Annotated in this window: 32 protein-coding genes and 1 pseudogene; 7 read left to right on the forward strand and 26 right to left on the reverse strand. The window is 46.0% G+C overall.

Annotated elements, in window-relative coordinates; all coding sequences use genetic code 11:
• On the reverse strand, positions 1-210 hold a 210-nt coding region (locus tag Q4A14_RS03765; RefSeq protein ID WP_303170043.1), incomplete at its 3' end, for a DUF4180 domain-containing protein.
• A 255-nt stretch (positions 211-465) separates the two neighbouring features.
• Positions 466-1449, reverse strand: a complete 984-nt coding sequence (locus Q4A14_RS03770; RefSeq protein WP_303170044.1) for an alpha/beta hydrolase — start codon at positions 1447-1449, stop codon at positions 466-468.
• Between the two features lie 325 nt (positions 1450-1774).
• On the opposite strand from Q4A14_RS03770, the gene Q4A14_RS03775 reads away from it, so the two are divergent.
• From Q4A14_RS03775 to Q4A14_RS03800, 6 genes are all read left to right on the forward strand, one after another.
• On the forward strand, positions 1775-3160 hold the full coding sequence (locus tag Q4A14_RS03775) for a DUF6242 domain-containing protein (protein ID WP_303170045.1): 1386 nt from the start codon (positions 1775-1777) through the stop codon (positions 3158-3160).
• Positions 3161-3205: 45 nt separating this feature from the next.
• On the forward strand, positions 3206-3967 hold the full coding sequence (locus Q4A14_RS03780; protein ID WP_303170046.1) for an isoprenyl transferase: 762 nt from the start codon (positions 3206-3208) through the stop codon (positions 3965-3967).
• Positions 3968-4020: 53 nt separating this feature from the next.
• A complete protein-coding gene (locus tag Q4A14_RS03785; RefSeq protein ID WP_303170047.1) occupies positions 4021-6774 on the forward strand; it encodes an outer membrane protein assembly factor in 2754 nt (917 codons plus the stop codon).
• 75 nt (positions 6775-6849) lie between these two features.
• Positions 6850-7374 (forward strand): OmpH family outer membrane protein, encoded by a 525-nt coding sequence (locus Q4A14_RS03790; protein WP_303170048.1) that lies wholly within the window; start codon positions 6850-6852, stop codon positions 7372-7374.
• A 98-nt stretch (positions 7375-7472) separates the two neighbouring features.
• Entirely contained in the window at positions 7473-7907 is a 435-nt protein-coding gene (locus tag Q4A14_RS03795) for an OmpH family outer membrane protein (RefSeq protein ID WP_303170082.1), read from the forward strand.
• Between the two features lie 256 nt (positions 7908-8163).
• On the forward strand, positions 8164-8418 hold the full coding sequence (locus Q4A14_RS03800) for a transposase (protein WP_303170049.1): 255 nt from the start codon (positions 8164-8166) through the stop codon (positions 8416-8418).
• Between the two features lie 207 nt (positions 8419-8625).
• Here Q4A14_RS03800 and Q4A14_RS03805 read toward each other — a convergent pair whose 3' ends face one another.
• The 13 genes from Q4A14_RS03805 to Q4A14_RS03865 all read right to left on the reverse strand — a co-directional run bounded on the left by Q4A14_RS03805 (position 8626) and on the right by Q4A14_RS03865 (position 30677).
• Positions 8626-9585: a PorV/PorQ family protein gene (locus tag Q4A14_RS03805; protein WP_303170050.1), complete on the reverse strand. Its 960-nt coding sequence runs from the start codon at positions 9583-9585 to the stop codon at positions 8626-8628.
• Between the two features lie 73 nt (positions 9586-9658).
• Positions 9659-12397, reverse strand: a complete 2739-nt coding sequence (locus Q4A14_RS03810) for a S8 family serine peptidase (RefSeq protein WP_303170051.1) — start codon at positions 12395-12397, stop codon at positions 9659-9661.
• Positions 12398-12448: 51 nt separating this feature from the next.
• On the reverse strand, positions 12449-14050 hold the full coding sequence (locus Q4A14_RS03815) for a BACON domain-containing protein (RefSeq protein ID WP_303170053.1): 1602 nt from the start codon (positions 14048-14050) through the stop codon (positions 12449-12451).
• 11 nt (positions 14051-14061) lie between these two features.
• Positions 14062-15885: an Ig-like domain-containing protein gene (locus tag Q4A14_RS03820; protein WP_303170054.1), complete on the reverse strand. Its 1824-nt coding sequence runs from the start codon at positions 15883-15885 to the stop codon at positions 14062-14064.
• Between the two features lie 513 nt (positions 15886-16398).
• Positions 16399-16566, reverse strand: a complete 168-nt coding sequence (locus Q4A14_RS03825; protein WP_303170055.1) for a hypothetical protein — start codon at positions 16564-16566, stop codon at positions 16399-16401.
• A gap of 42 nt (positions 16567-16608) precedes the next feature.
• Entirely contained in the window at positions 16609-17280 is a 672-nt protein-coding gene (locus Q4A14_RS03830; RefSeq protein ID WP_303170056.1) for a class I SAM-dependent methyltransferase, read from the reverse strand.
• 162 nt (positions 17281-17442) lie between these two features.
• Positions 17443-18510, reverse strand: a complete 1068-nt coding sequence (locus Q4A14_RS03835; RefSeq protein WP_303170057.1) for a DUF4249 family protein — start codon at positions 18508-18510, stop codon at positions 17443-17445.
• A 4-nt stretch (positions 18511-18514) separates the two neighbouring features.
• Complete coding sequence (locus tag Q4A14_RS03840) at positions 18515-20929, reverse strand: TonB-dependent receptor (protein ID WP_303170058.1); 2415 nt, start codon at positions 20927-20929, stop codon at positions 18515-18517.
• A gap of 310 nt (positions 20930-21239) precedes the next feature.
• The gene (locus Q4A14_RS03845; protein WP_303170059.1) at positions 21240-21815 is read right to left on the reverse strand and encodes a hypothetical protein; all 576 of its coding nucleotides are present in this window, start codon (positions 21813-21815) and stop codon (positions 21240-21242) included.
• Between the two features lie 665 nt (positions 21816-22480).
• Positions 22481-26035 (reverse strand): pyruvate:ferredoxin (flavodoxin) oxidoreductase, encoded by a 3555-nt coding sequence (nifJ, locus tag Q4A14_RS03850; RefSeq protein WP_303170061.1) that lies wholly within the window; start codon positions 26033-26035, stop codon positions 22481-22483.
• Positions 26036-26108: 73 nt separating this feature from the next.
• A complete protein-coding gene (locus tag Q4A14_RS03855) occupies positions 26109-27281 on the reverse strand; it encodes an AAA family ATPase (protein ID WP_303170062.1) in 1173 nt (390 codons plus the stop codon).
• 544 nt (positions 27282-27825) lie between these two features.
• Positions 27826-28929, reverse strand: coding sequence for a redox-regulated ATPase YchF (ychF, locus tag Q4A14_RS03860; RefSeq protein ID WP_303170064.1), 1104 nt, complete (start codon positions 28927-28929; stop codon positions 27826-27828).
• 368 nt (positions 28930-29297) lie between these two features.
• Positions 29298-30677 carry a tryptophanase gene (locus Q4A14_RS03865; protein WP_303170066.1) on the reverse strand — a complete coding sequence of 460 codons (1380 nt, stop codon included), beginning with the start codon at positions 30675-30677 and terminating at the stop codon, positions 29298-29300.
• Between the two features lie 253 nt (positions 30678-30930).
• Between Q4A14_RS03865 and cls the strand changes: the two genes are divergently transcribed.
• Positions 30931-32424, forward strand: coding sequence for a cardiolipin synthase (gene cls, locus Q4A14_RS03870; protein WP_303170067.1), 1494 nt, complete (start codon positions 30931-30933; stop codon positions 32422-32424).
• Positions 32425-32881: 457 nt separating this feature from the next.
• Here the strand turns inward: cls and Q4A14_RS03875 are convergent, their stop codons facing one another.
• The 11 genes and pseudogenes from Q4A14_RS03875 to Q4A14_RS03925 form a co-directional block, all read right to left on the reverse strand.
• Positions 32882-33925 (reverse strand): hypothetical protein, encoded by a 1044-nt coding sequence (locus tag Q4A14_RS03875; RefSeq protein WP_303170069.1) that lies wholly within the window; start codon positions 33923-33925, stop codon positions 32882-32884.
• Between the two features lie 240 nt (positions 33926-34165).
• Complete coding sequence (locus Q4A14_RS03880) at positions 34166-35449, reverse strand: glycosyltransferase (RefSeq protein WP_303170071.1); 1284 nt, start codon at positions 35447-35449, stop codon at positions 34166-34168.
• On the reverse strand, positions 35446-37899 hold the full coding sequence (locus tag Q4A14_RS03885; RefSeq protein ID WP_303170073.1) for a 4-alpha-glucanotransferase: 2454 nt from the start codon (positions 37897-37899) through the stop codon (positions 35446-35448). Before Q4A14_RS03885 ends, Q4A14_RS03880 begins: the two co-directional genes overlap by 4 nt.
• A gap of 31 nt (positions 37900-37930) precedes the next feature.
• Entirely contained in the window at positions 37931-38950 is a 1020-nt protein-coding gene (locus Q4A14_RS03890; RefSeq protein ID WP_303170074.1) for an ATP-dependent 6-phosphofructokinase, read from the reverse strand.
• A 593-nt stretch (positions 38951-39543) separates the two neighbouring features.
• Positions 39544-41073, reverse strand: coding sequence for a RagB/SusD family nutrient uptake outer membrane protein (locus Q4A14_RS03895; protein ID WP_303170076.1), 1530 nt, complete (start codon positions 41071-41073; stop codon positions 39544-39546).
• Between the two features lie 14 nt (positions 41074-41087).
• Positions 41088-44312 (reverse strand): SusC/RagA family TonB-linked outer membrane protein, encoded by a 3225-nt coding sequence (locus Q4A14_RS03900; protein WP_303170077.1) that lies wholly within the window; start codon positions 44310-44312, stop codon positions 41088-41090.
• Positions 44313-44962: 650 nt separating this feature from the next.
• Entirely contained in the window at positions 44963-45484 is a 522-nt protein-coding gene (rplI, locus tag Q4A14_RS03905) for a 50S ribosomal protein L9 (RefSeq protein ID WP_303170079.1), read from the reverse strand.
• A 62-nt stretch (positions 45485-45546) separates the two neighbouring features.
• Positions 45547-45816 (reverse strand): 30S ribosomal protein S18, encoded by a 270-nt coding sequence (gene rpsR / locus Q4A14_RS03910; RefSeq protein WP_303170080.1) that lies wholly within the window; start codon positions 45814-45816, stop codon positions 45547-45549.
• 2 nt (positions 45817-45818) lie between these two features.
• Positions 45819-46172, reverse strand: coding sequence for a 30S ribosomal protein S6 (gene rpsF, locus Q4A14_RS03915; RefSeq protein WP_303170084.1), 354 nt, complete (start codon positions 46170-46172; stop codon positions 45819-45821).
• Positions 46173-46341: 169 nt separating this feature from the next.
• Complete coding sequence (locus Q4A14_RS03920) at positions 46342-47517, reverse strand: OmpA family protein (RefSeq protein WP_303170081.1); 1176 nt, start codon at positions 47515-47517, stop codon at positions 46342-46344.
• Positions 47518-47536: 19 nt separating this feature from the next.
• A pseudogene (locus tag Q4A14_RS03925) lies at positions 47537-48527 on the reverse strand (hypothetical protein); the annotation flags it as partial.

The raw sequence follows: 48527 nt of genomic DNA on the forward strand, positions 1-48527 counted from the left end.
GAATTTTTGAAGTATATCCCCTGCTATTTTAGTTTTTAAGTCAAAAAAATCAGGTATGATATTCTTTTCGTGAATGATAATTTTGTCAAATCCTTGATAATACAAATTTCCCAACAAATCTAATCCGTCTTCAGTAGAACTCAAGATTATTTTGTCCGCTATGATTTCAGCTGCTTTTGTATTGCCTATATTGTGAGTTTCAATCTTCATACAGTTATTGTTTACTACTCCTGAAACGATGCAGTTTCTTTCTTGGATCACTAACGCAAATGTACTTGATTTATTACAACAAGCACTTGTTTTTAGGCCCGAGCGATCTACCCAACAATAAACAAAGGAGAGTTTCTCTTGATCCGACAAATATTTCACAACTATGCCGATCAGATCGAAGAGCCAAAAGTGTCAAAGTGGCAGCTGAGACTTTTGATGATGGAACTATCCCCAAGACATCCCTCTATCTGAACATTAGCGCAGATTCCCTCTAAAGAAATCTTCCAATTTGTCAAACGGGATCACCCCTGCCTGATTGTCATAGAAGTCGATGTGGCGGGCATTGGGAATGATTACAAGTTCCTTGCTTTCAGATCCGATGGCCTTGAAAGCATCTTCACTCATATAGCGAGAGTGTGCATTTTCTCCTGTAATCATGAGGACGGGGATGTTGATCTCGTCAGCATACGAGAGCAATGGAAAATTCATGAACGAAAGCAACGTCGTAGCTGTCCAGACATGCTCGGAGACCGAACGCCCGTACCAACCTCGTGGAGTTTTGTAAAACTCGATATAGTCTTTCAAGAATTGAGGGATCCCTTCAGGTGCAGTATCCGGCAGAGCCTGACCTCCGGACGGAGTGCCTGTCTCGGCATCCACCCAGCGAAGAGCATTGATCGAACGCTTCATTTCCAAACGCTTCTCGGGAGTGTCGCTATCAAAATAACCTTTGGAGAAAATACGGGACATATCATACATTACCATTGTCGCTACCTCCTTAATACGTGTGTCGATAGCCGCAGCATTCAACGCAAATCCACCCCAGCCACAGATACCGATAATTCCTATTCTTTCTCTGTCCACTAAGCGCTGAAGCCCCAAACAATCAACAGCTGCCGAAAAGTCTTCGGTATTGATGTCGGGAGATGCGACATTACGAGGTTCGCCACCACTCTCTCCTGTATATGATGGATCAAAAGCCAACGTCACAAAACCCCTCTCCGCCATCGTCTGTGCATAAAAACCTGATGCTTGCTCTTTTACAGCGCCAAAACCACCACAAACAGCCAAAGCGGGGAGCTTATCGGCTTCGCGATCTTTGGGGATATACAAATCACCGACAAGGGTGATCCCATAGCGATTTTTGAAAGTTACTTTTTTGCATTCTACCTTATCACTCGCGGGAAAAATTTTGCCCCAACCAAAGGGATTGACAGGTTGCTTTTTAGTCGTATTCATATTACCAAAATTCTAACTTTATTGTTTGATTACTTTATCATAACTCCAATTGAAACACATGTAACATAACATTCGTTTCATTTGAAAAAGTAGTACATTTTCTCAAGCAAGCGGCATACTGAACAAAAGAATATTTGAAACAAGTCGGGAACGGGTACGACAAAGCTGAGTGGCCAAGCGAGCCCGAAGCCTCTATTTTCCTCTTTTTCAGAGGCCGAATTGACGTTAAAAAAAGTCCAAAAAGTATTTTTGTTTGAAAGTCGGACAAATAAGAGATGAAAAAAGTGTACATTTGTATCATTGTAGTGTAAATTGGACGTAATGTATGATAAAGAATAAAGTACACGCATTTTTGGCATCTGCAGTTGCCCTCGCCGCTCTCTTTGTTTCGTGTGATCAGAACAGTGGCGTGATACCTTCTGCACCTGCTCTCACAGACTTCCGCACACCGGGATTGGTGACGCTGAGTTTCTCAAAGGGGAGCAAGTTGCCATTGATGACATATAACATTGACAATATCAACAAACTAATATACAACGGCACCCCTTATCCGTATCAGACAAAGTTGGACTCAGCCTATCTCAGGATGAACATCTCGTCTGAAAGTGATGTGAAAATCACCAATGAATTGACAAAAAAGACGGTCAACTGGTCTCTCCGTGACACCGGCAAGATAGATGTATCGGGAGGGAAACTGCTCATCGAAGTCTCACGCAGAAACTTCGATCCGATCGTCTACAAACTGCGTCTGCAGATCTACGGATACAATCCTGACAAACTGACTTGGAAAAAAAGTGAGTCAGCCCTGCCTACCCCAAGTGAGGATGGACACGTCTTCGTACACGCGGGAGATAAATATTGGCTTTCTCGAAATGAGAGAAAGATCGAGCTTTACCGGATCTCTGACATAGACAAGGGTGAATTTGTCAGGATGAGAGGAGTATTTCCGGACGGACTCCGCCCCAAGACGCTTGTCACAGACAGAAAAAATGTGGCATGGGTACTTGATGATGAGGGCAATGTCTACTACTCGGAATCCCTCGCGGTCTGGACGAAAGTGGATACTCAAAGTATCAGAATAACAGGGCTCTTGTACGACATCTCCACAAGCGATGACAAGGCGACTGTGATATCTGCAATAGGACATACAGCAGACAAGCCGGATGACTACTATACTTATAGTATCAGTCAAAACAACATCGAGCGCAAGACAAAACTGGATGCCACGATGCCGGTGCGCAACTCTTACATATACCTCTACGAAACAGCCGGACAAACCAATGCCAACATCATCGGAGGCGTAGACAAAGAGGGTAAAGCCGTACGTGCGAACCACTTCACCTCCGACGGCTTCAAGTGGGGAGAGATGCCTTATACCGGAAAGGGATTCAGCACTCCGATGGAGGGCGCCCTCTTCATGAGACATGGCAACAGCATCTACATCGTAGGAGGAAAATACGACAAGATCGGTATACAAAATAAGATGTACAAAAGCCCCGACAGAGGGTTGTCTTGGGTAGAGCTCAATAAGCAACAAGAGCCGGGACAGGAGTTCACCCCTCGTACAGGTGTCTCAGGGCTGCTTGAGGGGACGGAAGCCGATCCGAAATTTTATCTCTTTGGCGGTATCGTAGGAGGCCGGGCTTCGAGGGAGTTTTGGAAGGGATTCTTGGATACCACAGGAGGTATCATCAACTCTATCAAGGAATAAAGCAAATCAATCGATAAATACATCATCTATTTCTCTCAAAAATCTATGCTTCAGTCAAGCAACGCAACTCTCAACCTGACTCCTCACCATGTTGCCATCATCATGGATGGGAACGGTCGTTGGGCTCAGGCGCAGTCCAAAGAACGTGCTTATGGGCATATACATGGTATAGAGCCCGTGAGGACAGTCATCAAGGCTGCAGTAGACGCAGGGGTGAAGGTCTTGACACTGTACACATTTTCGGAAGAGAACTGGAACAGGCCAAGATCAGAGGTGGATGCACTGATGTCCTTGCTTGTCACTTCCATAAAAAATGAGATCGAAGAGCTATCAGAAAAGGGAGTCAGACTGCAGGCCATAGGCGCAATAGAGAAGTTGCCACCATTGGCACTCCAGGCACTCCAAGAAGCCATCGATGCAACAAGCCACAACAACACGATCACACTGGTGTTGGCACTCAGCTACTCGAGCCGCAAAGAAATGATCTCGGCAGTGCAAGAGATAGCCAAAGATGTTGCCCGAGGGACTCTTGCGGCGGAGGACATCGATGAGGAAACAATAACATCAAGACTATATACTCACGGACTACCCGAACCCGACTTGCTCATCCGTACCGGAGGAGAGTGTCGCATAAGCAACTTTCTACTTTGGCAGATAGCTTACACGGAGCTGTATTTCTGCGATGTCTTTTGGCCGGACTTTGGCAAGGATGATTTCCTGAAAGCCATCGAGGACTACAAAAGCAGACAGCGTAGATTCGGCAAAACCGGAGAACAAGTAATAGCTCCTGAAGAAAATAAAGGGTGAAAAACCTTATTCAACAGGAGTGACAAAATCAAGATAGAAACTGAATAAAGAATATGAAGATACGCACTTATTCACACCGGACAAGAAAGATATGGGGCTCATTGCTATGCTGCACGATAGTCGGCTCGGCATGGGCACAGACGCCGACAGACTCTGTCCCTCCCACACGGGAAGTGCCTACGATATCCTATGCACGCCCGGTGAGCAAGATCATCGCAGGGATAGAGGTCAGGGGGAACAAGAGCTATGAGGCTCCTATCATCATCAGTGTATCCGGACTCTCTATCGGTCAGCGTGTGGAGATACCGGGTGATGCCATCACGGAAGCGGTGCAAAACTACAATAAAAACGGCCTTTTCTCGGAAGTAAGTATCGAGGCAAGCCATTTTGAAGGTGACAAAGTCTGGCTTATCATCAACATCGTAGAGCGACCACGACTCTCTGAGGTACGTATCAATGGTGTAAAAAGAGGTGAGTCAGAAACACTGCTCAAAAACCAACTTTCATCTCTCAGCCAGGGAGCTCACCTGACGCCCAATATCATCGACCGTTCCAAGATCGTCATATCTCGATTCTTTGACGAAAAGGGATTCCCCAACGTCCAAATAGAGACACGAGAAACCCCTGACCCGGCTCGCGAAGGGTACGTCTTCCTCGACTTTGATGTCCAAAAAAACACCAAAACCGGGGTACATCAGATCAACTTCATAGGCAACGAAAAACTATCGGACTTCCAGCTACACAAGGCGATGAAAAAAACCAACGAACGTTTTTCTCTTGCCCGTAATCCCTGGAACAGTTTCCTTGAGATATTCGATGCGAAGAAATTCGTCCAAAAGGAGTACCAACAAGACCTCAACAACATCCTTGCACTCTACCACAAACACGGATATAGAGATGCAGAGATCATCAAGGACAGCGTCTACAGACACAACGAAAAGAGGTACAACATCGACATCATCATCAATGAGGGAAAGAGGTACTATATCAAGGATATCAACTTCTTGGGAAATACAAAGTATAACACTGACTACCTCAGACATGTTTTCGGCATGAAAAAAGGAGACGTCTACGACCAGAAAAAGCTCGAAGGTCGTCTCAATACGGATGAGGATGCCATCAGCAACTTATACTCCAACAACGGTTACCTTTTTGCATACATGATGCCGATAGAGACAGAAGTCGTCGGAGACTCTGTCAGCCTCGACATCCGCATCCACGAAGGTAAACCCGCGACAATCAATAAGGTCATCATCAATGGTAGTGACCGCCTCTATGAGGATGTTGTGCGCCGTGAGTTGTACACCAAGCCCGGTATGCTTTTCAGCAAGGACTATGTCATTCGCTCTATCCGTCAGCTGATGCAGATGGGACACTTCGACAACGAAAAGATCGTGCCTAATCCTATCCCTAACGAAGAAAATGGTACGGTAGACATCGAATGGGATCTTGTCTCCAAGTCCAACGACCAGGTGGAACTGTCTCTCGGATGGAGCCAGACCGGTCTCATCGGTCGTGCGGCATTGAAGTTTACAAACTTCTCGATGAAGAACCTCTTCAATCCAAAGACATACAAGGGTATCATTCCTCAAGGTGAAGGGCAAACCCTTACCCTCAGTGCTCAGACCAACGCTCGCTACTACCAATCATACAGTATTCAGTTCATGGATCCATGGTTTGGAGGTAAGCGCCCCAATATGTTCAGCATATCAGCATGGTGGTCACGCCAGACTCAGATCAACTACAAGTTCTACCAGTCACAGTTGCAAAATCTCCCATATGATCCTATGTATGGCGGATACGGCTACGGAGGATATCCGGGCTATGGGGGCTACCCCGGTTATGGTAACTACTATGGTTACGGCGGATACGGTGGTTATGGAGGGTATCCCGGTTACGGTCAGATCGCAGGAGACTTGTTGGAGAGCTCATACGACCCCGACAGGACGCTTGATATATTCGGAGGTAACATCGCCTATGGAAAGCGTCTCATGTGGCCGGACGACAACTTCCAGATCCAAGTCGGACTCAACTACACTATTTACAAGCTGAAGAACTGGAATCAACCCTACTTCAACATAGGTCTTGAAAACGGTATGTCCAATGATTTGAACTTCTCCGTCAATCTCGCACGTGTCTCCACAGACAATCCGATATTCACACGCAGGGGATCCAACTTCTCGATCAACCTTGCGGCGACCCCACCCTACTCACTCTTTGACAAAGTAGACTACTCAGATCCGAACGTCTCTGCATCCAAGCGCAATAAGTTTATAGAGTACTACAAAGTCAAGGTCAAAGGGCAGACCTTCCTTCCCCTCATGGACGAGCGCACCTACAAGCGTATCCCTGTCCTCATGGCTCGTGCCGAAGCCGGCTTCATCGGCTCATACAACAGCCACAAGCAATCTCCATTCGGGACATTCTTTGTCGGAGGTGATGGCACATCGGGATACTACGGCTCGGGCTACCTTAATGAGACCATCGGTCTTCGCGGGTACAAAAACGGAAGCATCGCGAGTTCGGCATACTCATACACTCGTCTGAGCATGGAGTTGAGATATCCATTGATTACAGACAATACCACAATATGGCTCCTTGGTTTTGCCGAAGCCGGAAACGCATGGGTACGCAACAAGGACTTCAACCCATTCCAAATCAAACGCTCTGCGGGTCTCGGTGTCCGCATCATCCTACCGATGATCGGTCTCATGGGTATCGACTGGGGTTACGGATTTGACACTCCTAACGGAGGCCTCGAGAAGGGCGGAAGCAATCTACACTTTATCATCGGACAAGAATTCTAACCAAAGACATCCAGAGATATTTAGTTCACCGGACACCCGTCCGGCAGTATAAACGAACAAAAACACTATGTCACTATGAAACGATTACTACTGACACTTACGCTCCTTGCAGGGATGCTCTTCGGAGTTGCCCAAGCTCAGGAAGCCAACTACGCACTCATCGATATGCAGTATCTGTCATCCAAGCTCCCTCCATACAAAAAAGCCACTGAACAACTCAAAAGCTTGACTGAAAAGTGGGAGAAAGAGATCAATGCTTACAGAGAAGAGGCAAAAAAGATGTACACAAAGTACCAAAAAGACATGCCGACACTCTCTGCCCAAGCCAAGGTACAGCGCGAAGAAGCCATCATCAATACCGAAGAGCGTGTCCGTGAATTGCAACAGAAGTACTTCGGCCCAAAGGGTGAGCTGACAAAGAAGCAAGAAGAACTTATCAAACCCATACAAGATAATATCTATGAGGCTGTGAAGTTAATTTCGGCCAAAAGAGGTTATCTCATGGTACTTGACCGAGCATCTGTCACCGGCATCATCTTCGCAGATCCACGCGCAGATATCAGCAATGATGTCCTTGCAGTACTCGGATACAGAGAATAATAAAAAACAAGCTGATTAACTAACAAACAATAAAGTATCTATTAGCACTCGTACTCCTCATCCTTCCTTCTGTAGCATTTGCTCAAGCAAACCAGAAGATCGCGGTAGTCAACACACAACTTCTTCTAAGCGAAATGCCTGACACCAAGGCTGCTCAAAAAGACCTGGAAGCCCTTCAGAAAGAATATGAAGATGCTATCGAAGCCATGAAGCAAGAGCTCCAAAAGAAGTACGAAGAGTATGTGGCTAAACAAGACACGTACATCGAAACCATCAAGCTCCGTAAGCAACAAGAGATCGAAGACCTCAACAAAAGAATCACCGACCTCGTACGCACAGCAGAACAAGAACTTATGCAAAAACAGCAGAAGCTCATGGCTCCTATCCAACAGAAGCTCAAAGATGCTATCAACAAGGTAGGTGCAGAAAATGGCTTTGCATACATCCTCGATGCTCAGGTGATGATCTACATCGGTAGCACAGGTGTAGATGCGACAGACCTTATACGTGTCAAATTGGGTCTCAAGAAGTAATTCGGAAAGACAAAACTTATAAAACCCAAAAGGGATTATATCGGTCTCAGACCGGTATAATCCCTTTTTTCAATACTGTCCTAAAAAAGTGTGTAAGCCCCGTTAGTCCTTAACTTTGAGATAAGAAAAAATAAAACTAAGAACAATGGAGCTTACAACATCAAAAAAGTCGGCTTTATTTCTGAAATGCTATCATCAGAGACAGGTATTAACGAACTGATTCGAGTATTATCGGACACCTTCTCGAAGCAAGAGCGTGCTCTCTCTGTCGGCACCTCGCAATATAGACGACTTCACCTACCTGAGGTTTCCGGAGGGTGTTCATCGTATGATTTACTCTACGAATCGGGTGGAGCGTCTCAATCGGAGCTATAAGCGCAGGTTGCGCCTGCGTGGGGCTCTTCCCTCGGCTGATGCCGTGGTCTTTCTTCTCGGATCTGTTGCCCGAGAGATGACCGAAAGGACTTACGCAAGGAGGTTGCCCTATTTCCAAGACCGGAGTATCAAATAGAATAAGCAATAACCCGAAAAACTCAAAGTTTTTCCCGCTGGGACATGCCCCGGCGGGAAAAGAAATAACTGACCTTACACACTTTTTTGGACACTACCTTTGGGACAAAACGGTTTTAGTCAAGACTTGTATTGTCCGCATATAAAAAAGAAGTCTCCCTCGGCAATACACCAAGGGAGACTTCTCCTTTTTTAGAGATATCTCAGATCAGAAATTTATCGAGAAACTGCAAGCAATGCTATTCTTGGTGTACTCTCCCATACCGATACGGTATGCAACACCAAGGACATTCCTACCGATAGTCAGACCTGCTCCGACAGAAGCAAACGAAACATCTTTGTCGTAGTATTGGTAACCTCCGCGCAGTGAGAACATCTTGAGGAAGGAATACTCTACCCCTGCTCCCAACTGTGTATCGGAATAAGATGTGATGCGAGCAACCTGAGCTTGAAGCCCGAGAGACTGGTTTTCGGTCAACTCCATAGTCGCTCCAAGACCGAGCGCGACAGTCGAAGGAAGTCTGTAAGACATACCCTTGCCGAAGTCTACATCTTCGCCGAGATTGTATCCTGCAAGAGTAGTCCGGAAGTGTGTCTCCTTACCCATCCACTGAAGTGTACGGGTATAGTTCACCCCAACTCCGGCAAAAAAACTCTGAGTCTGTTGCCCCGTAGTTGAGCGCAGCATGGAGAGAGTTGCGAAAGCAGAGATATTTTCAGAAAATGCAAATGCGTAACCTGCATCAAAAGTCATCTGACTGGGGCGTAGGAGTCGTTCTTCGGTCTCGGTACCCAAGTCATTGACACGATTGAGCTTGAGACCCGAAAGCATGCGAAGACCTGCAAAAAGAGCATGTCTTTCGTTGAAGCGATAACCGGCACTCAGACTACCGAAGCTCTCACGCTTCATGTCAGCAAACTTAGGAAGATATTCACCCGAAACATAGAGGGTAAAACTCTTTTCAGCCCTGAATATATTGGTAGGGTTGGCGTAGATGTAGTTGTTGCTATTTGTCACAAGATGAGTCCCCCCGAGAGCATGAGAAGCCACATCGGGATTAAGCTCAAAGAGGCGGTGGGGAGCTGCTACCTGAGCAGAAGCCACAAGGGAGGTAGCAACGCTCAGCGTTGCAAAGAGAAGGCCTTTTTTGATTATATTCTTGTACATTATGTCTGTATTTTAGTATGTAGCCGTCCGGAGAGAGGCATTCGGGCACTCTCTCCGGTGCGGCTCTTGGGTATTACTTTACAAATATCTGTTCGTGACTTGGCATATTGGAAGACTCAACAATGAGACGGTAGGTGTTTGGTGTAAGATTAGCCACATTGAGAGACACTACACTATTCCTGCCAATCTGCTTGACAGGGACATCGATGAGTACCTTACCCATGAGTGTGACGACCTTGATCTTAGCGTCTTTGATAGACTTGTTGAGCATGATGTTGAGGGTCTTGGTCACAGGGATAGGGTAAACGATATGCACAGGAGCCTTGGAGTCACTCACAACTTGGACTTTGAAAGAAATTTCGAGCTTTTCGGCTGTTTCGTCCTGTATCTTGAGGTAGATCGTCGCACGTCCGTTGGAAACAGGGATGATCTTCAACTCCCCATCTTTGGAGACAGACGTGAGTACTACTGACTCGTTGTTCGATCTTGCCTCTACCTTGAGGGACAATTGAGGATTATAGTCTATATTTTCCTTAACAGCCACTGTCAATTCCTTGACATCCATACCAAGGACAACTTGTGAAAAATCGCCTTTGAGCATGAGAGGTTTAGGCCTGACGACATAGAACTTAATCTCGTGGCGCGTCTCTCCTTGGAACTCATCCAAAGCAATCAATGTAAACTTATGCTCACCCTCAGGAAGTACGGAACGTATCTGTATCACGCCCTGCCCCTTGTTTTCGCTGAGGCTGACACCAGTAGTCTCACCTTCGATACGGCACTTGACAAAATGCCCATCGGGATCGGTCACAGTAAACTTGATCTGCTCAGACTTATTGCCACTGACAACGATGTTTTTGTGTGGAGCAATAGCGATGACAGGCTCGCGGTTGATGCGAGTAGAGTACTCAAAGAAGAGAGGGTTGGACTTGTTGCCCCATCTGTCCTCAGAAATAAGAGCAAAGTAGTATTTGGTACTGTGCTTGAGTCCTTCGATAGTACGATACATCTCTTGTCCGGGTGCTACTACAGTGCTACGCATACGTATAGGCTCCATGTTTTTGAGCACTTCTGCAGTGATGGGAGCATTGCTGTAATATAGTTCTTGGAAAAGAGGGAGCTTATCATCATCGTCCTTATTGACTTTCCAACTGAGCGAGATAGATGTATACTGCACGTTGATGTCAGAGCCCAATGTAGGCATATCCGGTGCGATGTGGTTATCATCGTCAAAAGCAAGGGATGCATCTATATATCCACGGCCAAGCCTGCCGACTTCACGAGCATTCTTTTGGTCGATGTCTTCGGGTCTGAGAGCTGAAAGAATAGCTTTCTTCAAATCCTCGTTGGTATAACCTTGCTTACCCTTCTTACTTAGGATAAGACCGGCAATCCCCGATACGTGCGGACAAGCCATAGATGTTCCCTGATAGAACGCATATCTGTTTCCGGGGACACAGCTCAAAACTCCGGCCTTGTCTCCGAATCTGGTTTGATCACCTCCGGGAGCCATGATGTCTACCCATGCTCCTCGGTTGGTAAATGAAGAACGAGTAAAGTTGGGAGCCATAGCAGCAACTGCAATCGCAGGCTCATAGGCAGCAGGATAACAAAGAGCATCTTCGTTGTCGTTACCGGCTGCAACGATGACAACCCCACCTTTCATAGGTGAATCTTGACGCTGGTTGCCGGACTTGTCTACCCCTGCATTGGCGATAAAGTAGTCAATAGCAACCTTGAGACTCTGAGTAAGAGGTGCATTAGGTGGCAAACCCCATGAGTTTTGGGCAATGACAGCACCATTGTCGGCAGCGAAGACCAAAGCTGCCTCGGGGCGGCTACCTTGGCGCAAGTCTTTTGGGCGACTATCGATAGCAAGACATTCCATAATGCGAACACCACTGTCTTTGGTACCATCACCACCGGCAACACCACAGACACCTTTACCATTATTGTTGCGAGCTCCGACAGTGCCGGCAACGTGTGTACCGTGATTACCGCGGACTCCGTTCTTGACGAAGTTACCACCATTGACATCCTCTATGTATGTCGTCCTATCAGTAGGACCGGTCACATTGGGATTGATCCAAAGATTCTCCTTGAGATCCTCATGAGTGACATCTACACCATCGTCGATCACAGCAATGATGACATTAGGCTTACCGGTCTCTACCTCCCAAGCCTTGAGAAGATTGATGTCAGCACCCTGTGTTGCCCAAGATGCAGTTCCTAAGTTATGGTAGTGCCATTGTTCTGCGAAGCGAGGGTCATTGAACTTAAATGTAGCAGCATCAGTAACACCAACCATCGGGAATGGTACTCCCGTAAATGAAGCTCCTACCTGCTTCCCATCGATCTGAATATCATAGCAAGGCTCAACCACTTCAAAATCGTTGACAGCGGAGAGGCTTTGGATGGCATAAGAGACAATATTGGAAGTCTCATAACGAACGACATACCAGCGATCCAAACCAAAAGCCTTGTGACGCTCAGCATACTCTTCGGAATGAGGGAAAAGTCTCTCTACGCTCTTCACTCCAAGTCTACGTGAAGCGACTTCTATATCCGAATTGAGCGAAGAAAAAGTACTTGGAGAAATCTCCCCGGCATCCTTGAGTCTCTTAGCTGCAGCGGGATCCATCTTGACATATACGACACCGGGAGTACCCATGCGGTCGTACGCTTCGTTTTCTGTCGTGCGGAGAGTTGTATTCTCTACTCCGGTCGAATACATATCTCCGAGAGCATTGTGATCCTGACAAGCAGAAAATAGTACAAGCGCACTTGCGATATATATGATTAATCTTTTCATTATGTGTATTGTTGCATTTATTTTTTACATGAGCTGATATCTGCAGGAGATTTATCTCACTACCTTATGAGCATTTTTCAGTGCAGCTTCAAAAGCTGTAGCAGAAGTACCATCATCTTCGGATATCTTGAACAGACTGATACCTAAAAAGACATCGCCATTTGGTTGATTGACATTGGTGAAAAGTATAGCCAGGCGTTCGTCAATATTGAGATAACTGATCCACTCTTGAGTACCTCCGGTCCTGGGGCGACCTTGATAAGCAAAGCCCTCTTTCCTGAGCATTTCCTCCATCTCACTGGTAACGAAATAGCGTCCTTCAGAATTGGCCCATAGCGCAAGATGTATGTCTCTATAGATATCCACCTTCTGGAAGAGCTTACCTACATAAGGCTCAGTGGTCTCTTCAAAGAAATAAAGGGTAGACACATGGGTATTTCTATTTGTAACGGATGAAAACTCAGCTCTGTAAATCACATTAGGATTTTTCTCTCCGCGATCTCTGATGATCTCGATACACTCACCTTCACTCTCCTCCCATTCCTTGACTGCGAAAAAGTCTGCGATATTGAGAAGATCAATGTTGCGATAAGGCATTTTATCAAATGTCTTCATCGGATGAGGCTGTACCTCTTCGATCTTATATGTGACTATGGTCTGACCTCCGGCTACAGGGACCTGTACCTGAGCTATTACAAGATAGAACGGAGTCACTCGCACATAGTGTTTGGTGATGATCTGATTGACGATCTTCTCACCGGATAGTTCAAACCCAAGATCAGAGAGATAAGTTTCGAACTCTGAACTGAGGCCATAGTTGCTACCAATCGTAGTCACAGCAAAGGATAGATATCTCTCTATACCGGATTTGAATCTATACTGAACCGTTGATTTTTTCTCATCTCCGGCATCAAAGTGATAGATAGTAAAGCCTCCGGAAGCATTTTCCATGCGAGTAAAGAACATACCTCGCTCCTGTGCATCTCTGAGGACATCTGCCTGATAGATCGCGCCCTGAGGCATATATGGCAAGACATATGGACTCTTTGCCTGTTGGGTGATGACAAGCTCGACCGGAGCTGCACTTGCGGTAGTCACATAGACTTTAGCCACACGTACATTCTTTCCTTCGTTGGGCAATACCTGAAGAGATATCCCATTCTGAGCCTGTTGAACCAATACCCAAGGAAACAGCTCTGATCCATCTACTCTCCAGTTAGAATTTACGCCCGAAACATTGATGACATAAGAGCCTCCACGCACAGGGACATCCACATGAGTTTGAGAGAGAGAAATCTCTAATGCCGATGTTCTCTGACGTACAAGTATCTCTACAGAGCGGGCATCGGCTTCTACTATTATCTTGGCAGTGCGTTCTTGCCCGGTCTCATTAGCCTCCGAAGATAGGATAAAGGCATCCGGACTGCGGTTAATGCGAAGCCAATCCACATCTGCCGATAGTTTTGCAGACCAAGTCTTGGCATTGGTCTCTACTCTTATTTCTTTATCTGAAGATTCTTGCGAGAGCGTTATGATATCCTCGGACAGCTCCAAATAAGGCTCTTGGGTATTATCCAAGACTCCGTTTTGTTGGCATCCAAAGAGGACCAAAGCCAAAGCTCCGCAAACAAGCGTTGCTATTATCTTATTCATATGATTTTTCCTTAATAGTTTGATTTAGTCGTGAAGTAATGGTACACCGGAGTCGTACATAGGCCTTGATCCTTATTGAGACCGACTATGACCAATACATACTCACGTCCGGGCCTCTTAGGAGCAAAATAACCGTCAGTCAACTTTGTGTTGCCGTGGAGTATGAGATCATCAAGTTTACGATCCTTCAAGTCGGCTTCGAAAGCTCTGTAGATCATATAGTTGACAGGAGACAGACCTTCGATGAGTTCGTTAGGGTTGTTCTGTTCCTTATTTTTGTAGAAATCTACATACTTACGAGTTTGGATGGTGATATAGTAGCCGTCATTGTTTGTTGTCAATATCTCACCCAAAAGGGCAGTAGTTGTGACACCTGTTTCCTTGAAGCTCAACTTGTTGGACGAAGGAGTACTTCCGTTAAGTTTGAATTTCACCACCTTTAGCGGAGATGTGATATTCTTATTCTTATCGATTCCAAAACAAGTTGCGACATAAGACATCCCGGGGAATGGAGCATTACTACCGGGATCTGAGACCCTCATCTTTTGTGGTCCGGTCTTCAAAGATGCAAGGAAATCAGCATCCCCAAATTGTTCCCAAAATGCCAAACTATGATTGATGACACCTCCTGAGGTCTCCACGATCCTATCATATCGAGCCTTGGAGAAGATATCAAATACGAATGTGACATCATCCGAAGGAGGAGTCAAAGAGACAAGCCCGTCAAGAGAAGAAATATCGGAAACCTCAATAATAAAGTCATCTGCTTGTAGTCCAGAAACCACCTCAAGGTTACACACAACAGAGCGATTCCCGACCTTGACTGTGATATCAGCCTTACCTTCGGCGATTGCTTTCACAAAGCCATAACGAGACACAGTTGCCACTTTTTCGTCAGAACTACTCCACTCGAGTTTCCCAAGAGCATCTTCGGGGATGACGTGTACTCTGAGAGTGATCGTCTGATCCACACGTAGTTGGATATTGGACTTATCGAGTCTGAGTACCTTGATTTCAGAAGATTTTTCTGACACCGTCACAGCACACTTTGCCTCAAGATCACCGGCCTTGGCTGTCACTGTCGCATTTCCGACCTTCTTGGCAGTCAGACGTCCGTTGAGGACAGATATGACACTCTCGTTGTCTGAGCTCCAATCGATATTCACATCCTCGGGTCTGTCTGATCCGAGTTCGACATCGAGCAGTCTGACGTCACCGACCTCCATATCAAGCTTGTCAGGAGACACATCAAGTCTCGTTATCTTTGGCGCAGTCAGTTTCACGTGCACCGTCCAGCTGACACTCTTGTTTCCTACAGTTGCAGTGATTACAGTTGTCCCTACGGCACGAGCAAACACCGTCCCATCGACGACACGCGCCACATCCTCATCACTTGAAGACCAAGAGATGAGGTCCGTGGTGTTTTCCGGAGTAAGGCTGTAACTGAGACGGACCTCTCCATCCACAACAAGGCTCAACTCCTTTACTTCCGAAGTAATAGACTCTACCGGGATCTTCTGTGCAACGACCCTGACAAGACAGTTGGACCATACTCGCCCGGATTTCACAGTGATAGTGGCTTCTCCCAACTCATTTCCTACCACAGTACCATTATCTACGCTTGCGATACTGTTGTCGGTCGAATACCAAGAGAGTTTTTGTTGCTCCGAATTAAGTGGCAGCACCTCTGCCTGAAGTGTGATTTTTTGTCCCTTGACCAAAGAGACTGTACTGTTGCTGAGTCTGATGGAGTCTACCGTAATGCTCGCTTGTTCTTTCGGCGAACACATTACCATAAACAGAGAGACTAAGAACAGAGACAGTAAAGGTCTCATAGTACTTTTCATCTTGTTTAAGTTAATAATTTATAATGATAAATGTTTTTCGACACTGCGAAGCGCTGCAAAGTTGTCTAAAAAAAATCAACCATCCAAGGCTCATAAGTTAAAAGGTTAGGCCAAATATTTCGTTTTAACTTTAACTCTTCTGCAAAATGTGCGTATACAAAGGAAAAGTCATTTTTATGAATGACACTTTTTAACTCGCAACAACATTTTTATATAACCAGAATTTTAATCCTCTCAAATATATAAGTATCTCGACCCCAATAAACGAGACTCGTCGCCATCAATATGACGATAACCATGGCGATAAGTAAAGAATCAACAAAGGTGATAAAAACAGAAAGGACATCATACAAGCGAATCGCTTGCGATGTCCTTTCTCTCTTCACAGAATATACTAAAAAACACTCTACTCTTGAGGCTTATTGAATACAAGAGGTGCACTCAAGAGCTCCAAAGGGATGTCCGAGCAAGGGAAAGTCCGGACTCCTGCCCGGCTGTCCGTCAGTGGCTCTCGGAGGAGGAAGAGTCCTCTCTCTCAGGAGCGATATACTGAGACACATCCACGCGGATATCGCGCTCTTTCATCCAAGCCTCTTCACAGAGACGTATACCATTGACACCTTGTACGATAGTAATGTTGTCGTAGTCAATCAGGTTAGTGATACTCATGGCTTTGTCGTTTTTGATTATAGATTATACTGTAGTAATAATTTATTTCGTCTTCCGACACTTAAACACCGCCATGGATTTGTGGTGTATCAGTGTCACCTCTGCGCCGAAGTACTTCTCCAAGTCCGCATGAAGAGTCTCGTACGTATAGTGTGGAGCAGCAAAAAGCCCTACTCTATTCAAGACCAAGCGTACCAACGTATCCGGAAGTCGTCTATCCCCCGTGACGTATGTGCACCCATAGATCATTCCTCCGGGCTTGAGTACCCGAGCCATCTCGGAGAGAGCTTTGCTCTTGTCAGGGATAGCATGGATACCATTCATCGTCAATACACTGTCGAACGTCGCATCCTCAAACCTCAGCCGGGTAGCATCACCCTGCTCGAGAGTCAGATGCACAAGTCCGAGGGCAGACTTACGCCTTTCGGCTATTTCTATCATGGGCTCTGCATAGTCTACACCCACTATCTGTGCAGAGGCCATACGCCTGTACTTCTCTCCCGTAAAGACCGCTGTCCCTACAGGCACGTCCAGTAACTTGCCCGAAAAGTCATCGGGGATCATATCCAAGACTTCTGCAGCTATAAGATTGTCATCGAGACCCCAGAAGGTATTCATATACAACCTTGACCACCACTTGCTCCCCGTGATCACATCATCATATCCTGAGACATTTCCGTGGTAAGGGGTCTTTGCTCTTTTGGACTTTTTCATGACATTACAAAGCTACGTAGCTTATTTGTCCCTGCCAATACCTATTGTTGGTTAATTTACTATCAAATTAGGGCTCAAAAATAAAGGAATAGGGTATCTTTCATTGAAAAAATGAAAGATACCCCATGTATTTTGAATTTTGGTCTTGACAGATACAGGAAGTTACTTGCTGACAACTTGTACTTCTACCCTCGTATAACCCAAGACTATGCCTCTACCGCCACGGACGTTTGTACTATCCAATACAGGCTCGGCAAAAGGATTGTCTGTGTCATCAGACGCATCGAAGAAGTCATTGTCATCGACACTGATGTCTTTCAGCCCAAATCTCGCACCGGCCCATTCATGATAGAAAGGATCCATACAGTTGAATACCAACTTGGTAGGTTCACTCATTTCTTCTTCCGGCAAAATGTTGATTCTGCCCATAAGTCTCATCGTGTAGGTATCACCGACAATTTCTGAAGTAGAAAAGTAAGGGAAACGATATCCATCATCAAATTTATATGTATTCTTATTGAAGTACTTGCTGAGTTTGACAGCTGTTTGAGAAAAAATGATGTCATCAGTCACTCTCAGATTCTGTCTGGAGTATTCAACAATCCCCCCGGAATTTTTCACTCCGCCATAGTAGCCGACAGCAATACCGACATCGGGATCCTTGTCCGACTTTTTGACCTCAACCTGCATCTTCAACACAGGAATTATTGACGATGAGCGTGGCTGGGGGTAAAAGGCATCTACAGGAGCGCGAGCAATCTCACGCTTCATCACCCTGAAAGTAGGAGGTACAGGTAAATAGACCTCAACAGACACCGGCTCCAAATCAGGAGAAGAGACCTCAAAGCGCACCTTGTCACCGGGTCTCGGTCTCGCCATTCCCTTGTAGAAACACTCGAACCCTCTTGCCGGATAGAATCCGCGACCCGGAGAATCATCCAAATCTCCGAAATGCACGGTCCGAGTCTCTGCAAGTTTGTCATTGATATAACACTCCACCGTAGCCTCTTTGACTCCGAAAGCCTCATACAGCCTATCCCTCTGGTAAGTAGCATTCACCGGCAAGGTCTTGGAGATATAGAGCCTGGGGAGAGAGTCTGCCACGACCTCACCATTGACGACCAAACGTGGGTTGCGGGACATAGACTTATCAATCTCAAGAGTTTTTTCCATCTTGTCACAAGCCAAAAAGAGAGGAAGCAGAGATAGAAATATAAGTATTCGTTTCATTGTCTTAGAATTTATATGTGTATGAGACTGAAGGGATAATAGGGAATACCGAAACAGATCGGATCACTGCTCTGCTTCGAGGACCGGCGGGCATTTCGTCCAGACTCACCATGAAAGAGTTGTGTTGCATGTACGCATTGTACACACTGATGTTCCATATGCCCATGTTGCCATTCTTTTTGGGTCTGTATATATTGAGACCCAGGTCAAGACGATGATAAGCAGGCAGAGCGTAGTTGTTGCGTTGGTCGATGAAGGAGTTCACATGGTGATCGATATCGATGTATTGCTCCTGTTGGATGGTCATACGATTTCCGGAAGAATAAGTCCATGCAGCCGACAGCTCTACATTTTTGCCAAGGCGATACATCCCCACGATATTCAATTTGTGACGGTTGTCGTACTTATCGGGAAATCTCCGTCCTCTATTGACTTCTCCATTCTTGAAGAGTCTGTCTGTCCAAGATAAGGTGTAGGCAATCCAGCCTGTAAACTTACCTTGACTTTTCCTCAACAACCACTCGAAGCCATAAGCTCTACCCGTACCTGCGGCTACTCTTTCCTGCCAGTCTATTTCAGACAGAAAAGCAGTCGCACCATCCTTATATGCAATGAGGTTATTGAGGCTCTTATAGTAGCCCTCCATCGAGACTTCATAAGCTCCGTTGTCCCAGTAGAGTCCGAGAGCTGTCTGTCGAGAGTGCATAGGTCTTACCTTCTTGGTCACAGGTACCCACATATCCGTAGGTAGGGAGATGACAGTCGTCTGCAAGAGGTGCACATACTGATTCATCTCAGCATAAGAGGCTTTGGCACTGAGATTGGGCAGTATCTCATATCTCGCCGAGAGCCTCGGCTGAGCACTGTAGTAAGTCTTCCCCTCCACGTTGATGACCGAAGCGTGCAGACCTATATTGGTCGAAAATCTATCGCTCCACTGTATCTCATCCTCTGCATAGAGAGATAGTTCATTGGCAGAGATAGGCTCCCCCTTTGTAGACTTTGCAAGACCCTTATCCTCCTTTTTGATATCTACCCCCGATAGGTTTCTTGTCTCGATATTGGGGCGAAAATTGTGTCGGATGAGGTTAGCGCCGAAGCGGACATAATGCTTATTGGACGGTGTCCAGTCAAAGTCCGAACGCACCCCGAAGTCTCGAATACCACTCGTGATATCATATTCGAAGCCTAATGTCAGCTCCGACTGTCCGCTTTTTGAGAGCTGATAGTTGTGGTCATTTGCCGCGATCGAAGCAGCATACTCACCATAGTAGAGGTTGGTATTGGCAAAGAGATTGGATGAGAAGACATGTGTCCAGCCCAATGAGGCGAGTTTACTGCCCCACTTTGCCAAAGAGCTCGTCTCGGCGGTCAGGAAGTGTGAGTAACCGCCCTCAGTGGTCTGATAGTCCTTGGACTGAAAATCAAGGACGTCATTTCCCATATAGAGACTCAGAAAGACACGATTGCGGTCGTCAAACTTATGATTGAGCTTGAAGTTGGCATCGTAGAAGTAATATCCGGGCATTTCCTGAGAGTAGTAATTGCTTGCACTCTCCTTCGCACTCTTGTTGCTGAAATGATATGCAGCCTTCATAAGGAGATCAAGGTAAGTACGGCGTAGAGATATATTGTATGAGGTCTTTCCCTTCTTAATAGGGCCTTCGAGATTGAGACGACTGGAGACAAGACCGATAGATGCAGTCCCCGAAAATTTCTCCATATCGCCATCCTTCATACGGACATCGAGTACCGAACTCAGACGACCTCCGAAACGAGCCGGAAAGCTACCTTTGTATAGTGTCGAGGTCTTTATCGCATCCGGATTGAATGCCGAGAAAAGTCCGAACAAGTGATTGACATTGTACATAGGGTTACCATCGATGAGATACAGGTTTTCATCCTGTCCTCCACCTCTGACAATCAGCCCCGAGAATCCCTCCTGACCTCTCGCCACTCCGGGCAAGAGCTGTGCGTACTTGATGAGGTCGGCCTCCCCTAATATCGCAGGGGTACGGTTGAGATCCTCCATACTCATCTTGATACGTCCGGTATCCATCCCCTTGACTTCGGACTGCCTGTTGCCGACAATCATGACTTCACTGAGTGCAGTACTTGCCTCGCTCAGTTCAATATTGAGTCGTGTGCTTTTTTCCACAAAAAGCGTGGTATCCTTCACGACATAACCGACGTAATTGAATCGAAGGTGCACTTCTCCGATGGGCACTTTGATGGAGTAAAATCCGAAGTTGTTGGATGATGTCCCGGCGTTGGAGGAAATGTCATAGATATTTGCTCCGATAAGAGTCTCCTTACTTGTGGCATCGGTGATATAACCGCTTATGGTAGCAGTCTGAGCAGAAGCCCAAAAAGTCAGGCATGAGAGCAACATTCCCCATAGGAAACGATGTGATTTCATATATAGTAATATTTTAGATATTTGACAATTAAGTCTTAGTGCTACCCATTAACAGAGCACACGAGGCCAAAGATATAAAAAATACTTACACATAAGTGAACCCACGCTTTGGCGATCATCACTGCTCAGTGGCAGATCATCACAAACCGAAGGATAAGGAGTCCTCAGTTCTCCCTATGGGTTTTCAAGCTAAACGCATAGAGACCTCTAACCTATATTCACACAAACCGACATCCCTTTCATATAAAAATAGCAGAGGAGAGATGTATTTTCTCTCCTCTGCTGTTTTTATACGAAGCCTTATTCGGGATTACTTAGCCTGCTCGAGGATATCGACAGTAAGTTCCTCTTTCAATTCGAGACCATTTTCAAATGTCAGAGTTATCAGAAGCTTTTGCTGAGGAGTCAATGGGGCTTGAACAAACTCCAGACTCATCGCCAAGGTATATTGTGTTCCGGAATTCAACGCTAAATGTTTGATCGGAGACAAGACATCTCCCGGCTCTGTTGTGTACCTTGCATGATTAGCAGATCCAAAGGTTTTTGGGTTCAATGTCTTGTCAAAGACGTGGTCAAAGGACTCAAATCTTACTCGAACCACATCCATGAGCGAACTACCTTCCGGATGAGTCTCATTGTATGCACTAAAGGCTTTTACTGAGACTTTTGAGATCGCAAATTCTGTAGTCTCATTATCCGTTGGTGTCGCGTGAGCATACATTTTTTCTTTGGGAGTATCTCCTTTTCTTTCGGCAAGCTTGACAAATTCACCAAAAGTCGCATCACTATACTTTGCATAGCGCTCTCCGGATAATTCAATAAGAAGCGAGGTGTGATCAGGCTTACCTGAGTCGTAAACACTACTGTTGTTCGCAACAACCTTCATAGCTTTTGGTGTCAAAATACCGGTAAAGAAATATTGCGAATTGAGGGTCAAGACCTCTTTTTGGTTAGTTTGCAAAGTCTCCTTACTGCAAGAACCGATTACCATTGCGCAAAGGCAAACGAATGATGTTAGTATTATCCTTCTTTTCTTTTAATCTCCTTTAATTTCGTGATTATATTGAAAATTATTGTCCTGACCACAAGTTTCATCTTCTCCCCTGAAAGGACTTCGTATTTCGTGGCATTACAAGTTAATAAACCATTTTATGAGTATGTAAGCCCAATCCATAACATACTGCCGATCGCAAATATAAGCAAACTTACCATATACTACAAAAAAATCTAAAAAACAGATAAGATATAGTATATCCCCTTGTGATTCTCTAAGCTCCGGAGATCAGCCTCATCCCAAAGTCGTCTAAAACGATGAAAAAGGTTATCTAACTTGATGACGAAGGTTGTCTAACTTGTCGCAACAAGTTAGACAACCTTTTGGGTTGGGTTTGACACTCTGGTTTTGGGATAAAGAAATATCGAAAGAGGGCTTGGTAAGATCTGCCCAAAAGCAGAAGCCCTCGACTACCACGTGATGGGAAGTCGAGAGCTATCTTAAAAGTGGAGAGAGTCGAAAATCGACCACTCCTTATGTAATCTGAAGGGGGAAGCTTATTCAGCTGCTTGTTCGCCTTCGTTCCAGTTCATTGAAGCAAGACGCTTGTAAGTTGTATATCTGAACTTAGCGTTTTCTTCAGCTGCCTTGAAGAGTTCTTCTGCTTCTGCAGGGAACTGCTTGAGGAGCGCGTTGTAACGAACTTCTCCCTTGAGGAAGTCTTGGAAGAGATCCCACTGTGGTTCCTTAGAGTCAACCTGGAATGGATTCTTACCTTCAGCTTCGAGCTGTGGGTTGTATCTCCAAAGGTGCCAGTAACCACACTCAACGGCGCGCTTAGCTTCGTTCTGAGTCTTACCCATACCTGCACGGAGACCGTGAGAGATACATGGAGAGTAAGCGATGACGATAGATGGTCCATCGTATGCTTCTGCTTCCTTGATCGCCTTGAGGGTCTGCGCTTGGTTGGCACCCATAGCTACCTGTGCCACATAGACGTAACCGTAAGTAGTTGCGATGAGACCGAGGTCTTTCTTGCGGATGCGCTTACCTGATGCGGCAAACTTGGCGATAGCACCTACAGGTGTAGACTTAGAGCTCTGACCACCCGTATTTGAGTAAACCTCAGTGTCGAGGACAAGGATGTTGACGTTTTCACCGCTTGCGATGACGTGGTCAAGACCACCGAAACCGATATCGTATGCCCAACCGTCACCACCGATGATCCACTGTGAACGCTTCACGAGGTACTGTGACAGGTCGCGGATACCCTTGCAGTCAGGACATACACCAGCTGCTACGAGTGGACGGATCTTCTCTGCAAGTTCGCGAGTCTTAGGTCCGTCGTTGCGGTTGTCAAGCCACTCTTGTAGAAGAGTCTTGAGTTCCTCAGGAGTATTTGGATTTTCGATAAGGTTCTTAGCGTGCTCCGCAAGACGATCGCGAAGCTTCTCTGTACCCATGAGCATACCGAAACCAAACTCTGCGTTGTCTTCGAAGAGAGAGTTTGCCCATGCAGGACCGTGACCCTTTTCGTTTACTGTATATGGAGTAGAAGGAGCCGAACCTGAGTAGATAGACGAACAACCTGTTGCGTTTGCTACCATCTGACGATCACCAAAGAGCTGAGTGATGAGCTTGACATATGGGGTCTCACCGCAACCCGCACAAGCTCCGGAGAACTCGAATAGAGGTTGAGAGAACTGTGAGTTCTTGACGTTTGCCGAGACATCGACAAGGTGCGCCTTAGAAGTAACATCCTTGACAGAGAAGTCCCAACGTGGTACTTCGCTCATCTGGCTTTCGATAGGCTTCATCTCAAGAGCCTTACCGTTCTTATTGCCCGGACATACGTCAGCACAGTTACCGCAACCAAGACAGTCAAGAACGTTGACCTGGATACGGAATTGCATATCTGCAAATGGCTTACCGATAGCCTTGAGAGTGTTGTATCCTTCAGGAGTCTTGCCTTGCTCTGCGCCATCGAGGACGAATGGACGGATGGTAGCGTGAGGACAGACGAACGCACACTGGTTACACTGGATACAGTTGTCGGCATTCCACTCAGGAACAAATGCAGCCACACCTCTCTTTTCAGAAGCTGCAGTGCTTTGATCCCATGTACCGTCTTCGCGACCCTTGAAAGCAGACACAGGCAGGCTGTCACCTTCTTGAGCGTTGATAGTACGTACTACGTGGTGGATAAACTCTGTGTCATCCTTGTGCATTACTGTAGCTTCAGGCTCGAGTGTTGCCCATTCAGGCTTCACAGGTACTTCGATGACTTCTGCACCACGGTCTACCGCAGCGTAGTTCATGTTGACGATGTTTTCACCCTTCTTACCGTAGCTCTTGACGATGAACTTCTTCATCTGCTCTACCGCGAGCTCGTAAGGGATGACGTTAGCGATCTTGAAGAATGCTGACTGAAGGATCGTGTTGGTACGGTTACCAAGACCGATCTCCTGAGCGATCTGTGTCGCATTGATCATGTAGAACTTGATGTTGTTCTTTGCGAGGTAAGCCTTCACCTTGTTTGGCAAGTGCTCTTCGATCTCATCAAGACCCCAGATAGAGTTGAGGAGGAAGGTGCCATTCTTACGAAGCCCCTTTGTCACATCATAAAGACGTAGGTATGCAGGCACGTGACAAGCAAGGAAGTGTGGGCTGTTGACAAGATATGTCGAACGGATAGGAGTATCACCGAAACGAAGGTGAGAACAAGTGAAACCTCCGGACTTCTTTGAGTCATAAGCGAAGTATGCCTGGCAGTATTTTTCAGTATTGTCACCGATGATCTTGACAGAGTTCTTGTTAGCACCGACAGTACCATCAGCACCAAGACCGTAGAACTTAGCTTCGAAACCGTTGTCAAACTCCAACTCCTTCTTGAGAGGAAGAGAAGTAAACGTAACGTCATCGACGATACCGATAGTGAAACGGTTCTTAGGCATGTTCATCGCGAGGTTGTCATACACCGCGAGGATCTGTGCAGGAGTAGTATCCTTAGATGAAAGACCATAACGACCACCTACGATGAGAGGAGCATCCTTCTTTCCGTAGTAGCAGTCCTTGACATCGAGGTAAAGTGGCTCACCATTTGCTCCCGGTTCCTTTGTACGGTCAAGCACAGCGATACGCTTCACGCTCTTTGGCATTGCAGCCAAGAAGTGCTTTGCAGAGAAAGGACGATAGAGGTGAACACTGAGAAGACCCACCTTGCGGCCCTTTGCCATGAGGTAGTCTACTGTCTCGCGGATAGCTTCAGTCACCGAGCCCATAGCAATGATGACATCTTCAGCATCCTCAGCACCATAGTAGTCGAAGAGGTGGTACTGACGGCCTGTGATCTTAGCGATCTCATCAAGGTACATCTGTACTGTCTCAGGCACAGTCTCATAGAATGGGTTGGATGCTTCGCGAGCCTGGAAGTAGATATCAGGATTTTGAGCTGTACCACGAGCTACAGGAGCTTCAGGGTTGAGAGCTCTCTTGCGGAACTTAGCAAGAGCTTCCTGATCGATGAGAGGAGCAATATCTTCCATGTTCATCGCTTCGATCTTTTGGATCTCGTGTGATGTACGGAATCCGTCGAAGAAGTGAACGAATGGTACGCTTGTCTTTATGGTAGCCAAGTGTGCAACACCGGCGATGTCCATAACCTCTTGTACCGAACCTGAACAAAGTTGTGCGAAACCTGTCTGACGGACAGCCATCACGTCCTGGTGGTCACCGAAGATAGAAAGAGCCTGAGCTGCGATAGCACGAGCAGATACATGGAAAACGCAAGGCAACAACTGACCTGCGATCTTGTACATATTAGGGATCATCAAAAGAAGACCCTGAGATGCTGTAAAGGTAGTGGTGAGAGCACCCGCCTGAAGCGAACCATGAAGAGCTCCGGCAGCACCGGCTTCACTCTGCATCTCTTGTACACGGACGGTCTCTCCGAAGATGTTTTTACGACCGTATGCAGCCCATTCGTCTACATACTCCGCCATTGTTGTAGAAGGTGTGATAGGGTAGATCGCAGCCACTTCACTGAACATATACGCGATATGCGCAGCGGCCTGATTACCATCACAGGTAATAAATGTTTTTCCCTTACTCATAGCAAAACACTTGTAAATAAAATTGTTAAGATAGGACTACCGAAGCAGTCCGGTTATTATTTTGTTTGTTTTTTTAGTATAAAAAACCGAAAAGCCACAATGGGATCTGACGCCCGTGACCTACGGTGAGATTATCCACGACAAAGTACGTGCTCGTATCGCCTCTCCTCCGCATCATGTCCGTAGCCCGGAGTGCATACTGTCCGTCCACGACAAAGTCCACTCCTCCGGTCTCTCCTGCACTCACAGAGTAATGAGGGGTAAGGTGACTGAGGAGGAATATTTTGCGGAGCTCATCCATCTGTGGTTCTTGGAGAGATAGCGTATGAGCTATATTTGTGTTGTTGAGATACAGACGATGGGGCTTCTTGGGATACTCCTCTCCCGACTTGTAGAGCATCGTGATCATACCGGCATCGGCGAGGTACTTGAGGTAGTTCATCACCGTAGCTCGGGAAGTCCCTATCTCCTTGCTCATCATCGATACGTTAGTGGTATTTGAAGTATTCGATGCGACGAGATAGAGGAGCTTACGCAACTTGTACAGGTATGCCGGTTCGATCTGATGGATGTAGACAACATCGACCTCGAGGATCATATTCATCGTCTTGACAAGCATCTCCCCGAAAGAAGCGACATTTTCCTGAAAGAAAGGGTAAAAGCCCTGCTTGAGATAGTCATTGAAGGCCACCGAAGGATGACACTCGTTGGCTATCGAAGCAGCTATATCTTCATGATGGCAGAGTATATCCTCAAGGGAATATGCGGGATGCTCAACATTATTGACAAACCCATAATACTCTCTAAACGAGAAACCTCTGAGGTCATAAACTTTGATGAAGTCAGCCTCCTCAGCCATGCACATCACGGACGAAGCGGCAAAGATGATGCGAAGAGCAGAAAACTCCTCATGGCATCTGCGCAACTCTGCCGACCAGTTGGGATACTTGAATATCTGATCAAGCAAAAGCAACTCCCCACCCGTCGCAACAAAGGCCTTCACGAAGTCATACAGAGTATGCTCTGAGAAGTAGAAGTGGTTGAGATTGGCATACAGACACTCCTCGGATGCAGGACTGTAATGCTCGGCAACATAGTCAAGCAAAAATGATGTCTTGCCGATACCTCTTGTACCCCTCACACAGATAAATCGATGTGTAGGATCAAGCTCATCCATCAGCGTACGTCTCACGTGCTTAGGACGATGCTCCAAGAGCTGTCTGTGTATCTTATAGAATGCTTCCATCAAAGGCGTTTGACCTACGTTTGTTACTGTCAGATATTCAATATTTTGGTTCCAATATCACCACTTTCAAAAGTCTCAAAAGAGGCACACATCTTTACCATTTTATTTCCATCCCCAAAAGTAGGTATATTTTTTGAATTATGCAATCTCCATATTACAATTAACACCCTATTGAGTCTATTTTTTTACTTATTACACATTCACAACAGTATATTTTACATTAAAAACACACCTTCAAAGTACCCCAAAAACTCACTCACCCTCCGAAAGGAGAAGGATTGCTACAAATTCCCCACTCTAAGCTCTCCAAATCACCACCCCCTTACGACACAAAGAAAATATATACCAACAAGTAGCTAAGCGTTCAAAATCGAGGCACCTGTGTTGGTGCATTGATGTGCTGACCTTGTGTCTTTGAGTCAGATGACTTTTCGCCCCCGACCGACTTCGAGGATAACAGTCACCATGATGCAGAAAAAAGAAAGGCAACTTCGCATTTGTGTAGCGAAGTTGCCTTTCTTTTCAATTTTATATATGGAGACTCTTAGACGTTGAATCTGAAGTGCATGATATCCCCATCCTGCACGACATACTCCTTACCCTCGACGGCCATCTTGCCGGCCTCCTTCACTGCATTCTCCGAGCCATAATGGATAAAGTCATCATACTTGATCACCTCGGCACGGATAAATCCTTTCTCAAAATCCGTATGTATCACGCCTGCACACTGAGGGGCTTTGCTGCCCTTGAGGTATGTCCATGCCCTCACTTCCTGCACACCGGCAGTGAAGTAGGTCTCGAGGTTGAGAAGAGCATAAGCCGCACGTATGAGACGAGAGACGCCGGACTCCTTGAGACCGATCTCTTCGAGGAACATCTGACGCTCTTCGTAAGTCTCAAGCTCGGCAATTTCGCTCTCTATCTTCGCCGCCACGACAAGGATGTGAGCACCTTCGTCTGCAACAGCCTTACGCACAGCCTCAACATGTTCGTTGCCGGTTACAGCCGATGCCTCATCGACATTGCAGACATACAATATGGGCTTTGCGGTGAGGAGAAACAGTTCGCGAGCAGCTTTCTTTTCATCAGGAGTGTCAAACTCCACGGTACGTGCCGACTTGCCTTGCTCCAAAGCCTCCTTGTATCGACTGAGGACACCAAAAAGGAGAGCAGCCTGCTTGTCTCCACCTGTTTTGGCCTGCTTTTCGACACGCTGGATACGAGCTTCGACAGTCTCAAGATCCTTGAGTTGCAACTCGGTATCGATGACACTTTTGTCTCTCACCGGATCGACCGATCCATCGACGTGAGTGATATTGTCGTCCTCAAAACATCTGAGGACATGGATGATAGCATCTGTCTCGCGGATGTTGGCAAGGAACTTGTTGCCCAAACCTTCGCCACGGCTTGCACCCTTGACAAGACCGGCAATATCCACGATCTCAACTGTCGTAGGGACAATGCGCTGAGGGTGAACGATCTCAGCAAGCTTGTTGAGACGCTCATCGGGAACGGTGATGACGCCGACATTGGGTTCGATGGTACAGAAGGGGAAATTTGCAGACTGAGCCTTAGCGTTGGAAAGGCAATTAAAAAGCGTCGACTTGCCCACATTAGGAAGACCGACGATACCGCATTGTAGTGCCATATATTATATATCAGTATTTGAATTATCTATTTTCGAGCCACAAAGTTACAAATTTATCCCCCGCAGACAAAAAGCCTCAGCAAGACAGCATTGAAATCCTTACGCCGAGAGTGGAGGCTCGCGAACAAACAATGCCTAAAGCTCGAAATCAAGTTGTCTAACTTGTTTCATTAACTTAGACAACCTTCGTCATCAAGTTAGACAACCTTTTTTGAAGCGTTCGACTTTCGCTCTGTGAGAAGACCCCGAATTGCATTGAGTACCACCCTAAGACCGGCGTGGTAGCATTGGGAAAAGCAAAGGGGCATTATCATCCGGGATGGATGACAATGCCCCTTGTCGTTGTATGATGTATATTGTGATGCGGTTTACTTCACGCGCTCAAGTTCCACAGTGAAGTGACGCATCACAGGAAGTTCGTGAGTGATGGTGAAGCCCTTAGTGATGCTTGCTGCACGTTCCTTTACGTTAGCGAATGCTGCAGCTACAACGTCCATATGGTTATTGGTGTATGTACGACGTGGGATAGCAAGACGAAGGAGCTCGAGACGTGGATAACGGTTTTCGCGTGTATCAGGGTCACGATCAGCGAGGATAGCGCCGATCTCCACACCACGGACACCTGCTTCGAGATAAAGCTCGATACCAAGTGTCTGAGCGATGAACTGTTCCTTAGGCACGTTGGTAAGGATCTGCTTAGCATCCACGAAGATAGCGTGACCACCTGCAGGGCGTTGGTAAGGGATACCATACTCATCAAGCTTAGAACCGAGATAAGCCACCTGACGGATACGGGCATCGAGAGTGTCGAACTCTGTACCTTCGTCAAGACCTTGAGCGAGGGCGTTCATATCTCTACCGCTCATACCACCGTAAGTGATATAACCTTCGTTCATGATACAGAACATCTGGCACTTGCGCCATAGCTCTTCGCTCTTGAAGGCAACGAAACCACCCATATTGACGATAGCATCCTTCTTGCTCGACATAGTCATGATGTCTGCGTAAGAATACATCTCACGTACGATTTCCTTGATGGTCTTGTCAGCATAACCTTCTTCACGCATTTTGATGAAGTATGCGTTCTCTGCAAAACGAGCAGAATCAAGGAGGAGAGTGATACCATACTTGCGGCAAAGCTCAGAAGTCTCACGGATGTTCCTCATAGATACGGGCTGACCACCTGCAGTGTTGTTGGTCACGGTGAGGACTACGCAAGGGATCTTTTCCTTTGGAGTTTCCTTAAGGATCTTTTCGAGCTTGTTGAGGTCCATCTCACCCTTGAATGGGATTTCGAGTTGAGTGTCCGCAGCAGCATCGATGGTACAGTCGGGAGCATAAGCCTGACGGAACTCGATGTGACCCTTGGTTGTGTCGAAGTGTGAGTTACCGGGGATGATGTCACCTTTCTTTACGATAGTGGAGAAAAGGACATTTTCTGCAGCACGACCTTGGTGAGTAGGCAAGAAGTAATCAAAGCCGAGGATGTCTTTGATTGCCTTCTTCATGTTGAAGTAGCTTGATGCGCCTGCATAGCTTTCGTCACCAAGCATCATAGCTGACCACTGACGGTCACTCATCGCTCCTGTACCGGAGTCAGTAAGGAGATCGATAAATACCTGATCGCTCTTGAGCATGAAGAGGTTGTACTTAGCATCGCGAATCCATCGTTCACGATCCTCTCTTGTAGAGACACGGATAGGCTCTACCATCTTAATCTTATACGGTTCAGCATAAGGTAGTTTCATAATACTCTCTTTTGTAGTGGTTAGTATATAATCTTCAGTTAAAAACTTCGCTAAAGTTACAAAAAAACGGAGAAGCGCAACCCCTTCCAAAAGAATATAATCATCCAAAAACACCTCTTATCTAAGAACATAGAAAATCCACATTCTCAGATTCAAGCACAAAAAACAACATTTTAACGAAAATAATATGTAACTTGCAACGAGTAGAACAGTATTGTGAAGATACAGCAACATTTCAACACTACCCCTCACGATGTTTCTCACTATTATTGAGAGTTTTATAGATCCGATCGTGACCACACTATCCCATGAGGTCTTTTGGAGGACATTATATGTGACACTTATCTTCAGTGTCATTCTCCTTGTCGTGCTTGAAAACCGCAATCCGATAAAGGCTATTGGTTGGGTCGTTATACTCATACTGTTGCCGGCAGTGGGATTGGTGGCATATTTCTTCTTCGGGAGGGATAATCGCAGGATCAGACTACTATCGCGCCAGGCCTACCGGAGGATCACGAACAATGCCGTGCCTCGGATACCGATAGGCAACAACACCAATGCAAAACATAAAGAGCTCATACATAGACACAACTGTCCGATCTCTCATCTCATAAAAACTCAAACCAACTCCCCCATTCTATCGGCCCAAACCCTGAAAATATTTACGGAGGGACAGTCGAAGATGAATGCACTCTACGAGGATGTCCTTCGTGCTAAGGAGCACATACACATCCAATACTACATAATTTCCGACGACGACACGGGCAAGGCTCTCTCTGATCTGCTAATCATGAAAGCTGCAGAAGGTGTCAAGGTGCGTGTCATCTATGACCACGTGGGTAGCTGGGAGGCATCCAACTCCTTTTTCCGAAACATGAAACGAAAGGGGGTCGAAGTCTATCCTTTTTTACCCGTGGTATTTCCGATACTCACAAGCAAGGCCAACTACCGTAATCACCGAAAAGTCATTGTGATAGACGGAGAGATAGGTTACATAGGAGGGATGAATATCGCCAACAGATACACCATAGGCAACGAACTCGGGATATGGAGGGATACACACATACGCATCACAGGCCCTGCCGTCAATGGTCTTCAGGCATCATTCATGACGGACTGGTATGTGGCTTCGCAACGCATCCTGCCCATAGATGTCTATCACTCCCCCGCACATGAGGAGGTCATACCCGCGTCTCAAGACATACCCATGCAGATATTTCAGTCCGGCCCTACAGGTCCATGGCGCACCCTGCTACTGACCCTTACCAGAGCCATCAGTTGTGCGCAAAAGTCTGTATGGATAGAGACTCCTTACTTCCTGCCCAACGATTCACTCTTCAAGGCTATTACGGGAGCAGCCCTCTCGGGCATCGATGTCCGCCTGATGATACCTCACAGGGGAGACAGCAAGACCGTACGGCTCGCAAGCGACTCATACATAGCAGACCTGCTCGAAGCCGGAGTCAAGGTATACAGATACCAACGCTCCTTCTTGCACTCCAAGTTGATGATCATCGATGACAACCTTACGATATTGGGATCGGCCAACATGGACTTCCGCAGTCTGGAGCACAACTTTGAGATCACCGGATGCATCTATGACGATACAGTAACGGCAGAGATGAAGGAGCTCTTTGTACAAGATCTCAAACATTGCATGACTCTCACCCCTCGCACGTGGAGACGCCGATCATTTGGCACAAGATTAGCAGAATCGATCATGCGTTTGTTTGCTCCACTTCTATGAGCACGGATAGAAGATCGATCGGGGCTATTGACCCAACCACAAACCAATTCTGAGATTTTCACACTCTTTTTCGCGTCCCCTTATCTGAGACTCCAAGACAAACAGGAAGTGATATCGGAGAAGCCCAACTCACATCAGGCCTTGTGGAGCGACCTTCGGTGAGTCGGGCTCAAAAAAGCGACCGCCATCAGGGCATTGGTCGCGGACTTTCTATGACGTTCTTTCCAAATCAGGACATATAAAATACCGACCATAAGAAAAGCACACCCGTAAGGGGCTCTCATACAGTCTCAGTATCTGGGCATTTATGTCTTCTGATTATCATCGTGTTTCTCTTCAAATAGCTCCAAAGCAATCCGATTATAAGGATAACTATCGGCTCGTATAAACAGCTAAAAAAACAAATACCCCTCATCAAGGAGTGCCTGCGCAATCATCACAGACGTATCGCGGACACTCAGGGATAATACTCTATCCTGCGCTCTATGATATAGTCAGGGATATACTCCCCATCAGAGGAAGCCCGATAGGCAATGAGTCGTATCCAATTGCCCAACTCATCATAGCTGTAGACAAAGGTATTAGAGAAGTTGAATGATCCATCACTTGAGCGAAGAGCCTCCTCCACCATTTCGCCTTTGTCATCGTATCTATAACTGATCATCTGACTCACAAGAGACATACCGTCAGAGCAACACTCATAGGTGATGATCTCAGTGAGATTATTTTTCTCATCGTATATGTGGACCTCTCGACTGCTGATGGTATCCTCCGGCAGTCGATAGCTTTCGATCATGGTCACTTGCCCACTATTGTTGTAGGTAGTACGCTCTTTGTAACCGGAGCCGTCACGTTGATACTCCATCTTGATGCACTCGACCTTGGTCTCTCCGCTGAATGTATCACAGATCTCCTCCTCAAGCATACCATTAGCATCAAACTTTGACTCCCTCACGATATTATTATCCTCATCATACGAAATGGTATGACGTCCCACGACTTTACTATTTTCATCGTAGTAGACTGTCTCTATGGGGCGTCCCTTCTTATCGTAGATAAAATGATCTTTGCTGACAGAGCTACCATCGACCTTACGACGTTCCTTACACACGAGATTTCCTCTCTCGTCATAGGTGAAAGTATCGACATTGGAACCGCCATCAAAAGCGAAGTGTCTGGTCGTCTTTACGACTCTGCCATCTTCGCCATAAGTATAAGTGATACGATAGCGATCTCTGTAACCCTCCGAATTGACCTCGAGTGTCGGAGCACCTTCCTCATTGTAGGCGTAGTATTTATAGCCACGGGAGAATGTCTTTTCGGCAGACCCGTAAGTACCCACAGCAGAAAAGGTCTCCACTATGCACGACCTGACCCTGCCACGGAAACCCAATTCCTCGAGCACAGTTTTCTTCACAGAATACTCCTCAATCTGCTTGGTCTCCGCACAGCCCATTAGAAACAATAAAACAGCAACTAAAGCGCTCCAAAAAAGCTTCATCCCTATGGACTATTGGTTAATAAGACACAACAAATATAAATATTTAATACGAATCAGCCATGAATATCGATAAAATATCTGCACCTAAAATGATATCGGATTGACCTGAAAGATCATATCTCTTTTGTCTCAACTCCTACGGAATCAGAGCCATGCTCCGTATGTCATGATTTTCTCCCAAAGTTGCCTAACATGGCGCATCAAGTTAGAGATTTCGATTTGTCGCCTTCTGTACGTTCGTCAACGTTCTGCTCTACTCTCAAGGGCAAGCCTGTAGAGCTCCCTGACCTGAGCAGCAACGGCATCGGAGTGAAAAGGTGCCGCAGTCGCACTGATATGCTCTCTATCACCCAAAAGATCCGGAGTATCAGATAGTCTCACAAGAGCTTGCGCCATTGCTGTGGTATCATAAGGGGGGATAAGGATACCGCTTGCATCCTCTCGGATAATATCCGGAACACCTCCGACTCTGAAAGCCAACACCGGAGTCCCACAAGAAATGGACTCAAGGATGGTCTGACCAAAAGTTTCAAAAAGAGAGGTCGAAAGAGTCACACGAGAACTGCTGTATAAAGATGCCAATTGGTCAGGGGATGAGATATTTCCAAGGCTCTTGACAGAGACCGGAAAGTCCTCAAGAGCATGAGGACTTTTAGGAGTCCCGACACAGACAAACGTAGCCTTTTGGGCAAAGTCAGATGATATCTCGCATACCTTTATGAGAGCTTCCTTACAGAGCTCCAAACCCTTGATCGGATCATCGGGTCGAGCTGCAACAAAAAGCATTTGAAAACAGCTCGAACCCTCCCCTACACGTGGGTAAAAGATAGAAGTATCTATCATATTGGGCACGACAGAGACTCTTGCGGAGGAGGCAAGTCCGGAACTACTGACCTTGGAAGCAACATCTTGACTCACTGCCAAGAAATGGATATCGGAATAAGGGAGAAGGCTTTTGCGCTCAAACTGTCGCCATGCAAGGTCATTTTTATCTTGAGTCGAAAGCATAGGACAGTCTCCGCAATGGCTTGAAGACTTTTCACAGCACCGGGTCTGCCCCTGATGAGTATAGTATGGGATATGGCATCCGCCCGTAATAGGCCAAAGGTCATGAAGGGTCCAAAAGACAGGCTTCCCCGTGCGCATAATGGCATCAAGACCTCGGAGAGAAAGAAAACCGTGCTGGACCCAATGCACATGGATAATGTCTGCCCACTCCACCCACGGGTGGTGGGAGATATCTGTACCACTATCTTCGGGGGAAAACTTGAACAATCGACTCCGGTCATAGCCGACATGAGGCAACAGCATAAGACGCTCGGAGAAAAAGGCAGTCTTCCACCTCAACTTACCCCAAAAACCTTGATAAAAGGAGGTTATATACTTATCCTCTACTCCATCTGCAGGAGCAGCAACGAGCATACGGGCATCGACACCGACACCTCTCAAAGCCTCCAACAGTCTCCGACAGGCAACGGCAGCTCCCCCACCATGGAGATATGTATTGATCAAAAGGACTTTCATTGCGTCAAGGCTCTTATCTTTACAGTCAGGTCTGCATCATCCATCAATTCCTCGACCGAACCATACATACGGTAGTTCCAGATATGATGAGCATCCTCAGGAATATTGATACGCTCGTCACAAGGAGAGACAGTAGAGCCGTATCCGGATAATACGCTCCAATCCTGAAGAGGAAGGATGACAAAGAGGGCAGAAGTCCGGAAGAGAGAAGCGATGAGAGCATCCGGAGCAAAAGGCTGATCCGAGAGGTAAAAAGCCTTGATCTCTTGTTGCTCTTGTGAAGAGAGATTTTCCCACCATTCCCTCAATGCCGGCATATCGTGAGTGGAAGTACTCAAGACCGAAAGCATAGGGATATGATCCTTACAGACAATGGCATGAGATGGTGTTTTGGACATGCGAAGGATCTCAAGCGAAAGGATCTCACAACTTGACAATACTTCGCCCACACTACGGGGCAACATACCGAGATCTTCGGCACAGAGGAGCATATCCGATGCCGTCATCAGGCTTCGGAGACGCTCAAGAGCAGTCTGTCGCCACAGTTCCTCATTGCGATAATAGTAATACTCATCATGGAGCGACATGAGAGCGTGAGCCGTTTCCTCTCCGACTTCACTATTATGGATCACTCGTGAAAGCATGACTCGGGGATGATAGTACCCCAAATCATCCCGTACCAGCAGGCGATGATCGGGCTGCGCCTCATCACTCAAGATTTCGGGAGACATGATACCCCTTTCGACAAGCTCCTCAGCCGAGTAACCCAGAGCCGGTGCAAAATGCCCGAGACAAGGATCTGACTCTCCCCGCGGTGCACTCCAAATCCTAAAAAAGCCAAGGATGTGATCAATCCGTATAGCATGAAAGTACTTCCCCATTGTAGAGAGACGCCTACGCCACCACTTGTACCCATCGGCACTCATGACATCCCAATTGTACGTAGGGAAGCCCCAAAGTTGACCTTTTTCTGAGAATGCATCTGGAGGAGCTCCTGCGTTCCGATCGGTATTGAAAAGAAGTGGTTCGACCCAAACATCAACACTGTTGTATCCCACACCTATTGGCAAATCTCCCTTGAGGAGGATACCATACTCATCGGCCTTGGAGCGCAATGCCTTCAACTGAGCATAAAGATGATATTGCACAAAAGCATGGAGCATCACCTCTGTATGTGCCTCGAGATCTTCAACCTTCCGGCAGGAAGTCCACTGAGCCAAGACCCTGTGATACTCGGGGAAAGAAGTGACTTCCCTACGAGGATGTCGCTCCCTTAGTGTACAGAAAAGACAATATGCCGTCAACTGGTCACCTCCCTCGGTCCAAAAATTCAGAAAGTCAGACGATTCATACCCTTTGTATCTATACCACCGGTCAAAGCAATACTTGATGATTTCCCACTTCAAGTTCAATGATTCAAGATAAGCTACCGTGGGTAGAGCATTGAGTTGGGAGGCTGTTTCTCTCCAGCTTTTGACTTCAGGGGAAGTCTCAAAGAAAGGGAGCTCCTCGACAGAGAGATACAAGGGATTGAGCCCGTAAGTCGTCACACTGTTGTATGGATAAGTATCCCTCAGAGTACCGGTGAATGCCGTGTCATATATAGGTAAAAGTTGATATACCCTTTGGCCGGTCTTATGCAGCCACTCCAAAAGAGTCTGAGCATCTCTAAGATCTCCGACACCGTAAGATCGACTTGTACGGATAGAAAACAAAGGAAGGACTGTTCCTGCAAGCTGATGAGGCAATCGGCACATATCCACCTCAAAACGCGGAGGATCGACATACCTCACGTCGGAGGCGTCATGGGAAGAAAGAGCTCTGTTATCCCCTACTTCCCAGAGATAAGAACCATCCTTTTGACGGAAAACAAATTTATAGCAAGTATCTTCATCGGGGCAAGTGAAGTGATAGTCATCTTCGCATCTTGCCAAAAGCAATCCATTGTCAGGTTGCCACGAGCCGAGAGACTCGGATGCCCCACAGACTATCAGCTCCCCCTCCCAAAGATGGGGGAAGTGCACTGCAACGACCTTCGCCTTGTCTCTCAGGGATATAGGCGAAGAGGGCGCATTATCCTTGAGACCAAAAAGAGTAGAGACGGGCTCTCTCCTCATCCGGTGAGCCGGAGTCTCGTCTATCCACCGATCGTGTATAGACAAAAACTCACAAGAGTCATCATCAACACGCAGTGTATGTGCCACGGGGGCCTCAAAACGGACGGGAATATCCGAACGTTCAAGCCTGTAATTATACCTTATGGTGAAGCCTTTACTGTTTGGAGGAAAGCTCTCTCTCGGAATGGACACACGCCACAACCCGGCGTCTTGACTCATGGAAAAACGCTCATGCCTACTCTCCCCTTCCTCATCGAAAAAGAACTCCCCGACCCAGACGAGTCGGCTGTCTGTATCAAAGACATGATACTCTATGCCAAAATGCAACTCCACAACCAGGACTGTTTACAGGAAACAAAAAAACTCATTCCCTCGGAAGTCCGAACGAAATACCCATACGACGCCCTTGTACAATGAGCTCATTGTCCGGCTCGACCAACTTAAGCCGTCCGGCAACTTCCGACAGTGCGATGTGACTGAGTGCCCCCTTGTGCATACGCACCATCACGCCGAATTGACCCTGAGCGACGAGTTGAGCCGCGTGTCCTCCCATACGAGTACCGAGATTGCGATCTGTTGCAGATGGAGCTCCCCCACGTTGGACATAACCAAGCACTGTCTCTCTACACTCGATAGAAGTCTCCTCCGAAAGTATCTTACTGAGTCTGTGACCCGGACGCTTTTTCCCATTGATCTCAATACCCTCGGCCACCACGATGATGGAGTGACGCTTGCCTGCCCGAGCTCTATCGACGATGACAGTCTTGATCTCTTCGATGTCAAAACCAAGTTCAGGCAAAAGGATCACATCGGCAGCTCCGGCCATACCGGCATGCAAAGCAATCCAGCCTGCATGATGCCCCATGACCTCGACTACCATGACGCGATTGTGCGAAGCCGCCGTACTGTGCAGACGATCGATAGCTTCGGTCGCAATACTTACAGCCGTGTCAAATCCGAAAGTAACATCAGTTCCCCAGACATCATTATCTATGGTCTTTGGGATAGCGACAACATTCAGACCAAGATCCGAGACGATCTTGGCAGTCTTCATCGTACCATTGCCTCCGATGGCAACGATAGCGTCAAGGCCCAAGTCATGATAAGCACGACAAAACTCGTTGGCAAAAGCCTCATCCTGCAATAATGCCTTCCCCACACGTCCCTCACGAGAAGTGCCGAGAATAGTCCCACCCAAGTGTAGGATACCACTCAGTTTATCCATATCAAGGACTTCATAACTGTGCGCAGGGATTCCCGAAAAACCTTTATGAAAACCCAAGACCTCCATGCCATGAGCAACCATGGCAGTCTTACCTACTCCCCTTATCGTTGCGTTTATACCCGGACAATCTCCCCCCGAAGTAATTATGCCTATTCTCATATACCCTTATGCTTATTTAATGACTAAGGTAGCAAAAAATACCGACTGTTCGTCACAGAAAAGCCCCACTCTACTCAACACCGACGGCTATAACGATAAATGATAGAAAGTCGACCAATAGGATTTACCCCAATGACATAAACCTACCCTCCCCACATCTACATATCCCGATCCCCGTCACTCATCCATATCTCTCACATCCTACCACTCATTCTAATATCTTATCCCTACCTACTCGTGATTCTCGCCCGATCACTCATTCCCATCTCTCATTCCCCACCACTCATATCTCGTCTCTCATCACTCAAAAAAATCAGCTCACCCCTTCACAATATCGCGGCTTGCCTCCTCTCCTGAAGAGGCAAAAAAGGTTGTCCGACTTGACACATCAAGTTAGACAACCTCATTCATCAAGGTAGGCACGTGAATTTCGGGAGATATACATCCTACCCCAATCGTTTATCAAATGATCCTCCATACAACAGGGTTTTCCGCAGTTCACAGCATAACCCCAAGAAAAAATGGTGGCAAGTCATTTGACTGACTTACCACCATTGCTTTTAATTTAGAAAACTCTTAAACTAAACCTCTAATTATAGATTAAGTCCCAAGTTAGGATTGTTTAGTCTTTCATTTTCAGGAATCTTGAAATACATCCTCTTATCATCGTAAGGGATAGAGATTTCACGATTTTCTGCATCGAAACGAATCTTACCGGTGTGTACTGTTGCCTTGAAGCGCTTCAAAGCCAAGTAAGACTTACCTTCGCCGACAAACTCAAGTCTGAACTGCTTGTAGATTTCATCCTTAAGAGCCTGACCTGTAAGAGCATCAAGATAAGAAAGGTCTGTGATTCTTTCCTTTAGGAAGTTCTTAAGAACAGCCTTAGCTTCATCATCCTTGTTCAAGAATGCTTTTGCCTCAGCATTCAAAAGATGCATTTCACTGACTCTCATGTAGATATAGTCCGCATCGATTGCTCTCTGGCCTGAGATCTTTCTGTCCGCGTGGAAGAACTTGTTATAAGGGACATTAATGAAAGCCTCGCTTCCGAAATTTTTTCTAAGGTCTCCGAATTGTTTTCTACGAACATCATCCTGTCTCATAGAGTCATAAAGTTTGTCATCGATGCACTTAGGCTCACCTGCAACAGCGTATGAGTATGTAAAGATGTCGCACTGTCCCCACCAAGAGTAAAGGCCAATATTCATAGTAGGATTGATGTCTGTACCCCACATAACATCCTTCACATTGACATCATTGAAACCACCTCCGGTCTTAGTCACCGGATCATAAACGACTTCCGCAGCAGTCATAGGAGCATAGTCGGGTTTCGCCATCAACTCCGCAGTCAAAGTCTCAACCTTATCGTATTGTCCCATTGCTGCATAAGTAAGAGCAAGGAATGCAGATGCAAGGTCAGCGTTAAACTGAGACTTGTTTGCACGTTGGAAGTCAGCAAGGAGAGTTTTTGCCTTCTCCAAGTCAGAGATAATAAGATCATAAACTTCCTTCTGTGTAGAAACAGGGTTGTTTACCTTAACGGTAGTCGTATAGATAGGACACAACTGATCGTTCGGACGATATTCGGGAGCGAATAGCTGTGCCAAATAGTAGTAAGCGTGACCTCTCATCACCAACGCCTGACCCATCTGATGTCTTGCAGATGTCTGCGAGGCCTCAAATTTTGCATCTGCGCCACCCATAGAATCGATAATACCATTAGCCGTAAAGATAAGACGGAAATAATACCTCCAAGGTGTATAGTGGTTGATGTTTGTATAGTCTACTGTTGATTTATACCTCTGGAGGTCACCATGCCAACCGTAGTCGTTTGCAGTCTTTATAAAGTCCCCGCAAAGGATATCCGTAAAGAGATCTATAGATCTCTGTCCAAAATCTGCGTCACCTGCAGTCCCCCCGGCTTTCGGAGTATAAAGCCATGAGTACATACCTGGGATAAGGCCCTCTATAATTTCTGCAGCAATGGCAGGATTTTCTGACATTTTTTGGAGTTTTGTCCCTGATACTTGTTCTGTCGGCTCTGTTTCGAGGAAGTCCTTTTTACATCCCGAAAGCATCAAGCCCACAGTAATGAATAGTATAAAATATCTTGTTTTCATAGTTTCAAATGTGTTTAGAAGTTGATGCTTAAGCCTGCAGTTACAGTGGTCATAGGATTATATGTAAGAGTTGAAGAGCCTCCGGACAATGATGTGGATGGATTGAAACCTCTTCTTGCACTCCACAATGCAAGGTTATCACCGGACACCCAAACTTTTAGATTCTTCACATTGACCGCAGACAGCCATTCTTTAGGAATATTGTATCCAAGTCTTGCATTTGCAAAATGTAGGAACGAGTTGGAAGTCAAGAAACGAGAAGATCTCGAGGCAACATTACTGTCCAATCCATTATTAAGTCTTGGAATATCTGAAGTCTTGTTTTCAGGAGTCCATCTGTCTCTCATATCCACGTGCCAGTTGCTCTTACCGACTTGCTCATTATCCATAAGAGTCGCATAAACGCCGTCATAACCATAACCACCCAAGCTATAGATGAATTGGAGGTTGAGCTCAAGACCCTTGAATCCGGCTGCCAAGCTGACACCACCACGGACAGTAGCAAGAGCACTCTTGCCGATATAGAACTGGCTGGCATCCTGATATACAGAAGTCACTGACTTACCGACTTTAGCATCAGGATTCTTATACAAGAACTCTTCATAACTTCCGATAGGAGCATCACCTTTAGAGAAAGTGCCATCTTCATCCTTATCCCAGAAGTACATTGTCCATTGAGAAAGACCGGTTTCGTCATCGACCCCTACATACTCTCTCATGTAGTAGTCAAAAAGGGATCTTCCTTTCTGACGACCATATCCACCCACAGAAGTATCGATATACTTAGGCTCACCTGTAGATGGTTCTATAGGCATTCTAAGCATCTTGTTGGACAAGAATCCGGCATTAACTTTGAGATCAAGGAAGTAATCCTTAGTCTTCAAAAGCTGAGCAGTCAAGTCAATATCGACACCCTGATTTTGGAGGCGACCATCGTTTACCTTGATGATGGCATAACCATTGGATGGGGCAACACGTCTGTCATAGATCAAGTCGGAGGATATCTTGTTATAATACTCCACACTACCGGTGAGATATTTGCCAAGACTGAACTCGACACCGAGCTGAAGCATGCTTGACCTTTCCCATGTCAAATCGGGATTTCCCTTAGTATCTAAGGCAAGTGCAAGATTTCCCCCATCATTCTTGATGTCATAAAGATCTCTACCCGCATAGTAACCAATACCATCCTGTTGACCGAGTGTACCATAACTTGCTTTAAGCTTAAGGAATGGAAGCCATTTTATGTCCTTCATAAACTCCTCGGCAGAGACTTCCCAAGCTAAACCCACAGAGCCAAAGTTACCCCACTTATTGTTGACGAAGCGAGAAGAACCATCTCGACGGAATGTACCGGAGATAAAGTACTTGTTGGCATAGTCATACATTGCCTGAGCGAAGTAACTTTCAAGTCTATACGTATCTGTACGTCCTGTAGGAGGAGTATCAAAAGCAATCGCATTGCTCAAATCATCATTGAATGGATCAACAAGATTCCTCTTAAGAACAGCATCACGTGTGAAAGAGTAATAGTTTGCTTCGTGAGCTCCGAAAGCCTCAATCGAGTGCTTGTCAAACTTCTTTGTATAGCGAAGAATACTAAGGAAGTTGTATGTAGCAAGATTGGTCATAACATGGTAGATGGTTCCCTTTGAGTTTCCGGAATCTCCGTACCATTTGTTACCTCTCTGCTTGTTGAAAGAGTTGTAGAATGTTCCTCCTAATGTATTTTCAAAAGTAAAACCATCCAAAAATCTCAAAACAACGTTACCATTGTAAGTCACCTCGTTACGCTCGGTTCTATTTGTGTTATAAATAGCATCTGCCAAACCATTTGAACGTCCCGAGAAACCACGACCATCACCATAATCAAACTCATACTGGTTGGCAAAGTATGGGCTCATGATCTTATTACCTTCCTTGTCTCTCGTATAAACAGGATAAATAGGAGGCATACCATCCACGAAATGGAAAAGGTTTGCAGAAGAATATCCTGACTGCCCGGAACTGTTTGATGCAGAGTTAGCATAAGACAAAGAAGCCTTAGCCTTCATCCAAGTATAAGGATTCATCTCAACGTTTAGACGACTTGTGATACGACTGAAGTCAGATCCCTTGTTGATACCCTTGTCAGAGAGGTAGCCGACAGACATAAATCCTCTCATCTTATCAGTACCTCCGGAGAGTTGCAAGTTGCCTTCTGTTCTATTGGAGCTTTGGAAAGCCTCATCCTCCCAAACTTCAGGGGTATATCTGCGCTCCAATCCTGCAAAAACTTTACCGGTTGTAGGATCTATAACCGCGTTAGGTTCTGCCTTGTAATAGTTATACTTTGTGTTGATTCCGGATTCTCCAAAGATGTTGTTAGACGCCCATACTCGTGCCTCTGCATCGCTTAGAGGATCTTTTTTTCTTTGCATTGCCAACATATGCAAACCGGACCAACCCATTTCAAGGTATTCATCCGGAGACTTGATGATATCGTGACGTGGCAACCAAACGGAATTGACACCATACTTGATATCTCCACTGATATTCATTGCGCCGCTACGACCTGACTTTGTAGTGATGACGATCACACCATTGGCACCTCTGGCTCCATAAATTGATGTAGATGCAGCATCCTTCAAAAGTGTAGTAGACTCGATATCTGCAGGGTTGAGAGAAGCTGTTTGACCCGAGAAAGGCACACCATCAACAACGATGAGCGGGGATCTACCGGCATTTACAGAGCCGACCCCTCTTACATAAAGGTCTGCTTCAGTACCGGGCTGACCATTGGTATTGACAACGTTAACACCAGGCACCTCTCCCGCGAGAGCCTGTGTAACGTTCGCAACGTTCTTTTTCTCAATAGCCTCGGCTTTCACCGTTACCGCAGAACCTGTAAATGATCTCTTGGTACCGGAGCTATAACCAAATGCCACAACTTCGTCAAGAGCTGTAGCTTCGGGTTGAAGGACAATCTTCAGATTTTTTCCAACTGCGACTTCACGAGTTTGCATACCCACGAAAGATACAATAAGGACTTTTTCATCCTGTGGAACAGTAAATTTAAACTTACCTTCCGGATTGGTGCGAGCACCTTTCTTGGAGGTCTTACCTCTTACGGTAGCTCCGATGATAGGCTGGCCATCTTCAGCAGAGGTAACAGTACCAGATACTTCGACCTGAGACTGTGCCATCGCCATACCCAAGCTCATCACAAGGAAAGCTAAAAGCAATGTAATTCTTTTCATAAAACGGACTTTTTGGGTTAATATTTCTCTATTTGAGTTGTTGATTAGTCTACTCCATATAATCCCTACGGTGTTCATACACAAAGCCTCCCCTTGGGATTGTCATCTACACATTGCATTGGTTAAAATAAGTTTAAATACGTTATGCAAACTACCAATTCAGATGAATACATATCGAAAACTCCGTATGCAAATAAACACTTATTCTGTCAATAATACAACTTTTTTCGATGAATATTTATACTATCCCTTGATTTTTAACCAATGAATAAGCGAAAAATCGTACCATATAGTAATCTGGTGATTTTATGGACAAAGAGCATTTATGTTAAAACAACGCAGTTCTCTTGATGAGGAATTCATAAAACACAATTATCAAAACATCTACATATATGTTTAAATAAATAAACCACTTCCGAGAAAAATATTTATAAAAAACAGTTACCCAACTTCTAAAAGCACATCCGATCGCTGATTCAATAAATCCATTTCATCATGGTAGCATCATCTATCCCTTCTGACACCCTATGAAGCAAACAACAAAAGAGTTCGAAAGCATCACCCCTCAGCTTCTCAGACACAAAAAGACAAGGGTGTCAAGACTCACGTCTTGGCACCCCTGTTGATTTTATAAAGTGTGGTTTTTTCTATTACGCTTCTGATGCAGGTTCTTCTACAGCTACTGAAGGCTCCTCAGCAACGGGAGCTTCTGCAGGAGCAGCAACTACTCCGCTTTCAGATTCGACTGTGAATGGAACTTCGACAGTTACATCCTTGTGAAGGCGAACCTTAGCAACATAGTTTCCGATTTCCTTGATGTTTGCAACATGGATCATCTTACGGTTAAGTTCGAAACCAAGTTTTTTGAGTTCTTCCGCAATCTGAATGTTTGTTACAGAACCAAAGATAGTACCTGTAGAGCTTGTCTTAGCTACGATAGTAAGTTTCACACCATTCATCTTGGCAGCTACAGCCTCAGCGTCAGCCTTGATCTTAGCCAACTTGTGAGCACGTTGTCTTTGGTTTTCAGCCAATACTTTCTGAGCACTTTCAGAGGCGATGACTGCAAGACCTCTTGGGATTAGAAAGTTGCGGCCGTATCCGGGTTTTACTTCGACGATTTCGTCCTTGAAGCCCAGATTAGCGATGTCTTCTTTCAAAATAACTAACATATTCTGTCTCCTTTATAGGTGAATTTTCCTGTTCTTAAATAACTTAATCTACCACCAACGGCTTACTTCATCAAGTCAGCCACGTATGGTAGAAGTGCCAAGTGGCGTGCACGCTTTACAGCTTGTGCTACACGACGTTGGAACTTGAGAGAGTTACCGGTAATACGACGTGGATAGATCTTTCCTTGCTCGTTGATAAACTTCTTGAGGAATTCAGGATCCTTATAGTCCACATACTTGATACCTGCCTTCTTGAAACGGCAATACTTCTTCTTCTGTGCGTCTACAGTGAGAGGAGTTAGATAACGGATTTCTGAGTTTTGTGCTGCCATGATTACTTATCCTCCTTTACAGTATTGTTAGACTTTAGTGATCTTCTCTTCTCTGCGTATTGGTGAGCAAACTTATCTTGGCGGAAAGTCAAGAAACGCAGGACTTTCTCATCACGACGGTAGTTTACTTCAAGAGTGTTGATGACAGTTGGAGCTGCCTTAAACTCAAGGAATACGTAATAACCGGTAGACTTCTTTGCAATAGGGTAAGCAAGTTTGCGTAGACCCCACTCTTCACGGTTCACAATCTCTGCGCCATTTGACTCAAGCAGACCTGCAAACTTATCTACCGCTTCCTTCATCTGATCTTCAGACAAAACGGGAGTTAAAATGAAAACGGTTTCGTAATTGTTCATCATAATGCTTTTATGAAGTTAATAATGATAAATTGTTTATCGAGGCACAAAGGTAAGAATATTTTCTTGATAACCTACCTATCCCACAACAATTTATCTATAAAAAAACGACAATAGACCGAAAAAGGGAGGAGAATACCTCTCCTCCCCTTTGATCTACCAGGTTTTATCAATATCCCCTCTTAGGTAGTTTGTTCCAGTAAGGCATGCGCACGATGAGTTCGATGGTTACCTTGCGGTCACCTTCTCTCACTTCGTGGGTGTCAGATGCCGGAATGGCTGCAATGCGCTTGCCTGCGCCACGACTCTTGAGCATATCTTTAAATACCCCTCTACCTTCCAAGGCTTGCACGATGGCTTCGGCTCTACGAGCCGACAACCTTTCGTTGTATGCCACAGATCCTCGGGCATCGGTGTGACCGGTGATGAGGAATCTGCTCTCGGGCATACCCTTAAGGATCTTTGCGATCTCGTCCAAAAGCGGCTCCGACTCAGGAGTGATCTCATAACGGTCAAACTCGAACGTAATATTGGAGAAGAGTTTGTACAACGGATCGCAATCCTTTTCGACATACTTGATGATTTCCTTTTCGACAGGAACGGTCTCTCGTACCACACGCTCGCGGTAGACAATCCGTGGTGCAGCTTCTTTTGTACTGCCGAATCGTATCATGACTCTCGCGATCACCTGTGGGAAGCTGAGACGCTTTGCACCCAAAGAGGTCATGTAGTCACCTTGGATGCCGAAGCCTACTCGGTCGTTGAACCAACTATTGACTCCAAAACCTACCGAAGGCAGGAAGAGGTGGCGTTCCATGTTGGCTTCCTTATTGAAAGCGTCGGAGTGTCCCCAACGCAATTCGTCATTGCGGAAGTTGGGCAGACTGCCTTGCTTGGCAAGTCCGAACTCCTTGTACATATAGTTTGCTCCGATGCGGAAGTAAGGCTCTACATATTTCTTCTTGAAAAGAGGGGTGAGGCGGAATTGCAAGCCCAACCCTCCGAGACCGAAAAATCTCTCGGCCTCCTTCCGGTCCGCGACAATCGCGGTCACTCTCCCAAGTGTCGCCTGCAAGTCGGCATAAAGCCAAGGTGTAAGTTCATGAGCCACGTAGAGATTGCCTCCAAACATGACATTGTGCAGACGAAGGGTATAGGCATCACCTTTTTCGGAAGAGTTATAGTTGCTCAAAGTCATCCTGCTTATATTAAGGAGATTGCCTCCGAGACCGATCTCCCGGCTTTTCCTGTCATGGACTTGATTAAGAATCATATTGGCATCTTGCGCAGCAATTCCTAAAAAAGTCCAAAGAAATAATTGTATCAGTATAAATTTCTTTATCATAATTTATTCTCCGGATAATTTATAAAGGGGGTTCACTAAGTCTGATTATCTGATTGGGAGAATGAACTTTTCCAGGACTTGTAGCCCAGACATTCCAAATAACATCTACATATTCAGCCCTACTTAGGTAAACAACACAAACACCATCATCTCTCGAAACATATAGAGTTTTAACCGGAGAGACAATATTTACTTCAACTTTTCTATAGTTGATTGTGCTCCCTTTTTCTGACTTTACCACAAGAGCGATCTTACCAAAAGTGAGCTTCTCTGGATCATCGAGACCAAGCTCTTCCAGCAACTCCTTATATTCTTCATTAGGTCTGTAATCATACGCGTCTACCAAAACCAGGATCTCCAATGGAGTTACCTTATTTTTCTCCTCAAACACAATGGATCCCAACCCCAAATGTTGCTGAGGAGAAGGCATTTTGTTCTTTGCCACAGCCCAAATGTGCACAACATGATCTTTTGAAGCCACGGGCACGATGATTGTACAACGTCCGTCATTATCAGCTGTTTCTGTATATATCTCGACAGCGAGTTCATCATCGTCACCGGGAGCATCATCCTTATAAGAAGTTGAACTCTGATAGAAGACCTTTGCGTCAGGCTCCGTCTTGATGTTGACTTCTGCATAGCGTATGGGGCCTACTGCATCCATAGGCTTCTCACGAAATGACAACACTTTGAGTTCAGTTTCGACATAAGGCGTACCACCCCCGATGCCATTTTCGCCGTCTTTACCCTTTAGATATGCCCAAAAGTCTCCAAGAGATACTCTATCGGTGGGCCATACAGTTCCGTCCTTGGTTATATTGCCGGCATTGACTTCTTCGACCCAAAGTTGATAAGCAGACTTACCTACACCATTTTCTCCTCGAGCAAGGATGTTGGTATTTTCACCATTGATGTACCAATAGCCATCCCTGATTTCAATCTTGTCACCCTTGCCGGTGTCCCCTTGGTCACCTTTAGCACCCGAGTCTCCCTTATCTCCTTTCGCACCA

Source organism: Porphyromonas sp. (assembly GCF_030529325.1).
Lineage (GTDB): Bacteria > Bacteroidota > Bacteroidia > Bacteroidales > Porphyromonadaceae > Porphyromonas_A.

What these genes read in the sequence shown, in the direction of transcription:
- Q4A14_RS03845 (WP_303170059.1), bottom strand. Translation starts at nt 21,815, where the DNA reads ATGAAGGTTGTTGCGAACAACAGTAGTGTTTACGACTCAGGTAAGCCT.
- rplI (WP_303170079.1), bottom strand. Translation starts at nt 45,484, where the DNA reads ATGTTAGTTATTTTGAAAGAAGACATCGCTAATCTGGGCTTCAAGGAC.
- Q4A14_RS03900 (WP_303170077.1), bottom strand. Translation starts at nt 44,312, where the DNA reads ATGAAAAGAATTACATTGCTTTTAGCTTTCCTTGTGATGAGCTTGGGT.
- Q4A14_RS03770 (WP_303170044.1), bottom strand. Translation starts at nt 1,449, where the DNA reads ATGAATACGACTAAAAAGCAACCTGTCAATCCCTTTGGTTGGGGCAAA.
- Q4A14_RS03785 (WP_303170047.1), top strand. Translation starts at nt 4,021, where the DNA reads ATGAAGATACGCACTTATTCACACCGGACAAGAAAGATATGGGGCTCA.
- Q4A14_RS03810 (WP_303170051.1), bottom strand. Translation starts at nt 12,397, where the DNA reads ATGAAAAGATTAATCATATATATCGCAAGTGCGCTTGTACTATTTTCT.
- Q4A14_RS03820 (WP_303170054.1), bottom strand. Translation starts at nt 15,885, where the DNA reads ATGAGACCTTTACTGTCTCTGTTCTTAGTCTCTCTGTTTATGGTAATG.
- Q4A14_RS03895 (WP_303170076.1), bottom strand. Translation starts at nt 41,073, where the DNA reads ATGAAAACAAGATATTTTATACTATTCATTACTGTGGGCTTGATGCTT.
- Q4A14_RS03855 (WP_303170062.1), bottom strand. Translation starts at nt 27,281, where the DNA reads ATGGAAGCATTCTATAAGATACACAGACAGCTCTTGGAGCATCGTCCT.
- Q4A14_RS03835 (WP_303170057.1), bottom strand. Translation starts at nt 18,510, where the DNA reads ATGAAACGAATACTTATATTTCTATCTCTGCTTCCTCTCTTTTTGGCT.
- Q4A14_RS03890 (WP_303170074.1), bottom strand. Translation starts at nt 38,950, where the DNA reads ATGAGAATAGGCATAATTACTTCGGGGGGAGATTGTCCGGGTATAAAC.
- rpsR (WP_303170080.1), bottom strand. Translation starts at nt 45,816, where the DNA reads ATGGCAGCACAAAACTCAGAAATCCGTTATCTAACTCCTCTCACTGTA.
- Q4A14_RS03780 (WP_303170046.1), top strand. Translation starts at nt 3,206, where the DNA reads ATGCTTCAGTCAAGCAACGCAACTCTCAACCTGACTCCTCACCATGTT.
- Q4A14_RS03865 (WP_303170066.1), bottom strand. Translation starts at nt 30,677, where the DNA reads ATGAAACTACCTTATGCTGAACCGTATAAGATTAAGATGGTAGAGCCT.
- cls (WP_303170067.1), top strand. Translation starts at nt 30,931, where the DNA reads ATGTTTCTCACTATTATTGAGAGTTTTATAGATCCGATCGTGACCACA.
- Q4A14_RS03790 (WP_303170048.1), top strand. Translation starts at nt 6,850, where the DNA reads ATGAAACGATTACTACTGACACTTACGCTCCTTGCAGGGATGCTCTTC.
- Q4A14_RS03875 (WP_303170069.1), bottom strand. Translation starts at nt 33,925, where the DNA reads ATGAAGCTTTTTTGGAGCGCTTTAGTTGCTGTTTTATTGTTTCTAATG.
- Q4A14_RS03775 (WP_303170045.1), top strand. Translation starts at nt 1,775, where the DNA reads ATGATAAAGAATAAAGTACACGCATTTTTGGCATCTGCAGTTGCCCTC.
- ychF (WP_303170064.1), bottom strand. Translation starts at nt 28,929, where the DNA reads ATGGCACTACAATGCGGTATCGTCGGTCTTCCTAATGTGGGCAAGTCG.
- Q4A14_RS03805 (WP_303170050.1), bottom strand. Translation starts at nt 9,585, where the DNA reads ATGTACAAGAATATAATCAAAAAAGGCCTTCTCTTTGCAACGCTGAGC.
- Q4A14_RS03840 (WP_303170058.1), bottom strand. Translation starts at nt 20,929, where the DNA reads ATGAAATCACATCGTTTCCTATGGGGAATGTTGCTCTCATGCCTGACT.
- Q4A14_RS03815 (WP_303170053.1), bottom strand. Translation starts at nt 14,050, where the DNA reads ATGAATAAGATAATAGCAACGCTTGTTTGCGGAGCTTTGGCTTTGGTC.
- Q4A14_RS03825 (WP_303170055.1), bottom strand. Translation starts at nt 16,566, where the DNA reads ATGAGTATCACTAACCTGATTGACTACGACAACATTACTATCGTACAA.
- Q4A14_RS03830 (WP_303170056.1), bottom strand. Translation starts at nt 17,280, where the DNA reads ATGAAAAAGTCCAAAAGAGCAAAGACCCCTTACCACGGAAATGTCTCA.
- Q4A14_RS03920 (WP_303170081.1), bottom strand. Translation starts at nt 47,517, where the DNA reads ATGATAAAGAAATTTATACTGATACAATTATTTCTTTGGACTTTTTTA.
- Q4A14_RS03880 (WP_303170071.1), bottom strand. Translation starts at nt 35,449, where the DNA reads ATGAAAGTCCTTTTGATCAATACATATCTCCATGGTGGGGGAGCTGCC.
- nifJ (WP_303170061.1), bottom strand. Translation starts at nt 26,035, where the DNA reads ATGAGTAAGGGAAAAACATTTATTACCTGTGATGGTAATCAGGCCGCT.
- rpsF (WP_303170084.1), bottom strand. Translation starts at nt 46,172, where the DNA reads ATGAACAATTACGAAACCGTTTTCATTTTAACTCCCGTTTTGTCTGAA.